The following is a 55,775-nucleotide window of genomic DNA, read 5'->3' as shown; positions in this document are numbered from 1 at the left end:
TGGCGCCTTCGCCACGCCGGGCAGCTATGCCGCGGTGCTGAGATTCTCTACCAACCCCGGCGACATCCTGGCCGACAGCGTTTCCACCCCCCGTGGCCTGGCGCTCAAGCTGATCGACGTGCCAGGCGAGCGCCTGCCTGGCAGCGAAGGACAGGTGACCCAGGATTTCGTCATGCAGAACGCGCCGGCCTTTACCGCGCCGGATCCCAAGACCTTTCTCAAGACGCTCAAGCTGCTGGCCAAGACCACCGACCGCGGCGAGGGCCTGAAGAAGGTGGCGTCGGCGGTGCTGCGCGGCACCGAGAAGGTAGTGGAGGCCTTTGGCGGCGAGAGTCCGACGCTCAAGAGTCTGGGTGGCCACCCAGAGACCCATCCGCTCGGCGAGACCTTCTACACCATGGCGCCCTTTCTCTACGGCCCCTATTTCGCCAAGCTCAGCGTGGTGCCGGTGGCGCCGGAGCTGACCGCCCTGACCGATGCCCCGGTGGAGGTCAACGGCAAGCCAGACGGCCTGCGCGAGGCGGTCAACGCCCATTTCGCCCAGCACGGCGGGGTCTGGGAGATCCGCGTGCAACTGGGGGTAGACATCGATCAGACGCCGATCGAGGACGCCTCGGTGGTCTGGCCGGAAGACCTGACCCCCTATGTGACCGTGGCGCGCCTGGAGGTCCAGCCGCAACCGGCCTGGAACGAGGCACGCTCGCGCGAGGTGGACGACGCCATGGTGTTCAGCCCCTGGCACGGTCTGGCCGCGCATCGACCCCTTGGCGGCATCATGAGATCGCGGCAACCGGCCTACGAGATGTCTTCGCAGTTTCGCAGCGAGCGCAACGGCTGCCCGTTGCACCATCCGCGCGGACCGGTGGAGTTGTAGGCGAGGCTCAGTTGAGTGTGGCGAGTTCGGCGTCGTCGAGTTCGCGGGCGCGTACCGCGGCCGGACGGCTTACCAGCCCGGCCACATAGCGCTCGAAGTGCGGGCGCTTCTCGACGGTGCCGAAGGCCATGCCCCAAGCGAGATGGGCGCCGACATAGACGTCGGCAGCGGTGAAGCGGTCGTCCACCAGGTATTCACCCGGGGCCAGGGCGGCCTCCAGGGTATCGAGCACCTCGGCGAGACTGCCGTAGCCCACCGCGCCGCGTTTCTGCGGATCCTCGGGCAGGACCACGCTCAGGGCCTGGTTGGTGGCGGCGGCCTCCAGCGGGCCGGCGGCAAAGAACAGCCAGCGGTAGTAGGCACCGCGCGCCGGATCGTTGAGGGGTGGTGCGAGACCGGCGGCGGGAAAGGCGTCGGCGAGATAGGCGCAGATGGCCGCCGTCTCGGTCACCACGGCGGCGCCATGGCGCAACGCCGGCACCTTGCCCATGGGATTGATGGCGCGATAGGCCGGGGATTTCATCGCCGGCCCGTAGTCGACCCGCTGCACTTCATAGGGCTGTCCGAGCTCCTCCAGCAGCCAGCGCACGATGCGTCCGCGCGACATGGGATGGGTATAGAGCACAGGCCGGTCGAACATGGTGTAACTTCCTTGAGTTGTCGTACCCCTTAGCATAGGTAGGCCCTGCTCCAGCGTCCATTCACGGGAGAGCCGGTACCCTTCTGCTAGACTGGTAAACCTTTACCAGTCGTTTCACAGGACTCCCGTGCCTTCATCCTTCGCTTCCCTGCCGCTGGCCGAGGCCATGCAAGCCAATCTGGCCGAACTCGGCTACCTGAGTATGACGCCCATCCAGGCGGCCAGCCTGCCCATCATCCTCAAGGGCCAGGATCTCATCGCCCAGGCCAAGACCGGCTCGGGCAAGACGGCGGCCTTCGGTATCGGCCTGTTGACGGGGCTCAACCCGCGCTATTTCGGCTGTCAGGCCCTGGTCCTCTGTCCGACCCGCGAGCTGGCGGATCAGGTGGCCCGCGAACTGCGGCGCCTGGCGCGCACCACGCCCAATCTCAAGATCCTGACCCTGTGCGGCGGCATGCCGCTGGGGCCGCAGATCGCCTCACTGGAGCACGGCGCCCAGGTGATCGTCGGCACCCCGGGGCGGGTGCAGGAACACCTGCGCAAGGGCACCCTGGTGCTGGACGGTCTCAACGTCGCGGTGCTCGACGAAGCCGATCGCATGCTCGATATGGGCTTCATCGAGGCCATCGCCGACATCCTTCGGCAGACCCCGGCGCGGCGGCAGACGCTGCTGTTTTCCGCGACCTACCCGGAAGGCATCGAGCGCCTGGCCGAGGATTATCTGCGCGCGCCGCTGCGCATCAGTGTCGAAAGTCAGCACAGCGAGACCCAGATCCGCCAGCGCTTCTACGAGATCGCCGCCCAGGATCGCCTGGCCGCCGTGGTGCGCCTGCTCAGGCACCATCGCCCGGCCAGCGCCGTGGCCTTCTGCCAGACCCGCCAGCAGTGCCAGGAGGTGGTCGAGGCGCTGCACGCCCAGCGCATTTCCGCCGCTGCCCTGCATGGCGACCTGGAGCAGCGCGAACGGGACCAGGTGCTGGCGATGTTCGCCAACCGCAGTCTCTGCGTGCTGGTAGCCACCGATGTGGCGGCCCGCGGCATCGACGTAGCCGGTCTGGAAGCCGTGATCAACGTGGAGCTGTCTCGCGATCCGGCGGTGCATGTGCATCGCATCGGCCGCAGCGGTCGCGCCGGTGAACAGGGTCTGGCGCTGTCGCTGGTGGCGCCGGCCGAGGCCAGCCGCGCCCAGGCCATCGAGGTACAGCAGGGTTCGCCGCTGGATTGGCAGCCGCTGGGTGCCCTGCGCGACACCCCGGAGCCGCTGGTGCCGACCATGCACACCCTGGCCCTGGCGGCCGGCAAGAAGGACAAGCTGCGCCCCGGCGACATCCTCGGCGCCCTGACCGGCGACGCCGGCCTGCCCGGTGCCAAGATCGGCAAGATCACCCTGTTCGACAACCAGGCCTTCGTCGCCGTGGAACGCGATATCGCCCGCCAGGCGCTGCAGCGCCTGAGCGAAGGCAAGATCAAGGGGCGATCGATCAAGGTGCGGATGTTGTAGGTTGATCTATCGCGGCCATGGGCCGCTCCTACAGGTATCCAACCTATCCGTAGGAGCGGTCGCTACGGCGCACCGGCATGGCCACGATAGTGGCGTAGGTTGGGTTGAGCGCAGCGAAGCCCAACGGTGCCCCATCGCACCGAAGTGCAGGCTAACCTTCGATCCCCATCCGCCGCCTGGCGCGATGCGAGGAGCCATTGCGCACCGCCCAGCGCAGCACCGGCGCGGTGGCGCCGATACCGGTACGAATCAGCCGTTTTTGCAACAGGCTCTGGTGGAAACCGAGCTCCTCGCTGGCCCAGTCGGGCAAGAGGTCGATGCCGGCCTGCATCATCAGGGCCCCGAAGGGTTTGGCCAGGGCGCTGGGTGCAGGCGCCTGCAGCAACACCCGGCAGACCTCGCGGCTGCGTTCGTCGCAGACCAGCTGGGGACGGATCCCCTGGTAGTAGGCGGCGATCTCCGCCCGCGAACGGGGGACGTCGGTCGCCCCCAGGCGTTCGGCGACCAGGGCGATCTCGGCGTAGTAGCGGTCCTGTTCGGCGCCCGGCAACTGGGGATCGAAATAGCGCAGGTAGGCCGCGAGGAAATGACTGACCTCGGCCACATGGACCCAGGTCAGCAGCGCCGGGTCTTCGGCGCTGTAGGGGCGGCCATCGGCGGCCTGGCCGCGGATATGACGGTGGATGGCCTGGACCCGGGCGATCAGCCGCTCGGCGTCGCCGCGACTGCCAAAGGTGGTGGCGGCGATGAACTGACCAGTGCGCCGCAAGCGGCCGAGCATGTCTTCGCGAAACTTCGAATGGTCCCAGACCCCGGCCAGGGCCAGCGGGTGCAGCGTCTGCATCAGCAGGGCGGCGATGCCGCCGATCAGCATGCAGGTGAAGTCGCTGTGCACCCGCCAGGGAACGCTGCCCGGTCCGAACAGCCCGGGATCGCCCGGTGGCTGCTCATAATCGACCTCGCCCAGAGACAGTCCGGTGAGGCTCATCACCTGCCGCTCGATACGCTCGCGGATCAGCTCCATGGGCTAGCGCGGCAGCAGGTAGAGGGCGGCGTACTGCAGCAGCATGATGGTCTTGCCGTCCAGCAGTCGACCGTCGCGGGCCATGGCGAGTGCCTCGTCGAAAGGCAGTTCCAGCAGCTCGATGTCCTCGCCTTCCTCGTGCAGTCCGCCACCGTCGGCGATGCGCTGATCGGCGCGGTATTCACCGGCGAAGAAGTGCAGCAACTCGGTCACCGAGCCGGGACTCATGAAGGCGTCGAACAGGTGCTGAACGTTGTCCAGGCGGTAACCGGTCTCTTCCTCGACCTCCGCCTTGATACGCGCTTCGGGCGCGGCCGCGTCGAGCAGGCCGGCGGGGGTCTCCACCAGCAGGCCGTCGTCCAGACCGTTACCCAGGGTGGGTAGGCGGAACTGACGGATCAACAGCACGGTGCGTCGGTCGCGGTCGTAGAGCAGGATGGTGGCGCCGTTGCCGCGGTCGTAGGTCTCCCGGGTCTGGCGTTGCCAGCTGCCGTCACGGCGCAGGTAGTCGAAGGTGGTCTTCTTCAGCAGGCCCCAGTCAGCGGAAAGGGTCTCGACCTGCTGGATGCGAAAGCGAGGGGTGTCGGGCATGGGGGCTCGTCTGGACAGGAGGCTTCGGGCCACGGTAGCAGAAGCGGTGCCTTTTTGAGGCACGCACCGTGACCCCGGGTTCCACCCAGCCGCGAGAACGGCTGCCCCCCGACGTTTAGAACCAGCGGTCGTTCTTCTTCCTGCCCCGCGTCATGGACGGCAGGATCAGCCCGGCCAGCAGGCCCGCGCCGGCGATGCTGCCGCCATAGACCATGTACTGCATCAGTGCCTGCTTGTTCTCGTTGCCGAGCTTGGCCTGGGTGCTGCGCAGTTCCGACTGGGCCTGGGTGAGCTGGGCGTCGAGGTCCTTGCGGCGGCTCTCCAGTTCGTCGATCTGCTGCTTGCGCGAATCCAGGGTCTCCTGCATGCCCTGGACGCGATTCTTCCAGCTGTCGTCGATGGTCTTGAGCTGGCCACTCAGCTCGGCCACCTGCTGTTCCAGCTGCGGCAGGCGCTCGGCCTGGCCAGGCTTGTCCTGCAGGTCGCTGTTGGGAATCCAGACGGTGCTGCCGCCTTCGCCGCGCACCTGGCTGTAGTCGCCCTGGGTGCTGATCAGCTCGACCTTCTGCCCGGACTTGAGGGTGCCGACGATGCGATAGCCATCGGTGGGCCCACTGCGGACATAGGTGGTCAGGCTGTCGCTGACCCAGCGAGCATTGCCTTCCTGGGCCACGGCGGTGCCGGCCAGGGAGGCGAGGGAGGCGGCCAGGCAGAGGCCGAGATGCGGTAGGCGGGACAATAGGCGAGAAGGGGACATGGGCATGATCGGGTCTGTATGCATGAGCTGAAAAGATGAAGGCCGTGGTGAACAGGCCGGATTATTGTGGGGCAGTACCCTAGCAAGCTGCCGCGATCTATCCGCCAACCCGTAGCGCCCTCTGTTCGAGACGGTGAAGCAGTTCAAGCTTTGGCGGCGGAAAGCGACGGCCAGTGTCATCTTGCCGCCATGTACTGGGCAGCGGAAGGCGCAAAGCCGTTCAGAATCTTGCGGCGCTTCAGAGGCGGTGGAGCAGATCCAGGCTCAAGGCCGCGAGTGCGCCCAGACCGGCGCAACCAAAGGCCAGCGCCTTGCCCCACCAGCGTTTCCAGGCGATGGCACCGGCGATCATGCCCACTCCGCAGAGCAGGAGGCCGGACTTGAGATAGAAGTCGGACCAGGCGAGCAGCTGATCGATGAAGTCGAAGAGGTCTTGGAATTCCTGCGGCATGGGGGCCTCCTGGCGCGTTGGCGCTATTGAGTCGCCGGGGCCGTGGTCGTTCCCTGGCAATCCGCGGCCAGCAGCCGTTCCGCTGACCCGAAATCGCCCGGCTGGCTGCCGGCGCGTCCGGCCAGCAGCAGGAACTGGCGACCGGCGTCCTGGCTCGGCAGCGCCACCACCGCCAGCGACAAGCGCGGATCCGGCAGCGGATAGGGCGGCTGGCTGGCCAGGGCCTGGAAGAAGTCCGTGGCCCGCAACTGGGTTTCGCTCAGGCGCCGCGCCTGATAGCGACTGCCCGCCAGCGCCACCGGCAGGGCGCGCCAGTGTTCATCGATGCCTGGCGCCAGCTGCCACAGCTGTTGGCGCAACTCGGGCCGCAGGCAGGCGAGGTGCACATGCAATTGATCCTGGCTGCGCCCGCTGGGGGCATTGAGGGCGAGGGCGATCCGCTCATCCGCGACGGGTGCCTGGCCCCAGGCGCTCAGATACCAGCGCTGGCGCCAGGCCAGGCCGAACCAATTGGGTTGGCCGGGCCGCCAGAGCGCCGGACTCTCCAGCCCGCGCAGGGGGCGTAGGGGTACCAGGATGAAATGCTGCCGCTCGCCGGGCGCACGCAGCATGGCGAAGCCGGGATCCTCCACCACCTGGCGACAGGGCGCCGCCAGGCCAGTGAGCCGGGCATTGGGCACACAGAGTGCCGTCGTGACCTGGCGCAGCAGCTCGCGGTTGGCGCAGCCCGTCAGCGCCAATCCCAGCATCAGCAGCGACAGCAGATGCCAGCACGACGGACGGACGCTGGACGGCAGCGAACATCTGCGCGAGCTTCGCTTCCAATGGGTATCAAGGCAACGCAGCTGGGAGTCAGCCATGGCCAATGGGTGGGCCGGAGACGGCGCGGTTCAGGAACAGATCGACAGCACGGTGGACGATGCGGTGCAGCGCGCCCGCAGTCGTCTGCATCGAGGCGCGAGCCTCACCCACTGCGAGGAGTGCGGCGACGCCATCCCCGAGGCGCGCCGCCAGGCGGTCCCGGGTGTACATTTGTGCATCCGCTGCCAATCCGAGCAGGACGCCGAAGACCAGCGCGCCGGCGGCTATAACCGGCGAGCGAGCAAGGACAGTCAGTTGCGCTAGGGGCGGATTGGAGGGTGTCATGGTGCGGCGACCCGGACAGGGCTGGACATCTTGCAGGATCGAGGGCTGACGGTTTGTACCATACGGGCCCTTCTTAAGCAGCTGGCATGAGGCGTGCCGGCTGCTGAGTGAGGCTGCCAGCAGGAGTCAATCGGGATGCACCGCATAGCCTCGCAGTCGGTTACCGTCAGGATCCAGTACGACGAAGCTGCGGCCGAACGGCAGGTTGGCTGGCGGTGAGAGCTCTTCTGCGCCTTGCATGCACCAGCGGTCGTACAGCTCATCCACTGCCGGCATGCTGGCTACCTTAAAGCCCAGTTCACCTGTCGCGCTGCCCGCGCCAACCGCAGGAACCACGGCCTCCCTTGCCCAAAGGCCCAGGGCGAGACCGGACGGGAGCACGAAGAGAGCGAAGCCAGGGCCGTCCTCGACCGGGGTGAGGTCGAGCAATTTGGCGTAGAAATCCCGGCTGGTACGGACATCGGCAACGTAGAACATCAGACTGGTGCTATAGGGCATAGTGCATCTCCTCTGTGGTGATGCCGCCCAGTCTAGGGATCCCCACTGCCAGTTTCTGTCAGTAGTCAGCCAGCCGTGTCGCGCTGGCGCTCCATCTGCTTGCGCCAGTCCCTGAGCAGGGCTTGGCGACGCTGTGGATAGCGTTGCTCACTGGGCTCGACCGCGAGGATGCGATCGGCACGAAAGCTACGGAAGTCCTCACGCAACTCACACCAGCCCAGCAGCACCCGGGCGGCGTCGAAGTAGGCCAGCGCGAAGGGCCAGATGGTGCGCCGGGATTCGCTGTCAGTGGCATCGCGATAGACCAGGGTGAGCTTGGTTTCCTGGCGTATGGCTTGACGCAAGATCGCCGGATCGACCTGATTGCGGGGTGTTTCCCGACTCGGCCCGATAAGCAGGGTGGTCATGGCCAGCTCGTTTTGCAGCTCGCTCGGCAGGACCGCGGAGATTCGGGCCAGGGCATTGCTGGCCGCCGCCGCCAGGCTGCCATCGGTGCGTTCGGCCACCCAGCGCGAGCCGAGCACCAGGGCCTCCAGTTCTTCGGGCGTGAACATCAGCGGTGGCAGCAGAAAACCCGGTTTGAGGATATAGCCGACACCCGGTTCGCCCTCGATGGCCGCGCCCAGCGCCTGCAGGCTGGCGATATCGCGGTACAGGGTGCGCAGACTGACCCCTGTTTCCGCCGCCAAGGCGCGGCCACTCACGGCGCGGCGGTGCCGGCGCAAGGCCTGGAGCAGTTCGAACAGGCGTTCTGAGCGGGACATCCGCGCAGTTTAATCTTGCGGATGGCGATGCTCTAGCAGGGCTGTAGACGTCGCTCGGCAACACTCAGGTACTGGCCCAGTTCAGCCAGGCCAATTCATCGAATTCGTTAAGGTCGCCAGCGCATCTTTGACTATTCAGGATCAAGCAACTGGGATATCAGGCATCCTGCCGATAACCAAGGCGTAGCCGCAGCCGGTCGTTGACGAGCATCAGGGCGCGGCCGGTATCCGCAGGCCGCGTTGCACCGCCGGGCGGGCGAGGAAGGCGTCGAGGGCGCGACGGACCTCGGGAAAGTTTTGGAAGCCGACCAGGTCGGCCACCTGGTAGACCTCCAGCAGGGCGCGGATCCAGGGGAAGGTGGCGATGTCGACAAGGCTGTAGTCCGCGCCCAGGATCCAGGCGCGGCCCTTGAGCTGGCCATCCAGTACGCCGAGCAGGCGCCGCGCTTCGGCGACATAACGCTCGCGGGGCCGCGGGTCTTCGATGGCCTTGCCGGCGAATTTGGTGAAGAAGCCGAGCTGGCCGAACATGGGGCCGATGCCACCCATCTGGAACATCAGCCACTGGATGGCCTGGTAGCGCCGTGCCGGGTCCTCGGGCAGCAGGCGCCCGGTCTTTTCCGCGAGATAGAGCAGGATGGCGCCGGACTCGAACAGTCCCAGGGGTTCGCCACCGGGACCCTCGGGGTCGAGGAGGGCGGGGATCTTGTTGTTGGGGCTCAGGGAGAGGAATTCCGTGGTGTGCTGGTCGTCCTGGCCGAAGTCGATGCGATGCACCTCATAGGGCAGGCCGAGCTCTTCCAGCAGGATGGCGACCTTGACGCCGTTGGGCGTAGGCAGCGAGTAGAGCTGCAGGCGCTCGGGATGCCGGGCGGGCCAGCGCTGGGTAATGGGAAAGCGGGACAGATCGGCCATGGTGGACTCCTTGGAAAGAGGACGGTTTTGGGTGAGACCGGCCGGCGCGGTCTAGGTTGCCGGTCTTCAGCGAAGCGGAACTTAGCGCGCTGCCCGCCTCTCCATCTGGGGAGTGCCCGCCTTCAGCCCCGCACCCGAGGACTCCCGATGCTTCCCCACAGTCAGCAGGGCAGCGGTTCGCCCACCTTCGTGCTCATGCACTTTCTCGGCGGCTCCCACCGCACCTGGTTTCCCACCGTGCCCTATCTGGATGGCGAGCACCGCTGCGTGGCGCTCAATACGCCAGGCTTTGGCGATGCCGCCGAGGTTGAGGGCTACAGCGTGGCGGAGATGGCCGATCAAGTGGATGCCAGCATCCGCGCCTTGGGTCTGGACCGTTGCATCCTGGTCGGCCATTCGATGACCGGCAAGGTAGCTGTGGTGCTGGCGGCGCGGCGGCCGGAGTATCTGGTCGGCCTTATCCTGGTGGCGCCTTCGCCGCCCGGGCCGCAACCCATGAGCGAGGCGGACCGCGATGCCCAGCGCGCCTATGGCAAGAGCCGGGCGGAGGCCGAGGCCTTCGTCGACGACTCAAGCGCCCATCGCCTGCCGGATCCCATTCGCGAGGTGGTGATCGCCGACGCCCAGCGGCTGAATCTTCAGGCCTGGCGTGCCTGGGTCGATCACGGCAGTCGTGAAGACTGGAGCGATCGGATCGAGACCCTGGATTATCCGGTGCTGCTGGTCTGCGGCGCCGATGACCAGCAGGTGCCCGGTCCGGACGAACAGCGCCGGACCACTCTGGCGGCCTTTCCCAATAGCCGACTGGAGGTGATTCCCGGTGCCGGCCACCTGATGCCGCTGCAAACGCCCCAGGCCCTGGCGCGGTTGATGCTCGATTTCGCCCGGAAGCTCTGATCCATGGATTCGTTGACCCAGGCCGTACTCGGCGCCACCGTCCAGACCGCGCTGTTGGGGCGCTGGCAGGGCCGCCGCGCCCTTCTCTATGGCGCTGCTCTGGGCACCCTGCCGGATCTCGATGTGGTCATCGACTACGGCAACGCCGTCAACGAGATGACCTACCACCGCGGCTTCAGCCATTCGCTGTTCGTGCTGACCGGGGTGGCCCTGTTGCTGACCTGGCTGTGCGGGCGCTGGCGCAATCCGGGTTACAGCCAGCGACGACTGTTCCTGACCCTCTGGCTGGTGCTCATCACCCATCCGCTGCTGGATGCCTTCACCACCTACGGTACCCAGCTGTTCTGGCCTTTGCCGAGCACCCCGGTGGCCTGGTCCAGCGTCTTCATCATCGATCCGCTCTATACCTTGCCACTGTTGCTGGCGGTGCTCGCCGGGCTGGTGGCTGGCCCGCGTGGACGCTCGCCACGGCTGGCCGTGGCGGCGTTGGCGCTGTCCACGGGTTATCTGGGCTGGACGCTGGTGGCCAAGTATTCCGCCGAACACCAGGTGCGCGAGGTGCTGGCAACCCAGGGGCAGACGGACGCGCGCCTGTTCAGCGCGCCCCTGCCGTTCACCAGTCTGCTCTGGCGAGTCATGGTGGACGATGGTCCGGAGCGCTACCGGGAAACTTGGGTCGGCCTGTTCGACGACCGCCCGCCGCAGCTGGTCCCGCTGCCGCGAGGGGGCGAGCTGGCACCCATCCTCGCCGATTCCCCGGCCGAACAGCGCCTGCGCTGGTTCACCGACGACTGGCTGAGGTACGACCGCCTCGGCAACGACCTGGTGGTGACCGATTTGCGCCTGGGTGCCACCGGTTACCACAGCTTTCGCTTCGTGCTGGCTCAGCGCGACACGAGCGGCTGGCGGCTGGTGGCCGAGCCTTCGTTGTGGCCGCGCGAGCGAGGTGGTCGCGAGCAGCTGACGGTAGTCTGGCGCAGACTCTGGCATCCGGAGCTACCGGCGCCGGTGGCGGAGTGGGCCGCACGGTTGTCGCGGCTGCCGGACTGACGCCAGGCGTCCAGCAGCACCCGCCACCAAGGACGGCGGGCTTCGTGCAATGCCGTCAGGCGATCCAGGCCGATGTCGGCCAGTTCTTCGTCCGACAGCTCCAGCAGGGTGCGGCGGGTGCTCAGCTGGCGCTGGAACAGCAGCCAGCAGCCGCTGGTGTGGGTCCGATCATGAAGGCGGGCGTCTCTGGGCATGGCGTCTCTCCTGTGCTGTCCCCATGCTCCGCCGTTGGCCCGTCCAGGGGCAGGTCCAGGCCGGTCGGTTGTCCGCCATACAGCCGCCTTACAGCAGGCAGCTGTATGGTAGGTGGCGTGGCCATCTGTATGGGGCGCGATCCGGTCCGGCACCGCTATAGTCCGGACATGAATCGCTATCAGCTGTTGGCCGACGCGCTCGGCCGCCGTATCGAACAGGGCCTCTATCGACCGGGCGAACGCCTGCCGTCGGTACGGGCCCTGGCTCAGGAGCACGGGGTGAGCCTGGCTACGGTGCAACAGGCCTATCGGCTGCTGGAGGATCGCGGCCTGGTCGAGCCACGGCCCAAGTCCGGCTATTTCGTCCGCCTGGAAAGACGCGCCATCGAGTTGCCGCGGGTGACCCGACCAGCGCGTTGGCCGGTGGAGGTCTCCGGCTGGGAACCGGTACGCGAGCTGATGACCAGCACCCCCGACTCGGTGCGGGTGCAACTCGGTCGCGGCCTGCCGGATACCGAGGCGCCGACCCTGGCGCCCTTGCTCGCCGGCATGGCACGCCTGGCGCGGCGACCAGGCAATGCCGGACTGTCCTACGACAGCATCCAGGGTGTGGCGGCGCTGCGGGAGCAGGTCGCACGACTGCAACTGGATGCCGGCTGCGTGCTGACCGCCGACGAGATCGTCATCACCAGCGGTGCCCACGAGGCGCTGGCCACGGCGCTGCGGGCCACCTGCCAGGAGGGCGACATCGTCGCGGTGGATTCGCCGACCTTCCACGGGGTGATGCAGACGCTCAAGGGCCAGGGCCTCAAGGCGCTGGAGATCCCCACCGATCCGCGTACCGGCATCAGCCTGCCGGCGCTGGAACTGGCCCTGGAGCAGTGGCCGGTGCGCGCCATCCAGCTCACCCCCAGCTGCAACAACCCCCTGGGCTACTGCATGCCCGAGGCCAACAAGCGTCAGCTGGTGGCCCTGGCGCGCAAGCACGACCTGGCGGTGATCGAAGACGACGTCTATGGCGACCTGCTCTATGGCTATCCGCGGGCGCGGGCGCTCAAGGCCTTCGACGAGGACGACCGGGTGGTGCTCTGCAGTTCCTTCTCCAAGACTCTGGCGCCTGGGCTCAGGGTCGGCTGGGTGGCGCCTGGGCGCTATGCCGAGCGCATCCTGCACCTCAAGTACATCGGCACCGGCTGCACCGCGCCCCAGCCGCAGCTGGCCATCGCCGAATTCATCGCCGCTGGCCACTACACGGCCCATGTCCGGCGGATGCGCGCCCAGTACCAGCGCAATCGCGACCTGATGAGCGCCTGGGTGCAGCGCTACTTTCCGGCCGGCACCCGGGTCAGTCAGCCCCAGGGCAGCTTCCTGCTCTGGGTGGAGCTGCCTGAAGCCTGCGACAGCCACAGACTCAATCGCGAATTGCTCGCCCAGAGCGTCCAGATCGCCTGTGGCAGCATCTTTTCCGCCTCGGGCAAGTACCGCAACTGCGTGCGGCTGAACTATGCCCAGGCCCAGCGCCCGGGGGTCGAGGAGGGGGTACGGCGCGTCGGTGAAGCGGCTTGTCGGCTACTCGACGAGGCGCTGGCGCGGTCGGCGGCGGTGCCGGTCTAGCCGACCCTGGCGTACAGCGCGAAGTCCTCGCCACCGAGACGAGGTTTCGCCCGCCCTCTACACTGGCCGTTTTGAGCGAGGACTCCCTATGCCACCCCGTCTCTATCTGGCCGGTCCCGAGGTCTTTCGCCCCGACGCCGTCGCCCATGGCGAAGCGCTCAAGGCGCTCTGCGCTCGTCACGGCTGCACGGGCCTGTTTCCGCTGGACAACGCCATTCCCCCGGAGCTGAGCGAACCGCGCGAGCAGGCAGCCTGGATCTATCGGACGAATCTGGCGCTGATTGAGCAGGCCGATGGCGTCCTGGCCAGCCTGGATTTCTTTCGCGGCGCCGAGCCCGACAGCGGTACCTGCTTCGAGGTGGGCTATGCGGTGGCGCTGGGCAAGCCGGTTGTGGGTTATGTGCCAGAGACGGGTAGCCTGGCCGAGCGGATTCGCGCGCGGCATCCCGAGTGGGTGGGGACCGGGCTGCTGGACCGCGATGGCTGGACGCTGGAGGAATTCGGCTTGCCGCTCAACCTGATGTTGGCGGTACCGGTCAGCATCGTCGTCGGTGGGCCGGAGGTGGCCCTGGCGGTATTGCGCGAGCGGCTCGGCTAGCGAGTCAGGTGGGTACGACCCTCACCCCGGCCCTCTCCCGGGGGGAGAGGGGGGTGGTTGGAGCGAGGTCAGCCGCGTGCCAGGGACGCCAGCTCGTCCAGCCCGCTGTGGCCGTCGGCATAGGCCGCGCGGAAGCTGTCGCGCTGCTGCCAGCGCGCCCAGAAGGCCGCCAGGTGCTCGAAGCGCTCGTCCAGCGGCGTCTGGTTGGTGGGGAACTTGGAGAAGGCGATGGCGGTGCACAGGGTGATGTCGGCAAAGGTCGGCGCCGCGCCGCCCAGCAGCCATTCGCGACCATCGGCCAGGTGCCGATCCACCAGGGCCGCGTGCATCAGGGCCTCCTTGCGGCAATGCTCGCCCCACTGCGGATTATGGGTCAGCTCCAGCTTGTGGCCGAGGCCTTCGTGCTGCACATGGAACATGGTCACGATGCGATAGAGCACGTGCACGAAGATGCGGTCGTTCCACATGGCGTCCTGGCCCTGCTCCAGCGGCGTTTCGCCCATTACCTTACGCCCGGGATAGCTGTTATCCAGATAGCGGGCGATGGCCGCGCTTTCGGCCAGGTAACCGCCCTCGGCGAGCTCCAGGGTAGGCGTCTCGCCCCAGGAATTGCGCTTGAGGTGCTGCCACTGGCGCTGCTCGCCCTCGGGCGCCATCTTCAGGATGACCTCCTCGAACTGATCGGCAATGCCCTTTTCATGGATGAACAGCCGCAGGCGTTGCGGATTGGGAAAGGCGGACGGCGAGGTGAAGAGGCGTAGCTTGGCCATGGCGGACTCCGGAAAAGGAACAGACGAAGCATGCGACTGCGGGCAGTCCTGCAGCGTTCGTAAAGGGCGACCAAGGATGCTGGGCCAGGGCAGGAGATGAATAACCAAGCCTCTGTATGCCGTCCATGCACAGAGTCGATTGGTCAGGCGGGCGTTTAGCTCACGAGGCCAAGCGCCGTAGGTTGGCGCTGAGCGTAGCGAAGCCCAACAGCGTGACTGGGCCTTGGGTGATGTTGGGCTTCGCTGGCGCTCAACCCAACCTACGAAAGCCAGGCCTAGCACCGTAGGTTGGTGCTGAGCGTAGCGAAGCCCAACAGCGGGGCCGGGCCTTGGGCGGTGTTGGGCTTCGCTTGGCGCTCGACCCAACCTACGGAACCGTGGCAACAGCGTGGCTGGGTCTTGGGTGATGTTGGGCTTCGCTGGCGCTCAACCCAACCTACGGGTGCGGTGCCAACCTGTGAGTGCTTTAGTTGGCTCTCTTGCTGTCCACCTGGTCCAGGCGGCCGCCGCGAAAGGTGAGGAAATACAGCATGCCGTTCCAGGGGCCGTAGGCCCATTCCTCGACGAATTCCACCTGGCGATAGCCGTAGCCGTCGGTGACCTGGCGCTCGCCCAGGGGCGTGACGCTCAGGGGGTCGCCGCACTTGCCGCGGACCTCGTGGGTGGTGGAGCCGGTGGAGACCAGGGCGCTGCCGCAACGCAGCGACGCGGCCTGGCTGGTACCCGTGGCGAGCAGAAGCAGCAACAGCAGGGCGCGAGGGGTCATTGGCGCTGGAACTCGATGCGACTGAGGCGATTGGCTTCGAAGGTGAGGATGTAGTTGGCGCCGTTCTTCGGGCCGTACACCCATTCTTCGATCACCGCCTCGCGGCGTTCGTTGCGGCCCAGTTCGTAGCCCACCAGATCGCGATGGGCGGGTTCGCCGCATTTTTGCAGCACTTCGAAAGCGCGATCGCCCCGGCTGACCAGGGCGTTGCCGCACCTCATGGAATCGGCGGCGGCGCCGGTGGCGACCAGCAGGGTGAGGGCGGCGAGCAGGCAACGCATGGGAGTCTCCTGACCGGTCAGAGCACCCCGAGCTGCAATTGCGCGGCCGTGGGCGATTCGCCGGATTGGGCTTGAGTACTGACGTCCAGCAGATAGACCCGCTGGGCATCCAGTTTCGCCGTCTCCACCAGATAGGTCTTGATGGCCCCCGCGCGTTGCTGGGCCAGGCTGCGCAGGAGGCCGTCGTTGCCGCTCCAGGCTTCGAGCACCGCTTGGCGCAGGCGCGCCGTGCGGGTGGCATCGTCAAGACTATCCCATTCCTGCGGCGGTTGCGCCTGCAGTCGCAGGCGATACAGGCCTTCCAGCAGGGGCGCGCGCATGTCGGCGGGCACCTGCAGCTGGCTGGGATCGGCCGGCACCTTGTCGCCGCGACGTTGCAGCAGGTTGAAGTACTGGGTCTGGAAATCCTTTTCCAGCTGGCTGGCGGCCAGAGCGCGGCCATCGCTGGCGGCGCCGGCATGGCCCTTGACCTCCACCGTCAGCTGCGGGCGCTGGCGCAGGGCCGCGGCCAGTTTGTCCAGCTCGCCGCGGGCCTGGGCCGAGAGGGTGGTGCTGCCGGCGGCGAAGTCGATGGCGCTGAGATCCGCTTCATGCCCGCCGACCAGTCCCGCCAGCATGCGGAAGGGCGCCTGGACGGCGCGGCTGAGCACGTTGCGCAGGGTCTGCCAGACCACCGGCATGACGCTGAAGTTGGGGTCGGCGAGATTGCCCGCCACCGGCAGGCGCAGGTCGATGCGACCGTGGCTGTCCTTGAGCAGGGCCACGGCCAGGCGCACCGGCAGGTCCACGGCGTCCTTGCTGTCCACCCGCTCGCCCAGTTCCAGCTGGTCGAGCACCACATGGTTCTGCGCTTGCAGCCGGCCGTCGTCGATGCGGTACTGCAGATCCAGGTCGAGGCGCCCCTTGCGCACCGCATAGCCGGCGAACTTGCCGGTATAGGGCGACAGGGTGGTGAGTTCGACCTGGCGAAAATAGGCGGTCACGTCCAGTTGCTGCAGGGGGTCGAGGGGATCGAGACGGCCCTTGATCTCCACCGGGGCGAAGCGGTCGACCTTGCCGGCGAGGTGGATGTCGGCCGGTTTCGAGGCGGCGGTATCGAGGGTGCCGATGCCGCCTTCCAGCGACTGGATATTGGTGGCGAAACCGGGCTTCAAGCTGTTGTCGGCGAAATCGGCGCTGCCGTCCTTGATGGTCACCCCGCCAATGCGGATCTGCAGCGGTGGCGAGCTGTCCTTCGACGCGGTTTTCGGCTGGGGCACCAGCAGGGCGCTGAAGTTGTTGCTCAGGTCTTCGTTGATCACCAGGGTGCCATAGGGCTGTTCCAGGTCGATCTTGTCGATGACCAGCCGCTTGCCCAGTTCGAAGGCGATGCCTTGCACGTCCAGCCGCTGCCAGCGCATGAAGTCCTGCTGGTGCAGGGTGTCGAGCACATGCACCTGGGTGACCTGGGCCGCGCCGCTGACGGTGAGCCCCAGCGGCTCGCCGGGTTTCAGGGCCACCTTGAGCCGACTGGCCAGCTGGCCGCTGCGGATCTCCAGGCGCACATAGGGGCTGAGATAGGGCTGAGCCTGGCGCAGGTTGAGTTCGTCGATGCCGACGTCGAAGCTGCCCTGCAGGGGACTGAGCGCCAGCTGGCCGCTGGCGGTGATGCGGCCGCGATCGCCCAGGGTGGTCTTGAGCGCCAGGCCAAAGGGTTTGTCGCCGGCGGTATCGAAGCCTTTCACGGCCAGATCCAGGCCGCTGAAGTAGAGACTGGCCGGGTCCTGTGGCACGCGGTCCACCAAGTGCAGCTGGTTGTCGCTGAGCTCGGCGTCGTCGAGCCGCACGCGCCAGGCCGGGCCACTGCTGGGGGCATCGCTGGTGGGGAAGAGTTTCTGCCAGTCGAACGTGCCGTCCTGCTCGCGATTGCCCCAGGCATCCAGGCCGTTGCCGCGCAGGCGGGCGATGCTGACTTCGCGCTTCTGCAGGTCCAGACCGATGCCTTCGACGGCCAGGCGCTTGAAGCTGGCCTTGGGTTCGGCACCGACCGCCTGCACGGCGACGTCGTCCAGCGCCAGGCGGCCCTGGCTAAGTTGCAGTTGCAGGCTCTTGCTCAGGTCCAGGCGGTAGTGGGTGCTGGCTTCCAGGCGCCCCTTGCCCAGCGCCAGGGGCAACTGGTTGCGCACATAGGGCCACCAGGGCGCCAGGCTGACGCCCTTGAGGGTCAGGTCGCCCTCGCTGCGTAGCGGCAGGAGATCCAGGCTGCCCTTCCAGGTGAGCTGGCCGCCCTGGGCAGTGGTGGCGGTCAGTGCCAGTTGGCCCGGGGTGTCGCCGCTACGGGTGCGGAAATCCTGCAGGGTGGCATCCAGGGGGGTGAAGGTGGCCTCCACCGGCTGGGCGCCCTGGGCGTCGAGGAAGTGCAGGCGGCCGCCGACCAGGGCGATGCGCTCGATGTGCACCGGGAAGGGCTGGCCCGGCTCTGCAGCGGCCGGTGTCGGCGAGGCGGTGGTGGTGGGGTCACTACGCCAGAGCTGGGCCAGATTGACTTGGCCGCCCTTGGCGATGCGCAGGTCGACCTGGGGCTGGTCGAGGCGTACCTCGGTCAGGTGCAGGGTGCGGCGCCAGAGGCTGTCCCATTGCAGATCGGCCGAGAAGCCTTCGGCGGCAATCACGGGATGCTCCGCCGAGCCGATCAGCAGCTTGTCGGCGTGCAATTCAAGGGTGAAGGGGTTGAAGCTCAAGGCCTGCAGGCTGGCCGGCTGGGTGAGGCGCTCGGCCAGCGTCTGGTTGAGGTAGTGCAGGGCGAGGCGCGGTCCGACCAGGAAACCGAGCAGACTGTAGAAGGCCAAGAGCGCGAGCAGCACGAGGCTCGCTTTCACAATTCTGGACATGCAGGCATCTAGGACGGCGAAGGTGGCCGGATTATGGCACGGCGCCTCCGGCGACAAGGGCGGTGGCTGTCCCAAAAGCTATGGGTCTGACCTTCTGTAGCCGCCTGGCGACCGTACGGCGGGCCTTGGTAAAAATAGTCATCCTTTAAAGTGTTTGAAACGTTATTGCAATAAATCTGTAGTGAAGTGACCGCCCGCGCCATCCTCTCGGTCCCTTTCCATGAATCCCTCTCGTTCTCTGCGTGCTCAATTGCTGCTGCTCATTGGCGGTGGTCTCGTCCTGTTGCTGGGGCTGGCCCTGGCCGGTTTCGGCTTGCTGTCCCGGCAATTGGATGGCTATCAACGCCTCCTCACGGGTCCGCTGGAGGAGGCGCGCCTGGTGGACGCCACCAATCTGGCGTTCAAGTCGCAGGTGCAGGAGTGGAAGAACGTATTGCTGCGCGGCGGTGCTGCCGACCAGCGTGAGCGCTACTGGAAGCAGTTCCAGGAAGAAGAAGCTCGGGTCCAGGCGGCGCTGGAACAGTTGCAACGCCGGGCCGACGAACCCGAGCTGCGTCAGCGCCTGCAGCAACTGGCCCGGAGTCACAGAGATATGGGCGAAGCCTATCGCCACGGGCTGGCGGCCTATGTAGCGGCGGACTATGTCGCCGCCCAAGGCGATGTCGCGGTCAAGGGCATCGACCGGGCGACCAGCGAGCAGCTGTCCAGTCTGGTCACCGACCTACATAAGCGGGCCAACGACCAAGCCGGGGCCCTGAGCGCCGAGGCACGGCGCACCGTGCTGCTGGCAGTGGGCGCCATGCTCGCCTTCGCCGCCCTGATCGCCCTGCTCAGTGCCTGGCTGGTCAACCGCCGCATCGTCGGACCGCTGGCGCGGGTCACCGAGCAGCTGGTCCAGCTCAGCGAGGGGCGCCTGGGGCAGCCCCTGGCCGAGTCGCGGCGCGACGAGGTGGGTCGGCTGGCACGCGCCGCCAATCGTCTGCGCGACTTTTTCGTCGATCTAGCCGGCCAGTTGCGCCAGGGTACCGGGGCGCTCGATGCCACCACCCAGGAACTGGGCGCCATCGCCCAGCGCAGCGGCGAGGGCATCCGCGATCAGTTCTCGCGTACCGATCAGGTGGCCACCGCCATGCACGAGATGAGCGCCACCGCGGAGGAGGTGGCCCGCCATTCCGGCAGTGCCGCCACGGCGGCCAACGACGCGGATCGCGCGGCTCGGGAAGGCGAGACGAGCATGACCCAGACCATCGCCACCATCGAACGGATGCACGCTGAAATCACCCGCACCGCCGCCGTCATCGCCCGCCTGGAGCACGACAGCGAGCGTATCGGGAGTGTGCTGGAAGTGATCCGCGGCATCGCCGACCAGACCAATCTGCTAGCGCTCAATGCCGCCATCGAAGCCGCTAGGGCAGGGGACGCCGGACGCGGCTTCGCCGTGGTAGCCGATGAGGTGCGCAGCCTGGCGGTGCGCACGGCCAGTTCCATCAGCGAGATCCATCAGTTGATCGCGACGCTGCAGGGCGCGGCCCACGAAGCCGCCGAAGCGGTGCGTGCGGGCGCCGCCGAAAGCAGTACCGGACGCGATCAGGTGGTCGCTTCGGGCGAGCGGCTGCGCAGCATCACCCTGGCTGTGGAGGCCATCCGCGACATGAACCGGCAGATCGCCACGGCGGCCGAGGAGCAGACCTCGGTGGCCGAGGACATCGCCCGCAACCTGGCGGAGATCGTCACCGTGGCTCGCCACAATGAAGATGACCTGGGGCGTACCCAGAGCGCCAGCGAACGTCTGCAGGGCGTTTCCCAGGATCTGTCCCAGCTGGCCGGTCGGCTGCGGGACTGATCGACGGTCACGCCGCCGTCGAGACGCTGGCTAGAGGTGTTCAGAAGGCAACGGAGTGCTCTGGCAAGGCACTTTGCCATGATCCGTCCGTCGCTCCGGATTAAGTTTGACTTAAGCACCGCCGACTAGTCTCGCGAACAGGTTGCATTCTCAGGAGGAGGCGCGGCGACGGGTCGAGCGGCTCGTGGCGAGACGACAGGAAGGCATGGGCAACCGCGAATCGAGAAACCGCGCCGCCGCCGGGAGTGCCAGATGTCCAGTCCGATCCAACTCCGTTCCATCCAGAAGAAGATCCAGTTCCTGCGTACCACCTTCAGCTATGTCGGCTGGTCGCTGTTCGGTCTGCTGCTGTGGGACGTGGCGGTCACGGTGGACGCCATGCTGTTCGTCGACGACCGCTTCGACCTGCCGCTCACGCCCCTGACCCTGCTGTGCTCGGCGCTGGTGGTGCTGATCAGCTTTCGCAACAGCAGCGCCTACGCCCGCTGGTGGGAGGCCCGTACCCTGTGGGGCGCCATGGTCAACAGCTCGCGTAGCTTCGGCCGCCAGGTGCTGACCCTGATCGACGATAACGGCAAGGCGCAGAACCGGGTCAAGGCGGTGCTGCTGCGTCGGCACATGGGCTATCTGCACGCCCTGCGCGCCCAGCTCAAGCGCCAGGACCCGGCCCAGGCCGCCGCGCCTTATCTCGCCCGTCATGAACTGGCACTGGCCGAAGGCAGCCTCAACTTCGCCAACGACATCCTCGCCGGCACCGCCGAGCTGATCGCCAGCGAATACCGCCAGGGCCGCCTGGACAGCATCCGCCTGGCGCGGCTGGAAGAAACCCTGGTGGACATGTCCAACTGGCAGGGCGGCATGGAGCGCATCGCCAATACCCCCTTGCCCTATCCCTACGTCTGCTTTCCGCAGCTGTTCAGCTTTCTGTTCTGCATCGCCATGCCGCTGGGCCTGGTCTCGACCCTGGGCTGGTTCACCCCGCTGGTGTCCACCGTGGTCGGCTTCATGCTGCTGGCGCTGGAGCGCATCGGCAGCGATCTGCAGGCCCCCTTCGCCGACAGCCAGCACCAGATCACCATGGACAAGCTGTGCGCCACCATCGAGGCCAACCTGCTGTCGATGCTGCGGCCGCGCAGCGAAGAGGGCAGTGCGGTGCTCCTGGCCCAACCCGAGACCGACGCCGCTCTGACCCGGCAGGTGGCCTGATACGCCGGCATCCTGAGATGGCGACCCTCTGCGAAGTGTGAAGACGTACGGAAAGTGGCGGGCCAGAGGGATTTCTTTGCTATCGGTACGGCACTAGCGCCGCTTCGCTCCGGTCACATTTTGCAATCTCCCCTGGCAGCGGTGGTTGGCTGGGATCCGTCGAGTCATACCGACGGCCTCTGGCGGGCTAGGGCGAGAGGTGCCGTGGGGCGTTTTGTCCTGCGACTCTTAATCTCGCTACGGATGCCCGCTCATGTCCGAAACCCGTGCCCCGGCCACCGCCGCCAGCGCCGAACCCTCGCGCCGCGCGCGCCATGCCCTGGATGCCCTGAACTTCACCCTGGCTGACGTCCGCGACGGCCTGGGCCCCTATCTCGCCATCTATCTGATCGCCGTGCGCGGCCCGGGGGAGGGCTGGAACGAGGCCACCGCCGGTTTCATCATGACCCTGGCCGGCATCGCCGGGCTGATCGCCCAGACCCCGGCCGGCGCCCTGATCGACCGGACCCGCCACAAGCGCCTCATGGTCGGCGTCGCCGCTCTGGTGGTGACCGTCTGCAGCGTGATGCTGCCCTTCGTTTCCAACTTCTATGTGGTGGCGGCCACCCAGTCCTTGGCCCATGCCGCCGCGGCCCTCTTCGCCCCGGCGCTGGCGGCCATCACCCTGGGGATCGTCGGACCCAAGGCCTTCACCCGGCACATCGGTCGCAACGAGGGTTTCAACCACGCTGGCAATGCCGTCTCGGCGGCTCTGGCAGGTGGGCTGGCCTATTTCTTCGGCCCCACCGTGGTGTTCTGGCTGATGGCGCTGCTGGCGGCGGCCTCCATCGTCGCCATCGTCCGTGTCCCCCAGGACGAGATCGACGATGACCTGGCCCAAGGGCTGGGCGAGGAAAACGGCGCTCGCGACAGCAAGCCGGTGTCGGCCTGGCAGGCGCTGCTGGCCAATCGCAAGCTGCAACTGCTGGCGTTGCTGGCGGCCATCTTCCACCTGGCCAATGCCGCCATGCTGACCTCGGTCGGCCAGCAGCTGACCCATATCGTCGGCAAGGACAGCGCCACCTCGCTGGTGGCCGTCTGCATCGTCGCCGCCCAGTGCGTGATGGTGCCGGTGGCCATCCTGGTGGGGCGCAAGGCCGACGTCTTCGGGCGCAAGCCGATCTTTCTCTTCGCCTTTGCCGTGCTGGCCATCCGTGGGGTGCTCTATACCTTCTCCGACAGCCCCTACTACCTGGTGGCGGTGCAGCTGCTCGACGGCATCGGTGCCGGTATCTATGGCGCCCTGATGCCGGTCATCGTCGCCGACCTCACCCGCGGCAGCGGCCGCTTCAACGTCAGCCAGGGGGCCATCGCCACCGCCCAGGGCCTGGGCGCCGCGATCAGTGCCACCATCGCCGGGATCATCATCGTCCGCTTCGGTTATGCGGCGGCCTTCACCACCCTGGCCGCCATCGCCGCGGTGGGCTTCGTGCTCTATCTGCTGCTGATGCCGGAAACCCGCGATCGCCAGGTGGTTACCGATGCTCGATCAGGCGCCATGGAGCCTCCGCAATCGGCCGGATTAGGCTAATGTCTGCCGCTTTCCCGCTCGACAGAAGGTACTAGGCGTTCATGGGGTCACTCGCGCTCTCTCCTCACCTGCTGACCTGGATCATTGCCGGGTTAGCCACCCTTGGGGTGGTCTCCCGGCCCTTCGGCTTGCCGGAGGCGCTGTTCGCCGTCGCCGGCGCGGCGTTACTGGCCGTCTTCGGTCTGTTGCCACTGGATGGCGTCTGGCACGGTATCGCCAAGGGCACCGACGTCTATCTGTTCCTGATTGGCATGATGCTGCTGGCCGAGATCGCCCGGAAGGAAGGGCTGTTCGACTGGGTCGCCGGCCATGCGGTGCGCGCGGCCAAGGGTTCGGCGCTACGGCTGTTCGCCCTGGTCTATGGCGTCGGCATCCTGGTCACGGTGTTTTTGTCCAACGACGCCTGCGCCGTGGTGCTGACGCCGGCGGTCTACTACGCCACCCGCGCGGCGAAGGTGAAGAATCCGCTGCCCTATCTGTTCTCCTGCGCCTTCATCGCCAACGCGGCGAGCTTCGTGCTGCCGATCTCCAACCCGGCCAACCTGGTGGTGTTCGCCGAGCACATGCCGGAGCTGGGCCGCTGGCTGGCTCTGTTCACCCTGCCATCGATCCTGGCCATCGTGGCGACGTTCCTTACTCTCTGGGCGACCCAGGCCAAGGTCCTGCGCGCCGAGCGGCTGTCCGCAGGGTGCGCGGTGGAGGCCTTGCCCACCACCGGGCGCATCGCCGGCTGCGGCCTGATCCTGACCATCCTGGTCCTGCTCGGCGCCTCGGCGCTGGATCTGGAGCTGGGTCTGCCGACCTTCCTGGCCGGCTTCGCCACCTTCCTGGTGGTGGTGGCCTGCAAGCGCGGCGGCGGTCTGGAGTTGCTCAAGCACATCTCCTGGGGCGTCCTGCCACTGGTGGCCGGGTTGTTCGTGCTGGTGGAAGCCCTGGAGACCACCGGGGTATTGCAGGCGCTGGCCAATCAGCTACAAGCAGCCGCCCAGGCGACGCCGGAGCGCGCCGCCTGGGGCGCCGGGCTGCTGGTGGCCTTTGGCAGCAACCTGGTCAACAACCTGCCGGCCGGCCTGCTGGCCGGGGCGGCGGTGCAGACCGCCCAGGTCTCGGAAAAGATCGCCGGCGCCGTGCTGATCGGCATCGACCTCGGCCCCAACCTGTCCATCACCGGCTCCCTGGCGACCCTGCTGTGGCTGGCCGCGCTGCGCCGCGAGGGGCTGTCGGTGAGCTTCTGGCAATTCCTCAGGCTGGGCGCCGTGGTGATGATCCCGGCGCTGGTGCTGGCCTTGGCTGCCTTGATCCATCTCTGAAACTCTGACGGACGGCCTCCAGGCGCAGCGGCGTTGTCGCTGCGCCTAGGGCACTATCGGAACACCTCTGCTGGAGAGAGCCGCCCATGGCCATCGCGCGCTACACCGGCTTCGCCCAGGCCCTGCACTGGCTGACCGTCGCCCTGCTGTGCCTGCTGCTGCCCTTCGTCTGGGTGGCGGAAAATTTTCCGCCCGGGCCGGTGCGCACCCTCTGGTATCTGCTGCACGAATCCACCGGGATCTCGGTGTTCCTGCTGATCCTGATCCGCCTGACCTGGCGCTGGCGGCATCCGGCGCCGCCGGCCCATCCCCGTGACGGTCGTCTGCTGCGGCTGCTCGCCGCGCTTAACCATAGCCTGCTCTATGCCGTGCTGCTGCTGCTGATGCCGGTGACCGGCTACCTGATGGCTGGCCAGGGCCAGCCGGTGCCGGTGTTCGGACTGTTTTCCCTGCCGGGTTTTCCCCGGCATGAAGCCCTCGGCATCCTCGCCAATCGCATCCATGTGGCCGGCCAGTTCGCCGTCTATGGGCTGGTGATCCTGCACGTGGCGGCGGTGGTCTGGCATGTGGCGATCCGTCGGGACGGCACCCTGGAGCGGATGCTGCCCGAGCAGCGGCCTTAAAGTGTCAGGTCCCTTCCACCAGCAACCGATCGCGCTCCAGCAGGGCGGGCAGGGTCTCGCGCAGGTGGTCGACCAGGGTGCGGATCTTGGCGTCGAGGAAGCGCCGCGACGGATAGAGCGCATGGATGTCCAGGCCATAGAGCCGGTGCCCGGGCAGTACGCGTTGCAGGCGGCCACTGGCCAGGCCGGCGACCGCGGCGTACAGCGGCAGGGCGCCGATACCCAGGCCGCTGGCCACGGCTTCGGCCAGGGCATCGGCGGTGTTGACCTGGAAGGGCGGCCGATCCACCGCCACCTCGGCTATCCCTTCAGGCCCCTCCAGCAGCCAGCGATCCGGCGCCATGGCCCGATTGACCAGGCGCAGGCAGCGATACCCGGTGAGATCCGCGGGCGTGGCCGGGCGCCCCTGGCGGTTCAGATAGGCAGGCGCCGCGCACAGCACGCTATAGGTACTGCCCAGATGCGCCGAATGGAAGGCTGAATCCGGCAGGCCAGCAGCCAGGATCAGCGATAGGTCGTAGCCTTCCTTGAGGATGTCGGTGAAGGTGTTGGTCAGCTGCAGGTCCAGATCCACCTCGGGATAGCGCTCGGCATAGCCTGCCAGGCTCTGGATCAGGTAGTGCTGGCCGAGGCCGGTCATGGTGTGGATGCGCAGCCGGCCGCGCGGCACGGCCAGGGCGTGGCGGGCCTCGGCATCGGCTTCATCGAGGTCGGCGAGGATGCGCTGGCAGCGCACCAGGTAGCGTTCGCCGGCTTCGGTCAGGCGCAACTGGCGGGTGGTGCGGTGCAGCAGTCGGGTCTGCAGATGCTGCTCCAGCTGACTGACCGCCCGGGAGACATAGGCGGTGGTCAATTCCAACTGGCGGGCGGCGGCGGTGAAGCTGCCGGTCTGGGCCACGCAGGCGAAGGCGCGCAGATTGAAGAGATGATCCATGGACGGGGCAGGGCGGTTGAAAGGGGCATTGTGGGCCATTACCCGCCCGTTGGTTAACGCTCTTTGCCGTCACACCCGACTTAATCGCCGTGGGGCGGGCTTCCTAGAATGGCCACCGAGGCGCTGCGCCTCCCTCCTTCCGGTCGCTCCCGTCGTTGCCCACCATGCCCTTCGCTTCGCCGCTCTTCGCGCGGCACCCCACTGCTTCCCCATGTAGACGCTGGCCCAGCCTGAACGCCTGGCGCCGCGCCGGTCGCGAATGGGCCCGCACCGATGGCCAGGCCTGGGCCTTCATCGCCAAGGCGCTGTTGGCTGCCACCCTGGCCCTGTGGCTGGCCTATCGCCTGGAACTGCCGCAACCGAGCACCGTGCTGGTTACCGTGTTCATCGTCTTGCAGCCGCAGAGTGGCCAGGTGCTGGCCAAGAGTTTCTACCGGATCCTGGGCAGTCTCGCCGGGCTCACCTTCACCGTCGCCGCCATCGCCCTGTTCGCCCAGGAGCGGGTGCTCTTGCTCGGCGCCCTGGTGCTGTGGATCGGCTACTGCACCCGGGGGGCGGCGCGTTATCGCGACTTTCGCAGCTATGGCTTCCTGCTGGCCGGCTACACCGCCTGCCTGGTAGGGCTGCCGGCGGTGGCCCAGCCCCAGGGCGCCTTTCTGCAGGCGGTGTGGCGTCTGTTGGAAATTGCCCTAGGCATCTGCTGCGCCGGGGTGGTAAGTGTCGCGATCCTGCCGCAGACCACCCGTGGCGTCCTGCGCCGGACCCTGGCCCAGCGCCTGCGCGATTTCCTGGCCATGGCCCATGACGGTCTGCTGGGTAGCCTCGATGCCGAACGCTTCGCCGGGCTCAGTGCGCGTTTCGCTGCCGATTCCGTGGGCTTCGAAAGCCTGCGCAGCGCCAGTGTTTTCGAGGAGCCCTATCTGCGCCGACGCAGCGGACGCCTGGCCGCCTTGGGCAATCGCCTCATGCTGCTCAACACCCGCTTCCATGCGCTCTACCAACTGCTCGACCGCCTGAGTGATCGGCCCCGGGCCGTGCGCCAGGCGCTGGCGCCCGCGCTAGAGTCGATCGCTGCCGCCCTAGCGCCGGCCCTGGGTCGCCTGCCGGAAGAGCGTGACCTGCGCCGCCTCAGTGAGCGCCTGGCTGCGGAGCGCGAGACGCTGATGGCCGCGATCCGCAATGGCCGCCAGCAATTGGTCCAGGCGACGCCTGCCGAAGCCGACCGGCTCGACTACGACACTGCCGCCGAATTGCTCTATCGCTTCGCCGAGGATCTGCACCTGCTGCTTGGCGCCCGGCTGGCGCTGGAGGGCGCTGCGCACCTGCCGACCACTCCCCGCGAGACCTTCACGCCCCTGGCCAGCCGTGCGGTAGCCTGGATGGCTGGGCTGCGCAGCGCCCTGGTGGTGCTGGGCGTGGGGCTGTTCTGGATCGAGACCGCCTGGCCGAGCGGCGCGGCCTGCACCCTGGCCGCGGCGCTGATCTCGGCGCTGGCCTCCACCTCGGCCGATCCGCGCCGCTATTGCCTGCAACTGGCCGGCGGTACCCTGGTCGGGGCCCTGGCCGGTGGGCTGCTGCAATTCCAGGTCCTGCCCTGGATCGACGGCTTCGCCCTGCTGCTGCTGACCCTGACACCAGTGTTCGCCGCTGGCGCCTGGCTGATCACTCGACCGCGGCTGGCGGGCTATGGCACCGGGCTGATGGTCTGGTTCTGTTCGGCGGCCCTGCCGGGCAATCTGCCGCGCTACGACGCCGACCTCTTCTGCAACACCTACCTGGCCTACCTGGTGGCCTGCGGCGTGGCGGTGATGGCCGTCAGCGTCCTGCTGCCGCCCAGCCAGCCCTGGGTCTGGCGCCGGCTGGAGGCGGCCCTGCGCGAGCGACTGGTCCACGCCATCGGGGCACCCCTGGCCGGTCTGAGTGGCCGCTTCGATTCCGGCCTGCGCGATCTACTCAACCAGGTACAGGTGCTCACCGTGGGCCAGCCGGTGGTGCAAAGGCAGCTGCTGCGCTGGACCTTCCTCAGTCTGGAGCTGGGCCACGCCATCATCGAGCTGCGCCTGGAGCAGGCCGCGCTGCCACCCTTGCCCTGGTATCGCGAAGAGCGCGCCTGGCGCCTGGCCATTCGCGCCCTGGGGCGGGCGCTGGTGCGATTGGTCCGCCAGCCCAACGCCGCCAACCTGGCCCGCGCGCTCACGGCCGTGGACCACGCCATCCTGCTCGCGCACCAGGCCCGGCGCCACCTGGAGCCCAATCCGGGCGACTTCGATCGCTCACCGCTGCGCCGCATCGCCAGCTACCTGCATTTCATCCGCACCTCGCTGCTGGCGCCGGATTCGCCCCTGGCCGGGTACCTGCCGCTGGCCCGGCCACCGGCGCGGGACGAAGGCTGAGCAGCGCTTCTGGAAATATTGGCTAGGCTTACGAACGGGGAGGGCCGTCAGGCCCTCTGCCATGCGACTTTCGGCACAACCAGAACAAGGCCCGCCTGCCCATGCCCGTCCGCTTCGTCCGTCCGCTGCTCTGTTCCGCCAGTTTTCTCCTGACGCCCCTGGCGTCCGCCCTGGAAGCCCCAGGTGCCCCCGGCGCCGCACCCTTCTGGTCCTATTCCGGCAAGACCGGCATCGGCACCAGCTACGAGGCCTATCGCGACGGCGCCTACAGCGACCAGGCCAGCACCGGCCGCGTCTCGCGGGTGTGGTTCTCCCTGGCCCAGGGCGTGGTCACCGAGACCATGCAGGGTCTCATCCACGAGGCGCAGCTGCGCGAGATGCAGCTGGTGATCCGCGGGCCCGACTTCACCCACCTGGAGCGCGACGACACCGACAGCCGTATCGAATACCTGGCCACCGATGCCGCCGGCCGGCCCACCTCGCTGGCCTACAAGATCGTCAACCGCGACCGCCAGGGCCGCTACGAGATCGAGAAGCACGTCTTCACCGACCCGGACCAGGACACCCTGGTCATGCGCGTCATCTTTCGCAGCCAGGACCCACGCATCCAGCCCTATCTCTATGTCGATCCGGCGTTGGCCAACAGTGGCAGCCATGACCGCGCCGCGGTGAAGGGTGGGGTGCTCTACGCCAGCGAAGGCGAGCACGCGCTGGTGGTGAAGGCCAGCCAGCCGCTGCAGACGCCTACCGTAGGTTTCGTCGGCAGCTCCGATGGCCTCGACGACCTGCGCCGCAACGGCAAGCTGACCCAGACCTACAGCAGCACCGGCGACCAGGCCGGCAACGTCGCCATGCTGGCCAAGCTGCCGCTCAAGGGCGCCGAGACCACCCTGGACGTGGTGGTGGGCTTCGGCGCCAATCCGCGCCAGGCCGAGGCGGCGGCGGATGCCACCCTGGCCCGCGGTTATCAAAAGGTGCTGGCCCACTACAACGGCGAAGGCGACGCCATCGGCTGGCAGGACTACCTCGCCAGCCTCGACCAGCTGCCGCGTCTGCAGGCCCAGGCTGGCGACGGCGGCAAGCTGGTCAACGCCAGCGCCCTGGTGCTCAAGGCCCAGGAAGACAAGACCCACGCCGGCGCCCTGATCGCCTCGCTGTCCAACCCCTGGGGCGAAACGGTGCCGGCGGGCAAGGGCACCACCGGCTACAAGGCGGTGTGGCCACGGGACTTCTACCAGTGCGCCATGGCGCTGCTGGCGCTGGGTGACCGGCAGACGCCCAAGGTCGCCTTCAGCTACCTCAAGCAGGTGCAGGTGGACGCCAATACCGCGCACAAGCCGGCCGACAGCTCGGCCTTCATCCACCAGCAGAAGCAGGGCGACGAAGTCCGCGCGCCCGGCGCTACCGGCTGGTTCCTGCAGAAGACCCACGTCGACGGCACCATCGAGTGGGTCGGCGTGCAACTCGACCAGACCGCCATGCCCATCATGCTCGGCTATCGCCTCTGGCAGGGCGGCCTGCTGGGCGACGCCGAGATCGATCGCTGGTACCGCGAGATGCTCAGGCCCGCGGCGGACTTCCTCGCCCGCGACAGCCAGGTCAACCTGGGCTGGAACACCTGGCAGGTCAAGCCGCCGCAGACCCAGCAGGAGCGCTGGGAAGAGCAGTGGGGCTATTCGCCGTCCACCACCGCGGCGGTGATCGCCGGTCTCGCCACCGCCAGCGAGCTGGCGCGCCATGCCGGCGACGAGGCCAATGCCAGCCGTTACCGCGATACCGCCCGGCGCTATTCGGGCCAGGTGGAAAAGACCATGGCCACCACCCAGGGCAGCCTGGGCGCCGGCCACTACTACCTGCGCATCACCCAGAACGACGATCCCAACGACAAGGGCAAGCTGGTGGACAACAACAGCCGTCCGGGCCTGCCGGAGGACCAGGTGCTGGACGCCGGCTTCCTCGAGCTGGTGCGCTACGGCGTGCGACCGGCCAGCGATCCCCTGGTACAGAAGAGCCTGGCGGTGCTGGATGACGAAGGCCTGCCGGAGAATCTGCGGGTCAAGTACAGCTTCCAGTATCCCGGCGTCAGCGGCACCTTCCCCGGCTGGCGGCGCTACGGCAACGATGGCTATGGCGAGAGCGAAAGCTCCGGCATCAATTTCCCCGCCACCGAGCAGCCGGTGCCCAACTCGGGGCTGCGTGGCCGGGTCTGGCCGATCTTCACCGGCGAGCGCGGCCATTACGAGCTGGCGCGCCTGGCCCTGCAGGGCAAGCCGGACCCGGCGGCGCTGGGCAAGCTGCGTGACACCTACGTCCGCGGCCTGGAGCTGTTCGCCAACGCCGGCCTGATGCTGCCCGAGCAGGTCTGGGATGGTGTGGGCGACAACCGGCGCCATGGCTACCAGATGGGGCAGGGCACCGATTCGGCGACGCCGCTGGCCTGGTCCCACGCCGAATACGTGAAGCTGCTGCGCTCCCTGGCGGACGGCCAGGTGTGGGATCACTACCCGGTAGTGGCGCGGGCACTGGCGCCCTGAAGCAAGCCAGTTGTCGGATCGCGAGCGCTGTTAGCGCTCGCGATCCGATAGCAGCTCTGGTCGATTTTGCTTCAGCCAATGCGTGACGTGCTGGAGCAGGACCTCGGCCTGCTGCAAGGCCTCCTGCGCCATCGAATCGCTGACTAGATCGCCCGAGTAGTCGATGACGTTGCGTTGCTTGCGCAAGGTATCCAGTACCAACATTGTCGATGTATCAAGCTCGACGGTGCGGGGCAGTGACTGGATCATGGTCTGATGGTGACCGGGCCGGCTAGTCAGGGTCCGATAGCCATTGGCCTGAAGCGCTGCGTTCGCGCCCTGCATGATTGCCTTGTAGGCCAGATCGAAGCGGCTTTCGCTGCTCAGTATTGGCAGACACGCATCGGTCAAGCTACGTTGCGCTGCCTCCAACAAGCGCTGGATGCTCGCAGGGTCCGGTGTGATCGCCTCAAGACTCTTGCCGAGCAGATTATCCAGGGTCATCTGTCCTTCCTTGTGACAGGTACGAAGCGTCGCCGATGACGAACACCTTGGGCTTTTCCAGCAGGTCCGTGATGAAGGCTCCTCCTTCCGCCAACAGCCTCTGCCATTCCTCTCGCTGGTATACCTTGGGATTGATCTCGCGCCCAAGCGTCTCCTGACAGGGATAGAGCGATGCCACTACCTCGCGGAAGGTCACGGTACCCAGGATCATGAGGTCAATATCGCTTCCAGCGCTTGCTTTGCCGCTAGCCATCGAGCCGAAGACGAAAGCTGCCGATATTCGGTCTGCAATGGGGCTCAGCGCCTCGGCCAGAATATCGGTCAGGCCACTGGTCTTGCGCAAGATGCTCGCCAGCTCTTCGAAGATGGGACACTCCCGATTGGCGCGATAGTGCTGTTGATTACCCACGCGCGTCTTCACGGCCAGACCTGCCGCGACCAGCTTGACGAGCTCACGGCTCAGGGTGCCAGACTGGGTCTCGGTCAAGCGCGCGATTTCGCGCTGATGGTAGCTGCTCTCCGGATGGAGCAGAAGAAGTGCCAGGACCTTGCGGCGATAGTCGGGAAATAGAACGGAAGCAAGGGACATAGGAAATTTCTTTGCTGCCTTTTGGGCTGCAATTGAAGCCTAAAAGGCAGCAAACAACCAGTGTGATTGCCCTTGGTGTATTCCAGCGCCTGAACAGCCGACCAACGGTAGCGCGTTACTAATGCCCGTGCCAGGGCTGCTGACCCAGGGCAGCGAAACGTTGAACCCAAGGGAACGCCTGTAACAAGACTTGTCTGATGGGCGTTCTCGCGCTTAGCTGAGGCAGCGGATCCTTCCGCTCGCCGCGGTTCTCCTCTCTTTCCGGTCCCTCTGCCCTCGGTCACGTACCGCGCGGTAGCGTGCCCGGCTGTCACGGTTTTCTCTCGCTCGCTCCGGCGACCGCTCCGGCGGTCTGGGAGCGAGTCTTTGCCGGTTCCTGTCAAGAAGGTCACGGATATGACTGACGTCGCTCTCCCCATCGCCCTTTACCTGGGCACCCTGGTGCTGCTGGCCTTCGCCCTGCGCCGCAGCCCGCTGCTCACCCAGGAGACCCTGGCGCGCTCCTCGCCGCTGGATGCCCTGCGCGGCATCCTCGCTACTGCCGTGGTCTGCCTGCATTTCGTGCTGACCTATCACCTCAAGGCCGAGGGCCAGTGGCGCGAACCCGACAGCGATCTGCTCTACAACATGGGCGTGGTGCCGGTCTCGCTGTTCTTCATGATCACCGGCTACCTGTTCTTCGGAAAGGTCTATCGGCGCACGCCGGACTGGGGCGAGCTGCTCCGTTCGCGGGTACTGCGGGTGATGCCGCTGTACCTCTGTGTGGTGGCCGTGGTGGTGCTCTTCACCCTGATCCGCACCCACTTCGTCATCGCCGACGGCCAGCACTTCATGCTCGAACTACTCAGCTGGGAGCTGTTTTCCGGCTTCAGTCTCAACGGCCTGGAGGAAAGCGGCTGGATGACCGCCGGCGCCCACTGGACGCTGCGCTACGAGGCGCTGTTCTACCTGGCGCTGCCGATCATCGCCGCGCTGTTCAACCGCCGCGGTTTCGGGCTGCCGCTGCTGGTCTCGGTGCTGCTGGTGGGCGGGCTGGTCGCCGCCGGCTATCACTATCAGGTACTGGGCGCCCGCTTCGGGCTGCTGTTCCTGCTGGGATTCCTGCCGGTGTTCGTCAAGGTTCATCTGCCGGGCCTGCTGGCGCGGCTGCGTACGCCCCTGGTGGCGGCGCTGTCGCTGGCGCTGGTGGGCTACGCCATGACCCAGCCGGACTACAGCCTCAGGCAGATGCTCGCGCTGGCCTTGCCCTTCGCCGCCATGGCCGCCGGCAACGATCTCTTCGGCCTCCTGCGCAGTCGCGGTCTCAAGGTGCTGGGCGAGATCAGCTACAGCCTCTATCTCACCCACGGCCTGCTGCTCTATGGCCTCTTCACCCTGCTCAACCTCGGCTCGGTCGAGACCCTGGGCACGCTCGGCTTCATGGCGCTGCTGCCACCGGTGCTGGTGCTCGCCTGTCTGCTGTCGATGCTCAGCTACCGCTGGATCGAGCGTCCGCTGATGCATCTGGGAAGGGCGCCGCGGCGTCAGCAAGTCCCCGCGTAGGGGGAGGCGCCGCGGCTGCAGGATACTCCAGCAGAAAGGCCAGCCCCTGGGCGCAGGAGGCCTCCACCTTGAGCGCGAGCAGGTCGTCCGCGCGGGTGCGGCCATAGCCCAGGGCGGCGATGGGCAGGCCGGCGCGGGCCGCGGCCTGGGCGAAGCGAAAGCCGGAATAGACCATCAGCGACGAGCCCACCACCAGCAGCGCATCGGCGCGGCCCAGGTGGGCGAAGGCGCGCTCCACCCGCGCGCCGGGCACGTGTTCGCCAAAGAACACCACGTCCGGCTTGAGCAGGGCGCCACAGCGCGGGCAGTCCGGCACGCGGAAACTCATGAAATCCACGCCTTCCAGATCGGCATCGCCATCCGGCGCGGTAGCCGCGTCCAGCGCCAGCCAGTCGCCATTGAGTTCACCCAGCCACTGCTGGAATTCCTGGCGCGGCAGGCGCAGCTCGCAACCCAGGCAGCGGATCTGGTCGAGGCGGCCGTGCAGGTCGATCACCGCCTCGCTGCCGGCGGCCTGGTGCAGCCGATCGACGTTCTGGGTCAGCAGCATCTCCACCTGGCCACGCCGCTCCAGGGCCGCCAGGGCCTGGTGGGTGGCGTTGGGCCGCGCCTGGCAGAAGCGCGGCCAGCCGATCAGGCTGCGCGCCCAGTAGCGGCGCCGCAGGAGTTCGTCGCCGACGAAGGCCTGCAGGGTGACCGGTTGCGGGCGCTTCCAGGCGCCGTCGCGGTCGCGGTAATCGGGAATGCCGGAATCGGTGCTGCAACCGGCCCCGGTGAGCAGAAAGATCCGCTCGTGCCGGGCGATAAAGGACTGGAGCTCGGGCAGGGACATCGTGCACCTGGGATTGCGGGCGATATCCCCAGCTTGGAAAGGGTTATGCCGGGAGGCAAGCCGCAGCTGACGAACGTCCTGTTCGTGCTGCGGCGAGTGGCCTTTAGAAGACCGGCACGTAGATGTAGATCTGCGAATCCTGGGCATCCACCCCGGTGAAGGCCTCGGTGTAGTGCTCGAAGCAGGCGCCGGGACGGGGTTGCAGGCCGCGCGCCGGCAGCAGTTCGGCGAACAGGCGGCCGAGACTCTTGGCCACGCTGGGCGCGGTGCCCAGGTGCACGTAGCGGGCGTAGCGGCCTTCCGGCAGTTCCTGGCGCACCATGCCGGCGGGCAGGGGGGCGCCCGGGGTGGTGGCCACCGCGGCCAGGTAGTGCATGGTGCCGGCCTGGCGCCAGCTCACGCCATACCATTCGGCGTCGCCTTCGCGACCGGTGATCTCCCCGGCGCGGTCGGCGAAGCGCCGCCAGAGGGCGGCGATGTCTTCGCCCTGGCCAGGCTCGAACAGCAGACCGGTCACTTCCAGGGCGGGATGGTCGACGATTTCCAGCGACATGGGACAGACTCTCTCGAAGATGCGATGAAGGCCGTCACCTTACTCCAGCGGCGCGCGGCGGTCAGCCGGGGCGGCCATCGGACGAAAGGTCGCAGCCGCCGCCAGGCCCTGCCGCAGACCCTGCCAAGCCCTCCCGCCGCTTCGCTAAAACACTGATTTTGAATGATTTTTCGGCGAAGAAAGACGACGCTTCGCTCGAACTGCCAGGCCCGGGTCAGGACGAAGTCCTACCGTGATGTGCCTGGAGTTACCCAAGAAATGTCGATCAAGGTATCGCGCCGCAACTTCCTCAAACTCAGTACGGCGGGGGTCGCCACCTCGAGCATGGCCTTGCTCGGCTTCGCCCCGGAACCCGCGCTGGCGTCCATCCGCTACTACAAGCTCGCCGCCGCCAAGGTGACGCGCAACACCTGCACCTACTGCTCGGTGGGCTGCGGCATGCTGCTCTACAGCCGCGGTGATGGCGGCATCAATACCGTCAGCGACATCTACCACGTCGAAGGCGATCCGGATCATCCGGTCAGTCGCGGTTCCCTCTGCCCCAAGGGCGCCGGGGTACTGGACTTCATCAAGAGCGAATCGCGCCTCTCCCATCCCGAGGTCCGCGAGCCGGGCAGCAACGAGTGGAAGCGCATCAGCTGGAACGAGGCGCTGGACCGCATCGCCCGCTACATGAAGGAGGACAGAGACAAGAATTTCGTCACCCATGACGCCGATGGCCATCTGGTCAATCACTGGATCACCACCGGCTTCCTGGCGGCTTCGGCCTGTTCCAACGAGACCGCGTACCTCACCCAGAAGGTGATCCGCAGCCTCGGCATGCTGGCGATCGACAACCAGGCGCGCGTGTGACACGGACCGACGGTGGCAGGTCTTGCCCCTTCGTTCGGCCGCGGTGCCATGACCAATCACTGGGTCGACATCCGCAATGCCAATCTCATCCTGTCCATGGGCGGCAACTCGGCCGAGGCGCACCCGGTGGGCTTTCGCTGGATGGTGGAGGCCAAGGAAAAGAACAACGCCAAGCTGATCACCATCGATCCGCGCTTTACCCGTACCTCGGCGGTGGCGGACTACCACGCCTATATCCGCACCGGGACCGACATCGTCTATCTGGGCGGGCTGATCAACTTCCTGCTCACCACGGACCAGATCCAGCATGAGTACGTAAGGGCCTACACCGACGTCGCCCTCATCGTGAAGGAAGACTTCGGCTTCCACGACGGCCTCTTCTCCGGCTTCGGCGAAGACAAGCGTCGTGCCTACGAGAAATCCAGCTGGAGCTACGAGTTCGACGAGCGCGGCATGGTGAAGGAAGACCCCACCCTGCAGCACCCGCGCTGCGTCTACCAGCTGATGAAGGCGCACTACAGCCGCTACACCATCGACCTGGTGGAGCGCGTCTGCGGCATGCCGCGCGAGCAGATCCAGACCACCTGGGACATGATCGCCGAGACGGCGCGCCCCGAGCGCACCATGAGCATCCTCTATGCCCTGGGCTGGACCCAGCATTCCATCGGCGCCCAGATCATCCGCACCGCCTCCATGGTGCAGCTGCTGCTGGGCAACATCGGCATGCTCGGCGGCGGGGTCAACGCCCTGCGCGGTCACTCCAACATCCAGGGGCTGACCGACCTGGGCCTGCTCTCCAACCAGTTGCCGGGCTATCTCTACCTGGCCTCCCACGAGGAACAGGAGTACCGCGACTACATCAAGCGGCGGGCCAAGCAGCCCCTGCGTGAGGGCGAGGTCTCCTACTGGAAGTACTATGAGCGCTTCCATGTCAGCCTGATGAAAGCCTGGTTCTCCGAGGCGGCGACCAAGGACAACGACTGGTGCTACGACTGGCTGCCCAAGCTCAGCGAGCCGCTTTACGACGTCCTCCACACCTTCGAGCGCATGCACCACGGCGAGATCACCGGCTATTTCTGCCAGGGTTTCAACCCGCTGGCCTCCTTCCCAGACAAGAACAAGGTCAGCCAGGCGCTTGCCAAGCTCAAGTACCTGGTGGTGATGGATCCGCTGGCCATCGAGACCGCCGAATTCTGGCAGAACCACGGCGAACTCAATGACGTGGATCCCAGCCAGATCCAGACCGAGGTGTTCCGCCTGCCCACCACCTGCTTCGCCGAGGAGAACGGTGCCATCGTCAACAGCTCGCGCTGGCTGCAGTGGCACTGGCGCGCGGCGCCCCCACCCGGCGAGGCGCGCCCGGACGTGGCCATCATGGCCGGGCTGTTCCATCGCCTGCAGGGCATGTATCGCGACGAGGGTGGTGCCTTTCCTGATCCGATCCTCAACCTGACCTGGCCCTACAGCAATCCGGAGGAACCCAATCCCGAGGACATCGCCCAGGAGTACAACGGCAGGGCCCTGGCCGACCTGCCCGGGCCGAATGGCACCATCTCCCACAGGCGCGGCGAGTTGCTCGACGACTTCGGTTTCCTGGCCGACGACGGCAGCACCACCTGTGGCTGCTGGATCTACTCTGGCTCCTACACCCGTCACGGCAACAACATGGACCGGCGCGACAACGCCGATCCCTACAACATCGGCATGACCCTGGGCTGGGCGTGGTCCTGGCCACTCAATCGCCGCATCCTCTACAACCGCGCCGGCGCCCGGCCGGACGGTACCTCCTGGGCCCCGGAGAAGCGGCTGATCTGGTGGAACGGCGAGCGCTGGGCAGGGGCCGACGTCCCCGATTTCCCCTGGACCTCGCCACCTTCGGCCAAGGCCGGGCCCTTCATCCTCAACCAGGAGGGCGTCGCGCACTTCTTTGGTGGCAGCCTCCTGGCCGAAGGCCCCTTCCCTGAGCACTACGAGCCCTTCGAATCGCCGCTGGACAACAACCCCCTGCACCCGGACAACCCTCGGGCCAAGAACAACCCGGCGGCACGGATCTTCCCCGGCGACCGGGCACGCCTAGGTACCCGCGAGGAGTTTCCCTATGCGGCCACGACCTACCGGCTGACCGAGCACTTCCACTTCTGGACCACCCATGCGCGGCTCAATGCCATCGCCCAGCCGGAGAAATTCGTCGAGATCGGCGAGGACCTGGCGAACGAACTCGGCATCAAGGCCGGCGATTGGGTCAAGGTCAGCTCCAAGCGGGGCTATATCAAGGCGGTGGCAGTGGTGACCAAGCGCATGCGCGGGCTGCAGGTGGAAGGCCGTACCGTGCACCACGTCGGCATCCCCATCCACTGGGGCTTCAAGGGCGTGACCCGACCCGGGTTCCTCACCAACACCCTGACCCCCTTCGTGGGCGATGCCAACACCCAGACACCGGAATTCAAGTCGTTCCTGGTGAACGTGGAAAAGGTCTGAGGAAGGTCTTATGAGAGGCGATCAAGTCAACTTCCAGAACATCGTCGCACGCTCGGCTACCTCCGAGGAGTCGCCCCATACCCGCATCGGCGGGGTGGAAAAGGTAGCCAAGCTGATCGACGTGTCGCGCTGCATCGGTTGCAAGGCCTGCCAGGTGGCGTGCTCGGAATGGAACGATCTGCGCGATGAGGTCGGCCACTGCAACGGCACCTACAACAATCCGCCGGACCTCACCCCGGAGACCTTCCAAGTGATGAGGTTCGACGAATACGTCAACGAGAAGGGCAACCTGGAGTGGCTGATCCGCAAGGACAACTGCATGCACTGCGCCGACCCGGGCTGCCTCAAGGCCTGCCCGGCGCCCGGGGCCATCGTGCAGTACGCCAACGGTATCGTCGACTTCAACTCCGAGCACTGCATCGGCTGCGGCTATTGCGTCTCGGGGTGCCCGTTCGACGTACCGCGCATTTCCAAGAAGGACCAGAAAGCCTACAAGTGCACCCTCTGTTCCGATCGCGTCTATCACGGCATGGAGCCCGCCTGCGTCAAATCCTGCCCGACCGGGGCGATCATGTTCGGCACCAAGGAGGACATGACGGAACAGGCCGAGATGCGGGTCGGCCAACTCAATGATCGCGGCTTTCCCGGCGCCGGCATCTACGATCCGGCCGGCGTGGGCGGCACCCATGTGATGTACGTGCTGCAGCACGCCGACAAGCCCGAGCTGTATACCCACCTGCCGGCCAATCCGCAGATCAGCCCCATGGTCAGTCTGTGGAAGGGCGTGACCAAGCCGATCATGTCGGCGCTGCTGGGGGTTACCGCCATCGCGGGCATCGCCCACTACCTGACCAAGGGTCCCAAGGAAGAACCCGAGGAATCGCCGGACGAGGAAGAGCGCCACGCCGCGCGCGAGGAGGATCGGCCATGACTACGCCGTCGGACAACAAGCGCGGCATCCTGCGCTATACCACCTTCAGCCGGCTGAACCACTGGTTCATCGCCTTCACCTTCGTCTGCCTGACCCTGAGCGGCCTGGCCTTCTTTCATCCGTTCTTTTTCGACCTCACGGCGCTGTTTGGCGGACCGACCATGACGCGCATCCTGCACCCCTTCATCGGGGTGGCCATGAGCCTGGGTTTCGTGGTCATGGCGGTGCGCTTCTTCAGGGTCAACCTGTTCAAGCGCCACGACGTGGCCTGGGTCCGGCGCATTAGCGATGTCCTCGCCAACCGTGACGAACTGGCGCCGCCCATCGGCGCCAACAACCCTGGGCAGAAGCTAGTGTACTGGGTGATGCTGCTGTCCGTACCGGCGTTGCTGCTCAGCGGCTTCTTCATCTGGCGGCCGTACTTCGCCGACATCCTGCCACGCGGCTGGCTGCGCTTTTCCAGTCTGGTACACGCCTATGTCGCCTTCATCGCCATCGTCACCCTGATCATCCACATCTACTCGGCGATCTGGGTGAAGGGCTCCTTCCGGGCGATGACCCAGGGCCGTGTCAGCCGTGCCTGGGCCAAGCACCATCACCGGCTGTGGTACGACGAGATCGTCGAGCAGGAGCGCCGCGAAAGGGGCGAGCGGGGCGACCGCCCCCTGGATGAACACCGCATGCCCGACAAGGGGACTCCCTGATGCATCAGTACGGTACTTCGCCCACCGGCATCCTCAATCCGCCGCCGGTGGTCCTGCCCGATCGGCAGCTGTTCGCCCGGCGTGCGCGGCGCCTGCGCGAGCTGGCCGAACGCAGCACCGAGCTAAGTGATTTTCTCGGCTTCATGGCCCTGCTGATCCAGGCCCAGGATGGTGTCCTGCAGGAACGCCAGCCCAGTTGGCAACCGGCACCGGACGCCTTCAGCCTGGCCCTGGAGCATGGCATGCCGCCCCTGCAGGGCCAGGCTCTGCTACGGGATCTGGACTGGCAGGGCGATCTGGACGCTCTGTTGGTCACCCTGGAGCTGCGCGTGGCCGAGCGCCAGCGCCCGGTGCTCGAACAGCTGGTCGCCTTGTCTGCTGCCGAGCGCCAGCAACTGGCCGAGCAAGTTCTGGCGCAGGAGCCTGGCGCCACCGAGCGCCGGGCGTTACTGCCTCTGGTGGGCGCCGCCCTGCAAGTGGCCTGGGTACGCCTAGCCCTGACCCTGCCACAGCCGCCCCAACGCCATGGCGACGTCAGCCGGGTGCTTTGCCCCTGCTGTGCCGCACCGCCGCTGGCCAGTATCGTCCACGCCGACCGTGATCGCGACAACGTACGCTATCTGCACTGCAGCCTCTGCGCCACCGAGTGGCACCTGGAACGCAGCAAGTGCAGCTGCTGCAACACCAGTGCCCAGGTGCGCTATTTGGCACTGGAGGACGAAGCCGGCAAGACGCCCCTGGCCGCCCAGGCCGAGACCTGCGACAGCTGCGACAGCTACCTCAAGCTGGTCAGCAAGAGCTTCAACCTGGGCGCCGATCCCCTCGCGGACGACCTTGCCAGCCTGCCGCTGGACTTCGCCCTGGCCGAAGCGGGGCGCTACGCCCGCAGCGGCTTCAATCCCCTGTTCATCGCGGGGGAGTAGGGCGCTAGATCCGCTTTACGGGTTTGCGAGAAGCGCCTGGTTCAGGGCCAGACCGGCCAGACGCGCGCTGGCCAGCAGGCGTTCCAGGCTCTGGCCATGCCGCGCGCTGGCAGACAGGCCGGCCATGGTGGTGACGACGAAATCGGTCAGCTCTCGCGCCTGCTGTGGCCGGCGTGTGGCGATGTGGGCATGGATGAGTGCCTGGGCTGCCTGGTGGTAGCCGTCCGCTGCCGCACGGGCCTGTAGATCGTCGCTATGGGTACCTTCCAGCACCAGGCAGCCGGCGGCTTGCGGATCGGCCGCGTAGTTGCGCGCCGCCGCTTCCAGCACCTGCGTCAGGGCCACGGCCAGCGGCTGGTCGGTCTCCAGGATCTGTCGCAGCAGCAGCGCACCGTTCGCGACATAGCGCTCCAGCACCTTGCCATACAACTCGACCTTGCTGCCGAAGGCTGCATAGAAGCTGGGTGGCTTGATCCCGAATGCCTGGGTCAGATCGGCGACGCTCACGCCGTCATAGCCTCTTTCGTGGAACAGGCGTTGCGCCTGGGCCAATGCCGCATCCGGATCGAAGCGGCGCGGGCGACCACGGGTGCCAGATTTATTTGTAGCGTTCATTACAAAAATACTTTGACAGGGGTCGAGTGAGGTTTATTGTAGCATTCACTACATTAATCGAGAGATACGGTCATGACGAATTTTGCAGGCAAGTCGGTGCTGGTCCTGGGGGGCAGTCGCGGCATAGGTGCGGCCATCGTGCGGCGCTTCGCCGCCGAGGGTGCCCGAGTGATCTTCACCTATTCCAGCTCGAAGGACGCCGCCCAGGCGCTGGCCGCGGAAACGGGCAGCACCGCCGAGGCGACCGACAGTGCCAATCGTGATGCCGTGATCGCCCGGGTCCGCGACAGCGGCCCCCTGGATGTGCTGGTGGTGAATTCCGGCGTGGCGCTCTTCGGCGATGCCCTGGAGCAGGACCCGGACGCCGTCGACCGCCTGTTCAGCATCAACGTGCAGGCGCCCTATCACGCGGCGGTGGAAGCTGCGCGGCAGATGCCGGCGGGCGGGCGGATCATCGTCATCGGCTCGGTGAACGGCGATCGCATGCCGGTCCCCGGCCTGGCCGCCTATGCCGTGAGCAAGTCCGCCCTGCAGGGGCTGGCCCGCGGCCTGGCGCGGGATTTCGGCCCGCGCGGCATCACCGTCAACGTGGTGCAGCCGGGCCCCATCGATACCGAGATGAACCCGGCCGATGGGCCCATGAAGGAGCTGATGCACAGCTTCATGGCGATCAAGCGCCACGGCAGCGCCGACGAGGTGGCCGGCATGGTGGCCTGGCTGGCTGGCCCCGAGGCCGGCTTCGTCACCGGCGCCATGCACACCATCGACGGGGCCTTCGGCGCCTGATCGTCCGCCACCGGCGCCACTCGCGGCGGCAGCTCTAGCCGTAGCGCTTGAACGCCTCGATGGCCAGGCCGTTGCCGATGTTGCCGAAGCGGTCACCGTCCACCAGGCGGGCGCCGGGGAAGCGCTTGGCGAGGGCCTGGCGCAGTGCCGGGATACCACTGGAGCCGCCGGTGAAGAACAGGCTGTCGACCCGCGCCGGATCGAGATCGGCGCGGGCCAGCAGGTCGTCCACGCCGCGGCTCAGGCGCTCCAGTTGCAGGGCGATGGCGGCGTCGAACAGGGGGCGTTCCAGATCCGCGGCCAGGCCGGTCTCGATGCGATCCAGGCGCAGGGTGCGGCGCCAGTCGTCGGTGAGGGCGATCTTGGCGTCTTCCACCTGGATCGCCAGCCAGTGGCCGGCGCGCTGTTCGATGAGCTTGAACAGGCGATCCATGCAGCGGGTGTCCTGGGCGTCGTATCTCATGTCGCGCAGGCCCAGCACGCTCTTCTTGGCGTAGACGGCGTTGATGGTGTGCCAGGTCGCCAGGTTGATGTAGTGACTGGTAGGCATGGTGGCGCCGCTTTTCATGGCGCTGCCGTAGCCAAACAAAGGCATCACCCCTTCCAGACTCAGCTGGCGGTCGAAGTCGGTGCCGCCGACGTGCACGCCGCCGGTGGCGAGGATGTCGCCGGCGCGGTCGGCCAGGTTGCGGCGCTCCGGCGCCAGGCGCACCAGGGAGAAGTCCGAGGTGCCGCCGCCGATGTCGACGATCAGCACCAGTTCTTCGTGCTCGATGCTGCGTTCGTAGTCGAAGGCGGCAGCGAGGGGTTCGAACTGGAAGGAGATATCGCTGAAACCTACCTGGCGCGCCACAGCGGCCAGGGTGTCCTCGGCCTCCTGGTCGGCGACCGGATCGTCATCGACGAAGTGCACCGGACGGCCCAGTACCACGGCGTCGAAGGGGCGATCGGCCTGCTGTTCGGCGCGCTGCTTGAGGGTGCCGAGAAACAGGCCGAGCACCTCGGTGAAGGGCAGGGCGCTGCCGAGGATGCTGGTCTCGCCCTTGAGCAGGTTGGAACCGAGCAGGCTCTTGAGCGAACGCAGCAAGCGGCCCTCGTAGCCTTCCAGGTATTCGTGCAGCGCCTGGCGACCATAGGCCGGGCGGCGTTCCTCGGCGTTGAAGAAGATCACCGAGGGCAGGGTGGCCTTGCCTTCTTCGAGGGGCAGCAGGACGTCGCCGGCGGGCCGGAGCCAGCCGGCGGTGGAGTTGGAGGTACCGAAGTCGAGGCCCAGGGCGCGGGCGGGTTGAGCAGCAGACATGTCAGGATCCGTAACGCGAGCAGCCGCGCAGTTTAGCCGAGACCGGCGACCAGGCGAACCCTGGCCGGATGCCAGCAACGCCAGGGGAACCGCTAAACTAGGCCTTTTCGCGCGGTGACGGACGCCTCATGCTGGTCTTTCCCCTCTGGTCGCGGGCCCTGCTGCCTGCGACCGTACTGCTGCTGGGCGCTGCGACCGGGCTGATCCAACCGTGGGGGCTGCTGGGCAGTGTCCTGTTCATTGGCTGGGTGCTGGCGCGACCGCCGGTCACGGCCGATCTCTGGCTCGGCGTGACGCTGCTGGCCGCCGTGTGCTTCGCTGCCCACCGCGTGCCGGGCTTCGTCCCCTGGGCGCTGGGACCGCCCCAGGACCTGGGCGGGACGCACCCCTGGCAACTGCGCCTGGTGCTGGACAAGGCGCTGGTGGCGGCTGCGCTGCTGGCCACCTGGCCAGGCATTCCGACGGGGCCGTGGCGACCCTGGCCGATGCTCGCCACGGTCGGCGCGACCCTGCTGGGGATTCCTGGGATCGCCCTGGCCCTGGGCATCCTTGGTTGGCTACCGAAATGGCCGGACGGTCTGCTGGCCTGGTTGGCGATCAATCTGCTGGTGACCTGCCTGGCCGAAGAGCTGGTGTTTCGTGCCTTCCTGCAACGCCGCCTGACCAGGTGGCTGGGCCTGCCCTGCGGCCTGCTGCTGACCAGTCTGCTGTTCGGCCTGGTCCATCTGCCCGCGGGCTGGGGCTTCGCCCTGCTGGCCGGACTGGCCGGCCTGGGCTATGGGCTGACGTTCCACTGTTCGGGCAATCGCCTATGGCCCGCGGTACTGCTGCACGGTGCGCTCAACACCCTGCATCTGCTCGTGCTGACCTACCCCTTGCGTTGATCGCGGCGTGGCGCGTCCAGGGGGCAGACATCCTCCTGGCAGCGCCGACCGCCCTGCGGATGCGGCAACCAGGTCAGGCCTGGGCGCAGCTTGAGAAACAGGCGATAGCCCACTTCCAGCAGCGGCCGCAACGGCCGCCAGGCCAGCGGTCGGGCCCAGTGGCCGAGGCCTGCGGTGCGCCAGCTCCAGTAGGTGGCGTCCAGGCCGCGGAACCAGTGACCATCGGCATCCCGGGCGTGGAGCAGATCGAGCATGGCCTGGCGCGGCGGAGCATCGGCGGGCGCCTGCGCCTCGTAGTCCGGCGCGGCCAGATCCACCAGGTGCAGCTGGCTGGGGTCGGCATGGCGGCGCAGCCAGGCGATCTCGCGGGCGCACAGCGGGCAGGCGCCGTCGTGAAAGAGGGTCAGGGGCAGGCGAGGGGCATGCATCGTGATCTTCCCAGGGGACTTGTCTATCTGGACCGGCACGCGGGGCTGCCGTTGCGCTTTCCGCCGAACGGTAAGCGCAACGGCGCCCCGTGGCGAGTCGGAATCAGAGACGCCGAATGACGGCATTGCACGCAAACAACCAACGAGGTCGCTATGGATCTGGGAATCAAGGGGCGTGTCGCCCTTATCACGGGGGCCAGTGGTGGCATGGGGCTGGCCACGGCCAAGCTGTTGGCCGAAGAGGGCGTCAAGCTGGTGCTCTCCGATCTCGAGCAGGACAAGCTGGAAGCGGCGGCCAAGGGCCTGCCAGGCGAGCCGCTGCTGGTCGCCGCCGACATGACTGACCAGGCCGCGGTGGACCAGTTGGTAGAGCAGGGCGAGGTCCGCTTCGGCCAGATCGACATCGTGGTGCACACCGCGGGTGTCACCGGCGCCAAGGGCGATCCCCTGGAGCTGGCCGATGCCGACTACGAGGAGGCCTGGGCCACCGACTTCTTTTCCGCCGTGCGCGTCGGCCGCGCCGCCATCCCGCGCATGCGTAAGCGCGGTTGGGGTCGCTTCGTCTGCATCACGTCGGAAAACGCCGTCCAGCCCTATTGGGAAGAGGCCGTCTACAACGTCGCCAAGGCCGCCCTGGCCGCCTTCATCAAGAACCTCTCCTACAAGGAAGCGGCCCACGGCGTGCTGTGCAACACCGTGTCGCCAGCCTTCATCGAGACCGGCATGACCGACGGCATGATGGAAAAACGCGCCAAGGAACTAGGGGTCTCCTTCGAAGAAGCCATCGAAAGCTTCCTCGACGAAGAACGACCCGGCATCGTGCAGAAGCGTCGCGGCCAGGTGGAAGAGGTGGCCGCGGCCATCGCCCTGCTGGTGTCCGAACGCGGCTCCTTCATTAACGGCAGCAACCTGCGCGTGGATGGGGGCTCGGTCCAGGCCGTGCAGAACTAAGACGAGCGGGGCGGCTCCTCGGCCGTCCCGTTTTCTTGCTGGCGGCGCACGGCCTCTTCCAGGGGAATGAACTCCACTTGGCGATCCTTGACCACCGGTGGCAGGGTGATGCCCATGGAGACATAGATGCTGGTGAACATGTCGATGCCCATGTCCGCCGGTTTCACCCAGTCCACCGGGACATAGAGCAACCCGCCGCCCACGGGGACCGGCGCCGAAGGCACCAGCACGGCGTGATAGTGGCGACCCTCGATATCGATCACCGCCGGATTGGGCAGCAGTGCCAGCACCGCCACGCCCTGACCACCAAAGAAGCACCACACCGGACTCATGGCGCGGATATCCGCGCCCCCTTCCTTGCGATCGAGCAACTCGACGAAGCGTTCGGCCAGGCCATAGAGCTTGCCCACCACCGGAATGCGGCGGAAGGTCACGTCGGCGAACCAGCCCAGCGGCCGGCGCAGGCCCAGCTTGACCGCTAGTCCCAGCGGATAGAGCAGTACCAGCAAGAGCAGGGTGCCGAGGCCATAGGCCGCCAGGGAGTTGCCGACGAAGGGGTGGCCGACCGCCACGAACAGCCGGCCCAGGGTGGTGTTGGGGCCGATCAGCCCATTGAGGAAGCTGACGATCCAGCCGATCAGCGCCAGGGTCAGGACCAGCGGCAGGAGCAAGAGCAGGCCGGCCAGCCAGGTGGAGACGACGCTTTCGATACTGCGGCGAACGAAGGGCATGCAAGAACTCGACGGCTAAAGCGCCATTCTATACGGCCCGGGTGCGCTCAGCGTTGGCCCGGACCGACTTTCTGAGCGCGCCTCGATCACAGCCAACGGCGATAGAAGGCGGCCTCCTGCTCCAGGGCATCGGCCTGGTTGGCTGCCCGGCGAAAGCCGTGACCTTCATCGGGATAGCGCCTGACCACCACCGGTATGCCGCGCGCTTCCAGGGCCGCGGCCATGGCGTCGGTCTGGGCCGGGACTACCACGGCGTCCTTGAGACCCTGCAGGAAGATCACCGGCGCCTGGATGCCATCCGCGTGCAGCAGCGGGGTACGGGCCTCGTAGCGCGCGCGGTCGGCCTCGGGATCGCCGATCAGCCAGTCCAGGTAGTCCGCCTCGAACTTGTGGGTGGCCTTGGCCAGCGCCAGGGGATCGCTGACGCCATAGAGGCTGGCGCCGGCGCGAAAGACGTCGCGGAAGGCCAGGGCGCAGAGCACGGTATAGCCGCCCGCGCTGCCGCCGCGGATAAAGGCGCGTGCTGGATCCACCAGCCCCTGGGCGCCGAGGTGCTCGACCACCGCGCAGGCATCCTCGACGTCCACCTCGCCCCAGCGCAGCTGCAGTGCCTGGCGATAGGCCCGGCCATGGCCGCTGCTGCCGCGATAGTTGAGATCGGCCACGGCGAAGCCCTGGCGGACCCAGAACTGGATACGCGCATCGAACACCGGATAGGTGCAGGAGGTGGGGCCGCCATGGATGCTGACCAGCAGCGGTGGCGGACCTTCGCCGTGCCCTTCCGGCAGATAGAGAAAGCCCTGGGCCTGCTCGCCACCGCTGGGATAACTCAGCGGCTGGGGCGTGACGATGGCCGCGTCCGCCAGGGGCGCCACCCCGCCGGTGACGATCTCCACCGCGCCGGTCTGGCGGTCGATGGCCAGCACCGCCGAGGGCCGGGTCGGCGCTGCGGCTATGCAGTAGCAGTGCGTCTCGTCCAGGGCCAGGCCGCGGAAACGGCTGAAGTCCGGGGCCAGGCGACGGACCTCGCCAGCTGCCCGGCGCTCGCCGAGCAGGCCGAAGCCGTCTTCCTGCCAGGTCGCCAGCCAGCCTTCCGCGGTCGGCAACCAGCTGCTACCGCCCAGCTGCCAGGGCGCCGCCGCGTGATCCGCCGCGGGTGCCTGCCTGGGCGCGAAGCCCTCCGCGGACTCGCACCAGGGCTGCCACCAGCCCTGGCGATCGCTCAGCGCCCAGAGTTGGTCATCCTCATCGAAGAGCGGCTGCTGCAGCGACTCCTCGGGATCGGCTGAAACGATGCTAGGCGCTACGGGCTGACCTTCTTTGTCCAGTGTCGCCGCCAGCAGCCGGGTGCGGGTCCAGGGCTGGTGCGGCCTGTCCCACTCGATCCAGGCCAGTCGACAGCCGTCGGCGCTGGTACGCGGCGCCGCATAGAAATCCGCGCCCTCGGCGAGCACCTGACGCTCGCCGCCCGAGCGCAGGGCGACCAGGCGATGCCGCGGCGGCTGCTCGCTGTGATCCTCCTCGACCGCCAGCACCTGCTGCCTGACGCCATCCCAGTGCAGATCGCCATAGCGCCAGGCCTCGCCACCGGCCAGCCATACGGGCGCGCCGCCCTCTCGCGGCTGACGATAGACCGCCTGGTCGGCTTCGTTGACGAACAGCGGTCCCTGGTCACCCAGGCAGAGGGCGCCGCCGCCGTATTCATAGACCTTGCTGCGCAGGCTGAAGCCTGCCGGCGTGAGGCACCGCGGTGCAGCGCCGGATGTGCGCAGCCACAGCCGGGTGGCGCCGTCGGCGGGATCGTACTGACTCCAGTAGAGGCCACTGGCATCGACCTTGAGTTCGGCGAAGTCGATGCCGGCGGCAACGGCCTGGGCCGGCGTGAGCGAGGTAGGGGCGGTCATGGCGACTCCGGAAGTAGGAACAGCCGTTAGCCTAGCAGCTGTGTGGGACGGTCTGGGGGGCGTGCCGGCCCGTTGGGCTTCGCTGCGCTCAACCCAACCTACGAAGCGTGCGCTGCTTTTCCCCCTTTCCCCTTGGGAGAGGGTTGGGGTGAGGGTGTCAGGCTGTTGGGCTTCGCTGCGCTCAACCCAACCTACGAGGCGTGCGCTGCTTTTCCCCCTTTCCCCTTGGGAGAGGGGTGGGGTGAGGGTGCAGGCTGTTGGGCTTCGCTGCGCTCAACCCAACCTACGAGGGTGTGCCGCTTTTTCCCCTCTCCCTGTGGGAGAGGGTTGGGGTGAGGGTGCAGGCTGTTGGGCTTCGCTGCGCTCAACCCAACCTACGAGGCATGCGCTGCTTTTCCCCCTCTCCCCTCGGGAGAGGGTTGGGGTGAGGGGCAATCCGTTCCCGTTCGACGCCCGTGCTAAAACAACCCCAACTGCTCCCCCGGCGGGGCGAACTGGCTGCAATCCAGGCCTTCGCCCTCGCGGCGCTCCAGGCCGAAGCGGCGGCGGGCCAGGCGAAAGCGCTGGGCCAGGAGCTCGGCGAACTGGCCTTCGCCCTTCATGCGGATGCCGAAGCGGCTGTCGTAGTTCTTGCCGCTACGCGACTGCCGGATCAGGCTCATCACATGGGCGGCGCGTTCGGGGAAATGCGTCTGCAACCACTCCTCGAACAGGTCGGCGATCTCCAGTGGCAGTCGCAACAGCGTGTAGCCGGCCGAGCGGGCGCCGTGGTCGCGGGCTGTCTCCAGCAGGGCTTCGAGTTCATGGTCGTTGATCATGGGAATCATCGGCGCCAGCAGGGCGCTCACCGGCACCCCGTGCTCGTGCAGGGTGCGCATGGCGCGCAGCCGGGCCTGGGGCGCCGCGGTGCGGGGTTCGAGGATACGCTTGAGGTCATCGTCCAGCGTGGTGAGGCTGAAGGCGACGCGGACCAGGTTGCGCTCGGCCAGCTGCACGAAGAGATCCAGGTCGCGCAGGATCAGCGCGCTCTTGGTGATGATCGTCACCGGATGGCGATAGCGCAGCAGGATTTCCAGTGCCTGGCGGGTCAGCTGGTACTGGCGCTCGATGGGCTGGTAGCCGTCGGTGTTGATTCCCAGGGCGATGGGTTGCGGCTGATAGCCCGGCTTGCACAGTTCCGCCTCCAGGCGCTCCGCCAGATTGGTCTTGGCGATCAGCTTCGTCTCGAAGTCGATCCCTGGCGACAGATCCCAATAGGCATGGGAGGGCCGGGCGAAGCAATAGATGCAGCCGTGCTCGCAGCCACGATAGGGATTCACCGAGCGATCGAAGCCCACGTCCGGCGACTGATTGCGGCTGATCACCGTCTTGGCGGTTTCCCGGCGTACCGAGGTGGTGAAGGTCAGCGGGGTGGCTTCGTCATACCAGCCATCGTGCTCAGCTTCGCTGCGGGTCGCGGCGAAGCGATTGTGCGGATTGCTGGCGGTGCCACGACCCCGTGGCGGGCGCTGGGGCTGGGTCATGTGGAGGCCTCGAAAGCTGTATCTTTGTACAGTATAAGGCCTGAGGGATCGGGGCAAGGGTGCAGCGGTCGGGTGGACTGTAGGAGCGGCTATCAACGAGTCCAGTCGGCGCGAGCGGCGGCCACCCGGGCCGCCGCCGAAACTGCGCCCTACAACACCGAGATCGGATAGTTGAGGATGATGCGGTTCTCGTCGAAGGAGCCGCTGGCACTGTAGTCGCGTCTCATGCTGGAGTTGCGCCAGCGGATCAGCAGCTTCTTCAGCGGACCGCTCTGCACCTCGTATTGCACCTCGGATTCACGACCCCATTCCTTGCCGTCGGTGATGCTGCCGGTGTGCACGTTGTCGCCGCTGATGTAGCGGTTCATCAGGGTCAGGCCCGGCACGCCGAAGGCGGCGAAGTTGTGGTCGTAGCGCACCTGCCAGGAGCGTTCCCGGGCGTTGTCGTAGCTGGAGTTGTAGCTGTCGTTACCCAGGGTGCCGCCACTGGTGCCGTTGACTCTCATCCAGGCGCTGTCGCCGCTGACGCGCTGCAGGCCGACATAGAAGGTGCCGCCGCCCTGCTTGGCCGAGAGCAGCGCATAGGCGGTGCGGTTGTCCAGGGCACCGGCGCGGGCCGAGCCGTCGTCGTCGCCGATGAAGTAGCCGAGGTTGGCGCCCAGGGTCCAGCTGCCCACTGGCTGGTAGTGGATCAGGTTGATGAACTTCTGGTTGTAGATGTCTTCGAGCTGGGCGTACCAGAGGCCGATCTGGGTACGCTTCTCGTTGAACTTGTATTCGCCACCGACGTAGTTGAAGCGGTCGGAGGTGGCATTGGCGCGGCCCTGCATGAACATGTCTTCCATGCTGGCATCGTTGCGCGGACTGTTCTGGCGCATCTGGCCGCCCCAGAGTTCCAGGTTCTGGATCTCGGTGGAGTGGATCTGGGCGCCCTGGAAGGTCTGCGGCAGCGAGCGGCCGTCGTCGGATCTGAGGATCGGCAGCACGGCGAACCACTCGCCGACCTTGATATCGGTCTTGGAGACCTTGGCCTTGGCCGCCACCGCCAGGCGGCCGAAGTCCTTGGCCGGCTCGTTGCCGGCATGGGTCGGTAGCAGCTGGGTGCCGTAGGTGCCGGCGCCGCCGTCGAGCTTGACCGAGTAGAGCCCCAGGGCATCGATGCCGAAGCCCACCGGGCCCTGGGTGTAGCCCGAGGTCAGGCCGAAGATGAAGCTCTGGGTCCATTCCTCGGCCTTGTTCTGCGCGGTGTAGGCCGGATCGACGAAGTTGCGATTGAAGTAGAAGTTGCGCAGGTTGAGATTGGCCTTGGTGCCTTCGATGAAGCCGTCTGCGGCCCACAGCGGTGTGGTGCTGGCCAGGGCGGCGAAGGCGGCGCAGGCACGGGCGAGCCGGCCGGAAGCGAGTCGAGTGCTCATGGTGTTCCTTGTTCTTGTCGGTAAGGGGTGCCCTGCCGGCACGGGGGCGGCATCTGACGAGGGCAGGTAGGGCGGTGGCGCGAGGTACGGCTAGGAGGGTGCAGGCGACATGAGGGATTCCTTTCTTATTTGAATTATCGGAAAGCTAGGGCCGACGCATTCGGCTGAATAGTTATATGACAACGTATGTCTTACGGCAAGGCTACCAAGGTAGCAGGGCGGAGCCCTCGCCAGGCGAGGGCTCGCGAGGGGTCAGACGCTAGCCTTGAGACTGTCCTGACGGGCCGTGTCATAGGCGTGCTTGTCCATCTGCACGGCGCCCGGCTTGCCCAGGTCGCTCATGGGCACCCGGTAGGTTTCCGGCGACAGATAGGCCGCCAGGGCCGACAGGCAGGTCACGCCGAAGGCCAGGCCACCGACCACCAGCCAGATGTTGTCGGTGCCGGGCGGGGCGACCAGGGTGAACAGCGCCGGCAGCATGGCGGTGAACATGGTGCCGATGTTCTGGGCGATGGCCATGGCCGAGACGCGATAGCGGGTCTGGAACTGCTCCGGGTAGAAGCTGGGGAACACCGCGTTGTAGCCCTGGTAGACCACGCCCCACATCAGCAGCGACATGAGGAAAGCCAGCGGCAGGTTGTGGATGCTGATGGCATAGAGGTAACCGAAGGCCAACAGACCCGACCCCAGGGCACCGCCGATCATGGTCGGCCGCCGCCCGATGCGGTCGGAGAGGTTGCCGACGAAGGGGATCACCAGCACCGCGACGATGTTGCCCACCACCGGTATCCACAGATAGACGCTCTTGTCGAAGCCGATGCCGTAGGCCGGCTGCACCGCATAGGCGGCGCCGAAGATGGTGGCCACCACCGGGATGACGTTCATCAGCGCCATCAGGGCCACCAGGATCATGGCCTTCCAGCTGGTGGTCAGGGCTTCGCCGATGGGCGAGCGTCTGGCCACGGCGGCGGTCTCGGCCTTGGCTTCTTCCTTGACGAAGGCGGGCGTCTCATGGACTTCCCGGCGGATGATGAAACCGGCCAGCAGGACGAAGGCGCTGAGCAGGAAGGGGATGCGCCAGCCCCAGCTGTTGAAGGCATCGGCAGGCATAAAGTAGGCCAGCGGCAGGAAGATCGCCGCGGCCAGTACCTGACCGGCCTGGACGCCCTGCAGGGTAAAGCTCGCATAGTAGCCGCGCCGACCGAAGGGTGCGTGTTCGAGCACCATGGAACTGGCCCCGGAGATCTCGCCGGCCACGGCGAAGCCCTGGATCAGGCGCAGCACCACCAGCAGGATGGGGGCGAGGATACCGATCTGGTGGTAGGTGGGCAGCAGGCCCACGGCCATGGTGGCGATGCCCATGAGGAACATGCACAGCAGCAGGACGTTCTTGCGGCCGCGGGTATCGCCCCAATGACCGAGCACGAAGGCGCCGACCGGCCGCGCCAGATAGCCCACGCCATAGGTGGCGAGGGAGGCGACGATGGCCATCTTGGGATCGCTGGAGGGGAAGAAGATCTGCGGAAAGATCAGCGCCGCCGCCTGGGCGTAGATGAAGAAATCGTAGTATTCCAGTGCCGAGCCGATCCAGCCGCTGGCAGTGGCTTTCTTGGCTTGGGAGCCGGGGGTGGGGGAGGCGGTAGTGGCCATGGTTGTCTCCGGAATTTTATTGTCAGGCCAGGAGGGTTTCAGCGCCGCGCACGAACTCGCTCGGGCAGCGGGAGCCGAAGATGGAAAGGACGGGAAGACCTAGCCTGGCCGTCGCCGACCGAGCACGGTGGGGCTGCAGACGAGACGGGGGGCGCAGGATAACGTGGATAGCGGGGGCATGGACGCACACTCTTGTTTGTCTTGTTATGGTCGACGCGGCGGAAGCGACGAGCGCTGGGCTCTGCGATCCATAGTGCGAGGCGCCGCTGGGGCGGGTCAATTCGCCAGATGACCAAATGTTCGATCAGCGAACAGAAACTAACTGGTTCGTACATAATCCATTGTTGGGCCGTGCGGTGCCACGAATAATCGGTGCCAGACCCTAACGAATACCGGTCACTCCGCCAGTAGCGTGTGTGGTGGCCGTCAACCCAGGAGCACCGGCATGCAGCGTTCCATCGCGACCGTATCCATCAGTGGCACCCTGACCGAGAAGCTCGAAGCCATCGCCGCGGCAGGCTTCGACGGTGTGGAGATCTTCGAGAACGACCTGCTGTATTCCGGCGCCAGTCCGCGGGAGATCCGCCAGCGCGCCCAGGACCTGGGACTGGCCATCACCCTGTTCCAACCGTTCCGCGACTTCGAAGGCAATCGCCGCGAGCGCCTGCAGCGCAATCTCGACCGCGCCGAGCGCAAGTTCGACCTCATGCAGGAACTGGGCACCGACCTCATCCTGGTGTGCAGCAACACCGCCGCCGACAGCCTCGGCGACGAACGCCTGATCGCCGACGACCTGCAACTGCTGGCCGAACGCGCTGCCCCGCGCGGCCTGCGCATCGGCTACGAAGCCCTCGCCTGGGGACGCCACGTCAACACCTGGCAGCAGGTCTGGCGCCTGGTGAAGGCGGTCGACCATCCCAATCTCGGCGTGCTGCTCGACAGCTTCCACACCCTGTCCATCGGCGGTGATCCGGCGGGCATCGCCCAGATCCCCGGGGACAAGATCTTTTTCGTGCAGATGGCCGATGCGCCGCTGCTGCAGATGGACGTGCTGGAGTGGAGTCGGCATTTCCGCTGCTTCCCGGGGCAGGGCGAATTCGACCTGGCCGGTTTTCTCGCGCCCATCCTGCAGACCGGCTATCAGGGCCCGCTGTCGCTGGAGATCTTCAACGACGGCTTTCGCGCCGCCCAGACCCGCGCCACCGCCGCCGATGGCCTGAGGTCCCTGCTCTATCTGGAAGAGCAGACCGCCGCGCGGCTGCAGCGCGACGAGACCTCGGTGGCGGCGCCGCTGTTCGCTCCACCCGAGGCGCCGCGCCTGGAAGGCACCGAATTCCTCGAATTCGCCGTGGACGACGGCCATGGTGCCGAACTGGCGCGCTGGCTGGGCAAGCTGGGCTTCGCCCAGGCCGGGCGGCACCGTTCGAAGAACGTCACCCTGTTGCGCCAGGGCGAGATCAACCTGGTGCTCAACGCCGAACCCTATTCCTTCGGCCACAACTTCTTCGAGGCCCATGGCCCTTCGCTGTGCGCCATGGCGCTACGGGTGCCCGACAGCCAGGCCGCCCTGGAGCGTGCCCAGCAGTACCGGGCGCAGCCCTATCGCGGCCTGGTCGGCCCCAACGAGCGGGAGATCCCGGCGGTGCGGGCGCCGGACGGCAGCCTGATCTATCTCGCCGATCGCGGCGCGGATGGCCGCAGCCTCTATGACACCGACTTCGATGTCAGCGCCGGCGCCAGCGGTGGCCTCGGGCTGACCCATGTCGATCACGTGGCCATCGCTCTGCCCGCCGATGCCCTGGACAGCTGGGTGCTGTTCTACAAGAGCCTGTTCGACTTCAGCGCCGACGACGAGGTGGTGGTGCCGGATCCCTATGGTCTGGTCAAGAGCCGCGCCCTGAAGAATCGCCAGAGCAGCGTGCGCCTGGCGCTGAACATCTCGGAGAATCGCAACACCGCCATCGCCCGGGCGTTGTCCAGTTATCGCGGCTCGGGGGTGCACCACATCGCCTTCGCCTGCCAGGACATCTTCCAGGCGGTGGAGCAGGCCAAGGCCGCTGGGGTGCCCCTGCTGGAGATCCCAATGAACTACTACGACGACCTGGGGGCGCGCTTCGATTTCGACGACGACTTCCTCAGTCGCCTGGCCTACTACAACGTGCTCTACGACCGTGACGCCCAGGGTGGCGAGCTGTTCCACGTCTATACCGAGTCCTTCGCCGACCGATTCTTCTTCGAAATCCTCCAGCGCAAGGATTACAGTGGCTACGGCGCCGCCAACAGCCCGGTGCGCCTGGCGGCCATGCTGCAGGCCCGCCAGGGTCGCCCGGCGCCCCTGGAATTCTGAGCCAGGCGGGTACCTGTGGGTACCCGCGTCTCTCCCCAGCCAAGAGTCAGACCCGATGCAGGACACTCCGGCGCTCGCGCCTACGCTCCGTACCCCGCGCAAGAACAACCCCGAGAAGACCCGTCAGGCCATCCTCGCCGCCGCCGTGGCCGAGTTCGCCGACCTGGGCCTGAGCGGCGCGCGGGTGGACGCCATCGCCGAGCGCACCCATACCTCCAAGCGGATGATCTACTACTACTTCGGCAGCAAGGAGCAGCTCTACCTGACGGTGCTGGAAAAGCTCTACAGCGACGTGCGCGGCAACGAGGCCGAACTGCCGCTGGACCGGCTGCCGCCGCTGGAGGCGATCCGCACCCTGGCGGAGTTCCTCTTCGAGCACCACCGCAGTCACGACGACTTCATCCGCGTGGTGAGCATCGAGAACATCCACCGCGGTCGCCACCTGGCGCAGTCGGAGACCATCTCCAGCCTCAACTCCTCGGCCCTAGAAGCCCTGCGCCGCATCCTGGTCCGCGGCGAAGCCAGCGGTGACATCCGCAGCGGTCTTGATGCCGTGGATGTGCACCTGCTGATGTGTTCGTTCTGCTTCTACCGCGTCTCCAACCGCCACACCTTCGGCCGCATCCACGACATCGACATGGAAGCACCGGCGGTGTTGCGGCGGCACAAGACCATGATCGGCGATGCGATGGTGCGCTACCTGCAGCCGTAGGGCATCTGTGTAGTGGTCTACTGATTCC

Annotated in this window: 50 protein-coding genes (1 of these 50 running past the window's edge); 24 read left to right on the top strand and 26 right to left on the bottom strand. The window is 66.9% G+C overall.

The features are described 5' to 3' along the window. Positions 1–874: the 3' portion of a catalase family protein gene (locus FEZ61_RS02520; RefSeq protein ID WP_093256409.1), read on the top strand. It extends 227 nt beyond the left edge of the window; 874 of the gene's 1,101 nt are visible here — the last part of the coding sequence; its start codon lies beyond the left edge, outside the window; its stop codon occupies positions 872–874. Positions 875–881: 7 nt separating this feature from the next. Here the strand turns inward: FEZ61_RS02520 and FEZ61_RS02515 are convergent, their stop codons facing one another. Beyond that, positions 882–1,514, bottom strand: coding sequence for a glutathione S-transferase family protein (locus FEZ61_RS02515; RefSeq protein WP_093256411.1), 633 nt, complete (start codon positions 1,512–1,514; stop codon positions 882–884). A 127-nt stretch (positions 1,515–1,641) separates the two neighbouring features. On the opposite strand from FEZ61_RS02515, the gene dbpA reads away from it, so the two are divergent. Next, positions 1,642–3,015, top strand: coding sequence for an ATP-dependent RNA helicase DbpA (gene dbpA, locus FEZ61_RS02510; protein WP_082900396.1), 1,374 nt, complete (start codon positions 1,642–1,644; stop codon positions 3,013–3,015). Between the two features lie 151 nt (positions 3,016–3,166). On the opposite strand, the gene FEZ61_RS02505 is transcribed toward dbpA, so the two are convergent. From FEZ61_RS02505 to FEZ61_RS02485, 5 genes are all read right to left on the bottom strand, one after another. Further along, a complete protein-coding gene (locus FEZ61_RS02505; RefSeq protein WP_173147045.1) occupies positions 3,167–4,039 on the bottom strand; it encodes an oxygenase MpaB family protein in 873 nt (290 codons plus the stop codon). 3 nt (positions 4,040–4,042) lie between these two features. Beyond that, the gene (locus FEZ61_RS02500) at positions 4,043–4,630 is read right to left on the bottom strand and encodes an NUDIX domain-containing protein (RefSeq protein ID WP_017642694.1); all 588 of its coding nucleotides are present in this window, start codon (positions 4,628–4,630) and stop codon (positions 4,043–4,045) included. 115 nt (positions 4,631–4,745) lie between these two features. After that, complete coding sequence (locus FEZ61_RS02495) at positions 4,746–5,393, bottom strand: TIGR04211 family SH3 domain-containing protein (protein ID WP_026084039.1); 648 nt, start codon at positions 5,391–5,393, stop codon at positions 4,746–4,748. Positions 5,394–5,625: 232 nt separating this feature from the next. Continuing rightward, positions 5,626–5,838: a hypothetical protein gene (locus tag FEZ61_RS02490; protein ID WP_017642692.1), complete on the bottom strand. Its 213-nt coding sequence runs from the start codon at positions 5,836–5,838 to the stop codon at positions 5,626–5,628. Between the two features lie 23 nt (positions 5,839–5,861). After that, a complete protein-coding gene (locus FEZ61_RS02485) occupies positions 5,862–6,698 on the bottom strand; it encodes a CDP-diacylglycerol diphosphatase (protein ID WP_242455088.1) in 837 nt (278 codons plus the stop codon). Here FEZ61_RS02485 and FEZ61_RS02480 point away from each other — a divergent pair. Continuing rightward, on the top strand, positions 6,697–6,963 hold the full coding sequence (locus FEZ61_RS02480) for a DksA/TraR family C4-type zinc finger protein (RefSeq protein WP_017642690.1): 267 nt from the start codon (positions 6,697–6,699) through the stop codon (positions 6,961–6,963). The genes FEZ61_RS02485 and FEZ61_RS02480 overlap by 2 nt on opposite strands. Before the next feature lie 147 nt (positions 6,964–7,110). Here the strand turns inward: FEZ61_RS02480 and FEZ61_RS02475 are convergent, their stop codons facing one another. From FEZ61_RS02475 to FEZ61_RS02465, 3 genes are all read right to left on the bottom strand, one after another. After that, positions 7,111–7,482, bottom strand: a complete 372-nt coding sequence (locus tag FEZ61_RS02475) for a VOC family protein (RefSeq protein WP_093256417.1) — start codon at positions 7,480–7,482, stop codon at positions 7,111–7,113. A gap of 65 nt (positions 7,483–7,547) precedes the next feature. Then, positions 7,548–8,246 carry a YafY family protein gene (locus tag FEZ61_RS02470; protein ID WP_173147043.1) on the bottom strand — a complete coding sequence of 233 codons (699 nt, stop codon included), beginning with the start codon at positions 8,244–8,246 and terminating at the stop codon, positions 7,548–7,550. Between the two features lie 210 nt (positions 8,247–8,456). Continuing rightward, positions 8,457–9,161: a glutathione S-transferase N-terminal domain-containing protein gene (locus FEZ61_RS02465; protein WP_173147041.1), complete on the bottom strand. Its 705-nt coding sequence runs from the start codon at positions 9,159–9,161 to the stop codon at positions 8,457–8,459. Between the two features lie 147 nt (positions 9,162–9,308). Here FEZ61_RS02465 and FEZ61_RS02460 point away from each other — a divergent pair, with 147 nt between their 5' ends. From FEZ61_RS02460 to FEZ61_RS02445, 4 genes are all read left to right on the top strand, one after another. Next, a complete protein-coding gene (locus FEZ61_RS02460; protein WP_017642686.1) occupies positions 9,309–10,058 on the top strand; it encodes an alpha/beta hydrolase in 750 nt (249 codons plus the stop codon). Positions 10,059–10,061: 3 nt separating this feature from the next. Continuing rightward, on the top strand, positions 10,062–11,108 hold the full coding sequence (locus FEZ61_RS02455) for a metal-dependent hydrolase (protein WP_017642685.1): 1,047 nt from the start codon (positions 10,062–10,064) through the stop codon (positions 11,106–11,108). A gap of 362 nt (positions 11,109–11,470) precedes the next feature. Then, positions 11,471–12,916, top strand: coding sequence for a PLP-dependent aminotransferase family protein (locus FEZ61_RS02450; RefSeq protein WP_178121287.1), 1,446 nt, complete (start codon positions 11,471–11,473; stop codon positions 12,914–12,916). Positions 12,917–13,004: 88 nt separating this feature from the next. Continuing rightward, entirely contained in the window at positions 13,005–13,514 is a 510-nt protein-coding gene (locus FEZ61_RS02445; protein WP_173147039.1) for a nucleoside 2-deoxyribosyltransferase, read from the top strand. 68 nt (positions 13,515–13,582) lie between these two features. Here FEZ61_RS02445 and FEZ61_RS02440 read toward each other — a convergent pair whose 3' ends face one another. The 4 genes from FEZ61_RS02440 to FEZ61_RS02425 all read right to left on the bottom strand — a co-directional run bounded on the left by FEZ61_RS02440 (position 13,583) and on the right by FEZ61_RS02425 (position 18,201). Beyond that, positions 13,583–14,284, bottom strand: coding sequence for a glutathione S-transferase N-terminal domain-containing protein (locus FEZ61_RS02440; protein WP_173147037.1), 702 nt, complete (start codon positions 14,282–14,284; stop codon positions 13,583–13,585). A 466-nt stretch (positions 14,285–14,750) separates the two neighbouring features. Next, entirely contained in the window at positions 14,751–15,050 is a 300-nt protein-coding gene (locus tag FEZ61_RS02435) for a DUF2845 domain-containing protein (RefSeq protein WP_017642681.1), read from the bottom strand. Further along, complete coding sequence (locus tag FEZ61_RS02430) at positions 15,047–15,331, bottom strand: DUF2845 domain-containing protein (protein ID WP_017642680.1); 285 nt, start codon at positions 15,329–15,331, stop codon at positions 15,047–15,049. Before FEZ61_RS02430 ends, FEZ61_RS02435 begins: the two co-directional genes overlap by 4 nt. A gap of 17 nt (positions 15,332–15,348) precedes the next feature. After that, positions 15,349–18,201: a DUF748 domain-containing protein gene (locus FEZ61_RS02425; RefSeq protein WP_068384291.1), complete on the bottom strand. Its 2,853-nt coding sequence runs from the start codon at positions 18,199–18,201 to the stop codon at positions 15,349–15,351. A 220-nt stretch (positions 18,202–18,421) separates the two neighbouring features. Between FEZ61_RS02425 and FEZ61_RS02420 the strand changes: the two genes are divergently transcribed. The 5 genes from FEZ61_RS02420 to FEZ61_RS02400 all read left to right on the top strand — a co-directional run bounded on the left by FEZ61_RS02420 (position 18,422) and on the right by FEZ61_RS02400 (position 24,753). Then, complete coding sequence (locus FEZ61_RS02420) at positions 18,422–20,044, top strand: methyl-accepting chemotaxis protein (RefSeq protein WP_064307570.1); 1,623 nt, start codon at positions 18,422–18,424, stop codon at positions 20,042–20,044. Positions 20,045–20,296: 252 nt separating this feature from the next. Continuing rightward, complete coding sequence (locus tag FEZ61_RS02415; RefSeq protein ID WP_017642677.1) at positions 20,297–21,250, top strand: bestrophin family ion channel; 954 nt, start codon at positions 20,297–20,299, stop codon at positions 21,248–21,250. Between the two features lie 253 nt (positions 21,251–21,503). Next, positions 21,504–22,820, top strand: coding sequence for an MFS transporter (locus FEZ61_RS02410; RefSeq protein ID WP_173147035.1), 1,317 nt, complete (start codon positions 21,504–21,506; stop codon positions 22,818–22,820). Between the two features lie 41 nt (positions 22,821–22,861). After that, positions 22,862–24,130: an arsenic transporter gene (locus tag FEZ61_RS02405; RefSeq protein WP_173147033.1), complete on the top strand. Its 1,269-nt coding sequence runs from the start codon at positions 22,862–22,864 to the stop codon at positions 24,128–24,130. Positions 24,131–24,216: 86 nt separating this feature from the next. After that, a complete protein-coding gene (locus tag FEZ61_RS02400) occupies positions 24,217–24,753 on the top strand; it encodes a cytochrome b/b6 domain-containing protein (RefSeq protein ID WP_173147032.1) in 537 nt (178 codons plus the stop codon). Between the two features lie 4 nt (positions 24,754–24,757). On the opposite strand, the gene FEZ61_RS02395 is transcribed toward FEZ61_RS02400, so the two are convergent. Next, positions 24,758–25,687: a LysR family transcriptional regulator gene (locus FEZ61_RS02395; protein WP_173147288.1), complete on the bottom strand. Its 930-nt coding sequence runs from the start codon at positions 25,685–25,687 to the stop codon at positions 24,758–24,760. 164 nt (positions 25,688–25,851) lie between these two features. Between FEZ61_RS02395 and FEZ61_RS02390 the strand changes: the two genes are divergently transcribed. Next, positions 25,852–28,080: an FUSC family protein gene (locus FEZ61_RS02390; protein ID WP_173147030.1), complete on the top strand. Its 2,229-nt coding sequence runs from the start codon at positions 25,852–25,854 to the stop codon at positions 28,078–28,080. 101 nt (positions 28,081–28,181) lie between these two features. Next, positions 28,182–30,614 carry a glucan 1,4-alpha-glucosidase gene (locus FEZ61_RS02385; RefSeq protein WP_173147029.1) on the top strand — a complete coding sequence of 811 codons (2,433 nt, stop codon included), beginning with the start codon at positions 28,182–28,184 and terminating at the stop codon, positions 30,612–30,614. A 30-nt stretch (positions 30,615–30,644) separates the two neighbouring features. Here the strand turns inward: FEZ61_RS02385 and FEZ61_RS02380 are convergent, their stop codons facing one another. Together FEZ61_RS02380 and FEZ61_RS02375 are read right to left on the bottom strand one after the other, a co-directional pair. Continuing rightward, positions 30,645–31,097 carry a DNA-binding protein gene (locus tag FEZ61_RS02380; protein WP_068384281.1) on the bottom strand — a complete coding sequence of 151 codons (453 nt, stop codon included), beginning with the start codon at positions 31,095–31,097 and terminating at the stop codon, positions 30,645–30,647. After that, complete coding sequence (locus FEZ61_RS02375) at positions 31,084–31,686, bottom strand: nucleotidyltransferase domain-containing protein (protein ID WP_017642669.1); 603 nt, start codon at positions 31,684–31,686, stop codon at positions 31,084–31,086. The genes FEZ61_RS02380 and FEZ61_RS02375 overlap by 14 nt, the downstream gene beginning before the upstream one ends. A gap of 396 nt (positions 31,687–32,082) precedes the next feature. Between FEZ61_RS02375 and FEZ61_RS02370 the strand changes: the two genes are divergently transcribed. Then, on the top strand, positions 32,083–33,228 hold the full coding sequence (locus FEZ61_RS02370; protein WP_017642668.1) for an acyltransferase: 1,146 nt from the start codon (positions 32,083–32,085) through the stop codon (positions 33,226–33,228). On the opposite strand, the gene FEZ61_RS02365 is transcribed toward FEZ61_RS02370, so the two are convergent. Then, entirely contained in the window at positions 33,155–34,060 is a 906-nt protein-coding gene (locus FEZ61_RS02365) for an NAD-dependent protein deacetylase (protein ID WP_017642667.1), read from the bottom strand. The two genes, FEZ61_RS02370 and FEZ61_RS02365, sit on opposite strands and share 74 nt — an antisense overlap. A 103-nt stretch (positions 34,061–34,163) precedes the next feature. Then, positions 34,164–34,613, bottom strand: a complete 450-nt coding sequence (locus tag FEZ61_RS02360; RefSeq protein WP_017642666.1) for a GyrI-like domain-containing protein — start codon at positions 34,611–34,613, stop codon at positions 34,164–34,166. Between the two features lie 264 nt (positions 34,614–34,877). Here FEZ61_RS02360 and fdnG point away from each other — a divergent pair, with 264 nt between their 5' ends. Genes fdnG through fdhE form a run of 4 tightly spaced genes read left to right on the top strand, consistent with a single transcriptional unit; the run spans position 34,878 to position 40,501 of the window. Further along, a complete protein-coding gene (gene fdnG / locus FEZ61_RS02355; RefSeq protein ID WP_173147286.1) occupies positions 34,878–37,943 on the top strand; it encodes a formate dehydrogenase-N subunit alpha in 3,066 nt (1,021 codons plus the stop codon). A gap of 10 nt (positions 37,944–37,953) precedes the next feature. After that, positions 37,954–38,874, top strand: coding sequence for a formate dehydrogenase subunit beta (gene fdxH, locus FEZ61_RS02350; protein ID WP_068384269.1), 921 nt, complete (start codon positions 37,954–37,956; stop codon positions 38,872–38,874). Beyond that, positions 38,871–39,578, top strand: coding sequence for a formate dehydrogenase subunit gamma (locus FEZ61_RS02345; RefSeq protein ID WP_068384267.1), 708 nt, complete (start codon positions 38,871–38,873; stop codon positions 39,576–39,578). The genes fdxH and FEZ61_RS02345 overlap by 4 nt, the downstream gene beginning before the upstream one ends. Beyond that, positions 39,578–40,501, top strand: coding sequence for a formate dehydrogenase accessory protein FdhE (gene fdhE, locus FEZ61_RS02340; RefSeq protein WP_093256456.1), 924 nt, complete (start codon positions 39,578–39,580; stop codon positions 40,499–40,501). The genes FEZ61_RS02345 and fdhE overlap by 1 nt, the downstream gene beginning before the upstream one ends. A 15-nt stretch (positions 40,502–40,516) precedes the next feature. Here the strand turns inward: fdhE and FEZ61_RS02335 are convergent, their stop codons facing one another. Next, positions 40,517–41,116: a TetR/AcrR family transcriptional regulator gene (locus FEZ61_RS02335; protein ID WP_173147027.1), complete on the bottom strand. Its 600-nt coding sequence runs from the start codon at positions 41,114–41,116 to the stop codon at positions 40,517–40,519. A 72-nt stretch (positions 41,117–41,188) separates the two neighbouring features. On the opposite strand from FEZ61_RS02335, the gene bdcA reads away from it, so the two are divergent. Then, complete coding sequence (gene bdcA, locus FEZ61_RS02330; protein WP_173147026.1) at positions 41,189–41,902, top strand: SDR family oxidoreductase; 714 nt, start codon at positions 41,189–41,191, stop codon at positions 41,900–41,902. A gap of 34 nt (positions 41,903–41,936) precedes the next feature. Here bdcA and FEZ61_RS02325 read toward each other — a convergent pair whose 3' ends face one another. After that, positions 41,937–43,202 (bottom strand): Hsp70 family protein, encoded by a 1,266-nt coding sequence (locus tag FEZ61_RS02325; RefSeq protein ID WP_173147024.1) that lies wholly within the window; start codon positions 43,200–43,202, stop codon positions 41,937–41,939. A gap of 128 nt (positions 43,203–43,330) precedes the next feature. On the opposite strand from FEZ61_RS02325, the gene FEZ61_RS02320 reads away from it, so the two are divergent. Continuing rightward, on the top strand, positions 43,331–44,086 hold the full coding sequence (locus FEZ61_RS02320; protein ID WP_173147022.1) for a CPBP family intramembrane glutamic endopeptidase: 756 nt from the start codon (positions 43,331–43,333) through the stop codon (positions 44,084–44,086). On the opposite strand, the gene FEZ61_RS02315 is transcribed toward FEZ61_RS02320, so the two are convergent. Beyond that, entirely contained in the window at positions 44,071–44,514 is a 444-nt protein-coding gene (locus FEZ61_RS02315) for a DUF393 domain-containing protein (protein ID WP_173147021.1), read from the bottom strand. The two genes, FEZ61_RS02320 and FEZ61_RS02315, sit on opposite strands and share 16 nt — an antisense overlap. Before the next feature lie 153 nt (positions 44,515–44,667). On the opposite strand from FEZ61_RS02315, the gene FEZ61_RS02310 reads away from it, so the two are divergent. Beyond that, positions 44,668–45,465, top strand: a complete 798-nt coding sequence (locus FEZ61_RS02310; RefSeq protein ID WP_173147019.1) for an SDR family oxidoreductase — start codon at positions 44,668–44,670, stop codon at positions 45,463–45,465. Here the strand turns inward: FEZ61_RS02310 and FEZ61_RS02305 are convergent. From FEZ61_RS02305 to FEZ61_RS02285, 5 genes are all read right to left on the bottom strand, one after another. Further along, complete coding sequence (locus FEZ61_RS02305; RefSeq protein WP_017642650.1) at positions 45,462–46,196, bottom strand: DUF502 domain-containing protein; 735 nt, start codon at positions 46,194–46,196, stop codon at positions 45,462–45,464. The two genes, FEZ61_RS02310 and FEZ61_RS02305, sit on opposite strands and share 4 nt — an antisense overlap. Positions 46,197–46,282: 86 nt before the next feature. Then, positions 46,283–48,100, bottom strand: coding sequence for a S9 family peptidase (locus FEZ61_RS02300; protein WP_064307555.1), 1,818 nt, complete (start codon positions 48,098–48,100; stop codon positions 46,283–46,285). A 458-nt stretch (positions 48,101–48,558) separates the two neighbouring features. Continuing rightward, positions 48,559–49,623: a PA0069 family radical SAM protein gene (locus FEZ61_RS02295; protein ID WP_017642648.1), complete on the bottom strand. Its 1,065-nt coding sequence runs from the start codon at positions 49,621–49,623 to the stop codon at positions 48,559–48,561. Positions 49,624–49,772: 149 nt separating this feature from the next. Continuing rightward, positions 49,773–51,038 (bottom strand): OprD family porin, encoded by a 1,266-nt coding sequence (locus FEZ61_RS02290; RefSeq protein ID WP_173147018.1) that lies wholly within the window; start codon positions 51,036–51,038, stop codon positions 49,773–49,775. Between the two features lie 252 nt (positions 51,039–51,290). Beyond that, positions 51,291–52,688, bottom strand: coding sequence for an MFS transporter (locus FEZ61_RS02285; RefSeq protein WP_064307553.1), 1,398 nt, complete (start codon positions 52,686–52,688; stop codon positions 51,291–51,293). A 445-nt stretch (positions 52,689–53,133) separates the two neighbouring features. Between FEZ61_RS02285 and quiC the strand changes: the two genes are divergently transcribed. Together quiC and FEZ61_RS02275 are read left to right on the top strand one after the other, a co-directional pair. After that, the gene (gene quiC / locus FEZ61_RS02280; RefSeq protein ID WP_173147016.1) at positions 53,134–55,035 is read left to right on the top strand and encodes a 3-dehydroshikimate dehydratase QuiC; all 1,902 of its coding nucleotides are present in this window, start codon (positions 53,134–53,136) and stop codon (positions 55,033–55,035) included. A 55-nt stretch (positions 55,036–55,090) separates the two neighbouring features. Continuing rightward, positions 55,091–55,747, top strand: a complete 657-nt coding sequence (locus tag FEZ61_RS02275; protein ID WP_173147015.1) for a TetR/AcrR family transcriptional regulator — start codon at positions 55,091–55,093, stop codon at positions 55,745–55,747. The last annotated feature ends 28 nt before the right edge of the window (positions 55,748–55,775 follow it).

The sequence above is a fragment of the Pseudomonas sp. MS15a(2019) genome (genome assembly GCF_013277805.1).
Classification (GTDB): Bacteria; Pseudomonadota; Gammaproteobacteria; order Pseudomonadales; family Pseudomonadaceae; genus Chryseomonas; species Chryseomonas benzopyrenica.
Note: the sequence above shows the minus strand (reverse complement) of the source record. Positions and strands in the feature narration are given on the sequence as shown.

Coding starts and splice junctions, on each gene's coding strand:
- bdcA (WP_173147026.1), top strand. CDS start 41,189: ATGACGAATTTTGCAGGCAAGTCGGTGCTGGTCCTGGGGGGCAGTCGC.
- FEZ61_RS02315 (WP_173147021.1), bottom strand. CDS start 44,514: ATGCATGCCCCTCGCCTGCCCCTGACCCTCTTTCACGACGGCGCCTGC.
- FEZ61_RS02410 (WP_173147035.1), top strand. CDS start 21,504: ATGTCCGAAACCCGTGCCCCGGCCACCGCCGCCAGCGCCGAACCCTCG.
- FEZ61_RS02465 (WP_173147041.1), bottom strand. CDS start 9,161: ATGGCCGATCTGTCCCGCTTTCCCATTACCCAGCGCTGGCCCGCCCGG.
- FEZ61_RS02370 (WP_017642668.1), top strand. CDS start 32,083: ATGACTGACGTCGCTCTCCCCATCGCCCTTTACCTGGGCACCCTGGTG.
- fdxH (WP_068384269.1), top strand. CDS start 37,954: ATGAGAGGCGATCAAGTCAACTTCCAGAACATCGTCGCACGCTCGGCT.
- FEZ61_RS02390 (WP_173147030.1), top strand. CDS start 25,852: ATGCCCTTCGCTTCGCCGCTCTTCGCGCGGCACCCCACTGCTTCCCCA.
- FEZ61_RS02475 (WP_093256417.1), bottom strand. CDS start 7,482: ATGCCCTATAGCACCAGTCTGATGTTCTACGTTGCCGATGTCCGTACC.
- FEZ61_RS02385 (WP_173147029.1), top strand. CDS start 28,182: ATGCCCGTCCGCTTCGTCCGTCCGCTGCTCTGTTCCGCCAGTTTTCTC.
- FEZ61_RS02485 (WP_242455088.1), bottom strand. CDS start 6,698: ATGGCTGACTCCCAGCTGCGTTGCCTTGATACCCATTGGAAGCGAAGC.
- FEZ61_RS02295 (WP_017642648.1), bottom strand. CDS start 49,623: ATGACCCAGCCCCAGCGCCCGCCACGGGGTCGTGGCACCGCCAGCAAT.
- FEZ61_RS02420 (WP_064307570.1), top strand. CDS start 18,422: ATGAATCCCTCTCGTTCTCTGCGTGCTCAATTGCTGCTGCTCATTGGC.
- FEZ61_RS02320 (WP_173147022.1), top strand. CDS start 43,331: ATGCTGGTCTTTCCCCTCTGGTCGCGGGCCCTGCTGCCTGCGACCGTA.
- FEZ61_RS02365 (WP_017642667.1), bottom strand. CDS start 34,060: ATGTCCCTGCCCGAGCTCCAGTCCTTTATCGCCCGGCACGAGCGGATC.
- FEZ61_RS02450 (WP_178121287.1), top strand. CDS start 11,471: ATGAATCGCTATCAGCTGTTGGCCGACGCGCTCGGCCGCCGTATCGAA.
- FEZ61_RS02395 (WP_173147288.1), bottom strand. CDS start 25,687: ATGGATCATCTCTTCAATCTGCGCGCCTTCGCCTGCGTGGCCCAGACC.
- FEZ61_RS02290 (WP_173147018.1), bottom strand. CDS start 51,038: ATGAGCACTCGACTCGCTTCCGGCCGGCTCGCCCGTGCCTGCGCCGCC.
- FEZ61_RS02415 (WP_017642677.1), top strand. CDS start 20,297: ATGTCCAGTCCGATCCAACTCCGTTCCATCCAGAAGAAGATCCAGTTC.
- FEZ61_RS02405 (WP_173147033.1), top strand. CDS start 22,862: ATGGGGTCACTCGCGCTCTCTCCTCACCTGCTGACCTGGATCATTGCC.
- FEZ61_RS02470 (WP_173147043.1), bottom strand. CDS start 8,246: ATGTCCCGCTCAGAACGCCTGTTCGAACTGCTCCAGGCCTTGCGCCGG.
- FEZ61_RS02375 (WP_017642669.1), bottom strand. CDS start 31,686: ATGTCCCTTGCTTCCGTTCTATTTCCCGACTATCGCCGCAAGGTCCTG.
- FEZ61_RS02495 (WP_026084039.1), bottom strand. CDS start 5,393: ATGCCCATGTCCCCTTCTCGCCTATTGTCCCGCCTACCGCATCTCGGC.
- FEZ61_RS02325 (WP_173147024.1), bottom strand. CDS start 43,202: ATGTCTGCTGCTCAACCCGCCCGCGCCCTGGGCCTCGACTTCGGTACC.
- FEZ61_RS02515 (WP_093256411.1), bottom strand. CDS start 1,514: ATGTTCGACCGGCCTGTGCTCTATACCCATCCCATGTCGCGCGGACGC.
- FEZ61_RS02435 (WP_017642681.1), bottom strand. CDS start 15,050: ATGACCCCTCGCGCCCTGCTGTTGCTGCTTCTGCTCGCCACGGGTACC.
- FEZ61_RS02480 (WP_017642690.1), top strand. CDS start 6,697: ATGGCCAATGGGTGGGCCGGAGACGGCGCGGTTCAGGAACAGATCGAC.
- FEZ61_RS02460 (WP_017642686.1), top strand. CDS start 9,309: ATGCTTCCCCACAGTCAGCAGGGCAGCGGTTCGCCCACCTTCGTGCTC.
- FEZ61_RS02440 (WP_173147037.1), bottom strand. CDS start 14,284: ATGGCCAAGCTACGCCTCTTCACCTCGCCGTCCGCCTTTCCCAATCCG.
- FEZ61_RS02285 (WP_064307553.1), bottom strand. CDS start 52,688: ATGGCCACTACCGCCTCCCCCACCCCCGGCTCCCAAGCCAAGAAAGCC.
- FEZ61_RS02400 (WP_173147032.1), top strand. CDS start 24,217: ATGGCCATCGCGCGCTACACCGGCTTCGCCCAGGCCCTGCACTGGCTG.
- FEZ61_RS02335 (WP_173147027.1), bottom strand. CDS start 41,116: ATGAACGCTACAAATAAATCTGGCACCCGTGGTCGCCCGCGCCGCTTC.
- FEZ61_RS02305 (WP_017642650.1), bottom strand. CDS start 46,196: ATGCCCTTCGTTCGCCGCAGTATCGAAAGCGTCGTCTCCACCTGGCTG.
- FEZ61_RS02500 (WP_017642694.1), bottom strand. CDS start 4,630: ATGCCCGACACCCCTCGCTTTCGCATCCAGCAGGTCGAGACCCTTTCC.
- FEZ61_RS02345 (WP_068384267.1), top strand. CDS start 38,871: ATGACTACGCCGTCGGACAACAAGCGCGGCATCCTGCGCTATACCACC.
- quiC (WP_173147016.1), top strand. CDS start 53,134: ATGCAGCGTTCCATCGCGACCGTATCCATCAGTGGCACCCTGACCGAG.
- FEZ61_RS02490 (WP_017642692.1), bottom strand. CDS start 5,838: ATGCCGCAGGAATTCCAAGACCTCTTCGACTTCATCGATCAGCTGCTC.
- FEZ61_RS02505 (WP_173147045.1), bottom strand. CDS start 4,039: ATGGAGCTGATCCGCGAGCGTATCGAGCGGCAGGTGATGAGCCTCACC.
- FEZ61_RS02380 (WP_068384281.1), bottom strand. CDS start 31,097: ATGACCCTGGATAATCTGCTCGGCAAGAGTCTTGAGGCGATCACACCG.
- fdhE (WP_093256456.1), top strand. CDS start 39,578: ATGCATCAGTACGGTACTTCGCCCACCGGCATCCTCAATCCGCCGCCG.
- FEZ61_RS02455 (WP_017642685.1), top strand. CDS start 10,062: ATGGATTCGTTGACCCAGGCCGTACTCGGCGCCACCGTCCAGACCGCG.
- FEZ61_RS02310 (WP_173147019.1), top strand. CDS start 44,668: ATGGATCTGGGAATCAAGGGGCGTGTCGCCCTTATCACGGGGGCCAGT.
- FEZ61_RS02425 (WP_068384291.1), bottom strand. CDS start 18,201: ATGTCCAGAATTGTGAAAGCGAGCCTCGTGCTGCTCGCGCTCTTGGCC.
- FEZ61_RS02360 (WP_017642666.1), bottom strand. CDS start 34,613: ATGTCGCTGGAAATCGTCGACCATCCCGCCCTGGAAGTGACCGGTCTG.
- FEZ61_RS02300 (WP_064307555.1), bottom strand. CDS start 48,100: ATGACCGCCCCTACCTCGCTCACGCCGGCCCAGGCCGTTGCCGCCGGC.
- FEZ61_RS02275 (WP_173147015.1), top strand. CDS start 55,091: ATGCAGGACACTCCGGCGCTCGCGCCTACGCTCCGTACCCCGCGCAAG.
- FEZ61_RS02445 (WP_173147039.1), top strand. CDS start 13,005: ATGCCACCCCGTCTCTATCTGGCCGGTCCCGAGGTCTTTCGCCCCGAC.
- FEZ61_RS02430 (WP_017642680.1), bottom strand. CDS start 15,331: ATGCGTTGCCTGCTCGCCGCCCTCACCCTGCTGGTCGCCACCGGCGCC.